The following is a 57,671-nucleotide window of genomic DNA, read 5'->3' on the forward strand; positions in this document are numbered from 1 at the left end:
ATTGGACGCCTGCGCGGCACTTTGGCTGAGAAACAGCCGCCGTACCTGATTCTTGATGTAAACGGGCTGGGCTATGAAGTCGAAGTGCCGATGACCACCCTGTATCGCCTGCCGTCGGTCGGTGAACCCCTGACCTTGCATACCCATTTGGTCGTGCGCGAGGACGCGCAGTTACTCTACGGTTTCGCCAGCAAGCGCGAGCGAGACTTTTTTCGCGAGTTGATCCGTCTCAATGGTGTGGGGCCGAAACTGGCCCTGGCCTTGATGTCCAGCCTTGAGGTGGATGAGCTGGTGCGTTGCGTGCAGGCCCAGGACACGTCGGCCCTGACCAAGGTGCCTGGGGTCGGCAAGAAGACTGCCGAGCGCTTGTTGGTCGAACTCAAGGACCGTTTCAAGGCCTGGGAAGCGGTGCCGAGCATGTTCGCCCTGGTGCCGAACCAGCCGGATGCGCCGGCGCCGGTGGCCAGTGCCGAGTCGGACGCGGTCAGCGCGCTGATCTCCCTGGGCTACAAGCCTCAGGAAGCCAGCAAGGCGGTCTCCGCGATCAAAGACAAAGGCTTGAGCAGTGAAGACATGATCCGCCGAGCCCTGAAGGGAATGATTTAAGTGATTGAAGCTGATCGTCTGATCGCCGCCACGGGTCCCCGTGAGCGCGAGGAAATCCAGGACCGGGCGATTCGTCCGGTCAGCCTGGCCGACTACATCGGCCAGCCCAGCGTGCGCGAGCAGATGGAGCTGTTCATCCAGGCCGCCCGTGGGCGCAACGAATCCCTGGACCACACCCTGATCTTTGGCCCCCCGGGGCTGGGCAAGACCACCCTGGCCAACATCATCGCCGAGGAAATGGGGGTGTCGATCAAGAGCACTTCCGGGCCGGTGCTGGAGCGTCCTGGTGATCTGGCGGCGCTGCTGACCAATCTTGAGCCCCATGACGTACTGTTCATCGACGAGATCCATCGGTTGTCGCCCATCGTCGAGGAGGTGTTGTACCCAGCGATGGAGGATTTCCAGCTCGACATCATGATCGGCGAGGGGCCGGCGGCGCGCTCGATCAAGCTGGATCTGCCTCCATTCACCCTGGTGGGGGCCACGACCCGTGCCGGGATGCTGACCAACCCGTTGCGCGATCGTTTCGGTATCGTCCAGCGCCTGGAGTTCTACAGCACTGCTGATCTGGCGACCATTGTCAGCCGTTCCGCCGGTATTCTCGGTTTGCCGCTGGACCCGGAAGGCGCTTTCGAGGTCGCGCGCCGCGCCCGGGGCACTCCGCGGATCGCCAACCGTCTGCTGCGTCGGGTACGGGATTTTGCCGAGGTGCGGGCCAAGGGGCACATCACCAAGCCGATCGCCGACCTGGCGCTGAACCTGCTGGACGTCGATGAACGTGGCTTTGACCATCAGGACCGACGTCTATTGCTGACCATGATCGAGAAGTTCGACGGCGGTCCGGTAGGGGTCGACAGCCTGGCTGCGGCCATCAGTGAAGAGCGCCACACCATCGAGGATGTGCTGGAGCCGTACCTGATCCAGCAGGGCTATATCATGCGCACCCCTCGTGGTCGCGTGGTTACCCGGCATGCCTATTTGCACTTTGGTCTTAACATCCCGTCACGAATGGGGGAGCTGCCCGTGGTAGACGAATTCCTCGATGCCGTGGACGATTAATAACCTGCTTTTTGTCGATTTATTCGGGGTTTGTGCTGTCCTAGGGACTGGCATCGTTAAATCTTCACGAAAAGTCGTTCAAGAATGAAAAAACAGTTGCCTGGCCGGATTGGCAACCTGAGGAGTAAGCACTAGAGTATGCGCGCGCAAAACGGGCTTGAGTCGTTCGCACATCGTTGTCGCGTTTATTACGAGGACACCGATGCCGGCGGCATCGTGTATTACGTTAATTACCTTAAGTTTATGGAGCGGGCTCGAACCGAGCGGCTACGACACCTGGGCTTTGCCCAATCGCAGCTGGCAGGGGAGAACCTGTTATTCGTCGTGCATTCCAGCGAAGCGCGCTACCACGCGCCGGCGCGACTGGACGACGAGCTTCTGGTCAGTGCCCAGGTTACCGAATTGAACCGGGTCAGCCTGCGTTTCACTCAGCAGGTCAGGCGATCCACAGACAATGCGCTGCTCTGCGAAGGGCAGTTTTTGGTGGCCTGTGTGCGCGCCGACACTTTCAAACCCCGCGCCATTCCAGACGCTCTGCGTACGGCCTTTGTCGACGAGAGCAGCGCGGGTACACACTCAGAGCAGGAGATAAAGCGTGGAAGCTAACGTCGTCGACCATTCCTCCATGTGGAGCCTGGTCAGCAATGCCAGCGTTGTAGTGCAGTTGGTAATGCTGACCCTGGTTGCCGCATCGGTGACTTCATGGATCATGATCTTTCAGCGCAGCAACCTGCTGCGCGCCGGTCGACGTGCCCTGGAGAGCTTCGAAGAGCGCTTCTGGTCCGGTATCGACCTGTCCAAGCTGTACCGCCAGGCGGGCAGCAACCCTGACCCGGATTCCGGTGTCGAGCAGATCTTCCGTGCCGGCTTCAAGGAGTTCTCCCGTCTGCGCCAGCAACCGGGTGTCGATCCGGAAGCGGTCATGGAAGGTGTGGCCCGGGCCATGCGCGTAGCAATCTCCCGTGAGGAAGAAAAGCTTGAGCAGAGCCTGCCGTTCCTCGCCACCGTCGGCTCCGTCAGCCCGTACATCGGTCTGTTCGGTACTGTCTGGGGGATCATGAACTCCTTCCGCGGCCTGGCTCAAGCCCAGCAAGCGACCCTGGCCACCGTAGCCCCGGGTATCGCCGAAGCGCTGATCGCCACTGCCATCGGCCTGTTCGCAGCCATCCCGGCGGTGATCGCCTACAACCGCTTCGCCGCTCGTGGCGAGACGCTGATCAGCCGCTACTACACCTTCGCCGACGAGTTCCAGGCGATCCTGCACCGTAAAGTGCACACCAGCGAAGAGTGAGCAGGTAAACCCAATGGCCCGAGTTCGCCACAAACGCAAGCCGGTTGCCGAGATGAACGTGGTGCCCTACATCGACGTGATGTTGGTACTGCTGGTTATCTTCATGGTGACCGCGCCGATGCTCAACCAGGGCGTGAAAGTTGACCTGCCCAAGGTTTCCAGCGAAGCCTTGCCCCAGGACAACAACACCCAGGTGCTGACCATCTCGATCAAGTCTGACAAGACCTACTACTGGAACCTTGGCAGCGAAGTCGACACCGAAAAGCAACAGGACAAGGCGATGACCTTGCCGCAGATGACCGACGCGGTGACCAAGATCATCCGTGCCGGCAATGAAGGCGGCAAGCACACCCAGGTGTTCATTCGCGGTGATAAATCCGTCGACTACGGCGCCGTGATGGGTGCCATGGGCGGCCTGCAGAAAGCCGGAGTCGGTAACGTTGGCTTGATTACCGAGGCGCCCTGATGCACCAACAGCGAGAGCCGTCCGCCTCGGAAAGCTACTTCTGGCCTAGTGTCTGGGCAATTGCCCTGCACGTGCTGGTGTTTGGCATGCTGTTCGTCAGCTTTGCCATGACCCCGGAACTGCCCCCGGCCAAGCCGATCGTTCAAGCGACCCTGTACCAGCTCAAATCCAAGAGTCCGGCAACCACCCAGACCAATCACAAGATTGCGGGTGAGGCGAAGAAATCCGCCGCGCGCCAGACCGAAGCCGAGCAGCTGGAGCAGAAGAAGGTCGAGCAGGAAGAGATCAAGGCCGCGGAACAAAAGAAAGAAGAGGCTGCTCAAAAGGCCGATGAGGCCAAGAAGGCTGACGAGGCCAAGAAAGCCGACGAAGCGAAGAAGGCTGATGAAGCCAAGAAAACCGCCGAGGCGAAAAAGGCTGAAGAGAAACAATTGGCTGATATAGCCAAGAAGAAAGCCGAAGAAGAAGCCAAGAAAGCTGCTGAAGAAGAGGCCAAGAAAAAGGCCGCTGAAGAAGCGAAGAAGAAAATCGTCGAAGACGCGAAGAAGAAAGCCGCGGAAGACGCGAAGAAAAAAGCTGAAGCAGACGAGGCGAAGAAAAAGATCGCCGAGGATGCCAAGAAGAAAGCTGCTGCCGACGCCGCGAAGAAAAAGGCCCAGGAAGCAGCGCGCAAATCTGCCGAAGAGAAAAAGGCCCAGGCCCTGGCGGACTTGCTGTCCGATAAGCCAGAGCGTGAAGCCACGAAGTCGGATGAGGTGGGTGACAGTGTCGCGGGCAGTTTCGATGACCTGATTCGTATCCGTGCGGCGGAAGGCTGGGCTCGTCCTCCTTCGGCGCGCAAGGGCATGACGGTGGAACTGCGGATTGGCATGTTGCCCGATGGCACGGTGACCACGGTCAGCGTGATCAAGTCCAGTGGTGATGGTCCGTTCGACGCTTCGGCGGTGGCGGCAGTCAAGAACATTGGGCGTTTGACAGAAATGCAGGGGTTGAGTCCGAAGGATTTCGCTCCCTATCGTTCATTCAAGATGACATTCACACCTGAGGATCTAGCCTTGTGAGAAACCTTCTTCGAGGAATGCTTGTCGTTATTTGCTGTATGGCAGGGATAGCGACAGCGGATGAAAAAAACATTCTGGTCACCAGTGGCAGTGACCGGGCAACGCCCATCGCGGTAGTGCCGTTCGGTTGGCAGGGCGGCAGCGTGCTGCCTGACGACATGGCCCAGATCATCGGTGACGACCTGCGCAACTCCGGTTACTACGCGCCGATTCCAAAGCAGAACATGATCAGCTTGCCGACCCAGGCCAGCGAAGTCATTTTCCGTGACTGGAAGGCCTTGGGCGCCCAGTACGTGATGGTCGGCAGCATTGTTCCGGCTGGCGGTCGCCTGCAGGTGCAGTACGCCCTGTTCAACGTCGCTACCGAGCAGCAAGTGATGACCGGCAGCGTGTCGGGCAGCGTCGATCAACTGCGGGATATGTCGCACTACATTTCCGACCAGTCCTTCGAAAAGCTTACCGGCATCAAGGGCGCGTTCTCGACGCGTCTGCTGTATGTGACGGCTGAGCGCTTCTCGGTGAACAACACGCGCTACACCCTGCAGCGTTCCGACTATGACGGCGCTCGCGCGGTGACCCTGTTGCAGTCCCGCGAGCCGATCCTGTCTCCGCGTTTCGCCCCCGATGGCAAGCGCATCGCCTATGTGTCGTTCGAGCAGAAGCGCCCGCGCATCTTCGTTCAGCACATCGACACCGGGCGTCGTGAGCAGATCACCAACTTCGAAGGTTTGAACGGCGCGCCGGCCTGGTCCCCGGATGGCAGCCGCCTGGCGTTCGTGCTGTCCAAGGACGGCAACCCGGACATCTATGTGATGAACATGGCGTCCCGGCAGATCAGCCGTGTCACCAGTGGCCCGGGCATCAATACCGAGCCGTTCTGGGGCAAGGATGGTTCCACCATCTATTTCACCTCCGACCGTGGTGGCAAGCCGCAGGTCTATAAAAGCAATATCAACGGTGGTGGTGCCGAGCGTGTGACCTTTATTGGTAACTACAACGCCAACCCGAAACTTTCTGCTGACGAAAAGACCCTGGTCATGATTCACCGCCAGGACGGTTTCACCAACTTCCGGGTGGCGGCTCAGGATTTGCAGCGCGGTAGCGTAAAAATCCTTACAGACACCAACCTTGATGAGTCAGCTACTGTTGCGCCCAACGGCACCATGGTAATCTACGCCACCCGCCAGCAGGGCCGGGGAGTCTTGATGCTCGTGTCCATTAATGGACGTGTGAGGCTCCCGCTTCCTACCGCTCAAGGCGAAGTCAGAGAACCGTCCTGGTCCCCTTACCTGAACTGACGCGGCGCTACAATGTTTCACTTAACACACTGGGGTTCATTAGGAGTTTCACGATGGAAATGTTGAAGTTTGGTAAGTTTGCTGCGCTGGCTCTGGCCATGGCTGTGGCTGTAGGTTGCTCCTCCAAAGGTGGCGACAACGCCGGTGAAGGCGCTGTTGATCCAAACGCTGGTTACGGCGCTAACACCGGTGCTGTTGATGGCTCCCTGAGCGAAGAAGCTGCTCTGCGCGCAATCACCACCTTCTACTTCGAATACGACAGCTCGGACCTGAAGCCAGAAGCCATGCGCGCTCTGGACGTTCATGCCAAAGACCTGAAAGCAAACGGCGCTCGCGTTGTTCTGGAAGGCAACACCGACGAACGTGGTACTCGTGAGTACAACATGGCACTGGGCGAGCGTCGTGCGAAAGCCGTTCAACGCTACCTGGTTCTGCAGGGCGTTTCCCCAGCTCAGCTGGAACTGGTTTCCTACGGTAAAGAGCGTCCAGTTGCTACTGGCCACGACGAGCAGTCCTGGGCTCAAAACCGTCGCGTCGAACTGCGTAAGTAATTCGTCATGCGAACGTGCCGTCGTGCTGTAACTATTTTGGCTCTCAGTCTCACGCCGCTCGCGGCGTGGTCTGCGGTTCCTGTGGTCGATAACAACTCCGGCTATAACAATAGCGGGAGCAGTTATCCGCCAGCGGGTTATGGCACGAACGGCGCCTATGCCGGGGGAGGGGTTTCGACCCCTGTCTCGGCACAGGGCGAGCTGTTCCAGCAACTGCAGCAAATGCAGGAACAGATTGCGCGCCAACAGGGCGTGATCGAGGTTCTGCAAAATGATGTAGCGCGCATGAAGCAAGAAAGCCTGGAGCGTTACCAGGATCTTGATCGGCGCATAGGCAGCGGTGTTGCACCTGCCGCGAGTCCTGAGAATTCTTCTGCCGGTGGTGATGCGAATGCCGCCGGTGCCGCAGCTGGAGCTGCTGCTCAAGCGCCAGCCGCCAGCAGTGAACCGGGTGATCCGGCGAAGGAAAAGCTCTATTACGATGCAGCCTTCGACCTGATCAAAGCCAAGGATTTCGACAAGGCCAGCCAGGCTTTCTCGGCTTTCCTGCGCAAGTACCCACAAAGCCAGTACGCCGGAAATGCCCAGTACTGGTTGGGCGAAGTGAATCTGGCCAAGGGCGACCTGCAAGGCGCGGGTCAGGCTTTTGCCAAGGTTTCCCAGCTGTATCCCAAGCACGCCAAGGTGCCGGATTCGCTGTACAAGCTGGCTGATGTGGAGCGTCGTCTCGGTCACACCGACCGGGTCAAGGGCATCCTGCAGCAGGTGGTGGCCCAGTATCCGGGTACCTCCGCCGCTCAGCTGGCACAACGGGATCTGCAGCGCATGTAAGTGCCCTGACCCCGGTTACAAGAAACCCGCGCTTGTCGCGGGTTTTTTCGTTAGAATCCACGCCCATTTTATGAAATACGCTTCCTGGGATCACCGTGTTTGCGGGGTTTCTCGAAGTGCCTGACGGAGGCGGACAGCCTGTTTAGCTGTTACGCCCGTGGCGACTATGCAAGACACATTGAGAATTACCGAAGTTTTCTACTCGTTGCAGGGGGAAACTCGGACTGCCGGGCTGCCCACGGTTTTTGTGCGCCTCACCGGTTGTCCGCTGCGTTGCCAATACTGCGACAGTGCCTACGCGTTCAGCGGCGGCAGCCAACGTACCCTCGACAGCCTGCTCGAGCAGGTAGCCGGGTTCCGCCCCCGCTATGTCTGTGTCACCGGCGGAGAGCCGCTGGCACAGCCCAATGCCATTCCCTTGCTCAAGCAACTGTGTGATGCCGGTTATGAGGTGTCGCTGGAAACCAGCGGCGCCCTGGACATCTCGGCGGTGGACACCCGCGTCAGCCGAATCCTTGACCTGAAGACGCCTGGTTCCCAGGAGGCGCAGCGCAATCGCTACGAGAATATCGAGCTGCTGACGGCCAACGATCAAGTCAAGTTCGTCATCTGTTCTCGCGAGGACTACGACTGGGCAGTGTCCAAGCTGATCCAGTACGGCCTCGAACGACGTGCTGGTGAGGTGCTGTTCTCGCCGAGCCACCATGACCTGAGCGCGCGGGACCTGGCCGATTGGATCGTGGCTGACAACCTGCCGGTGCGCTTGCAACTGCAGTTGCACAAGTACCTTTGGAATGATGAGCCGGGGCGCTGAGATGGCTGGGCGCTCACAGAGCCAAGGGGCCGCTGAAAAACGTGCCGTGATCCTGCTGTCCGGTGGCCTGGACTCGGCCACCGTGGTGGCCATGGCCCGCGCCGAAGGCTATCGCTGCTACACCATGAGCTTCGATTACGGCCAGCGTCATCGTGCCGAGCTGCAGGCCGCCGAGCGCGTAGCCCTGGACCTGGGCGTGGTGGAGCACAAGGTGATAGGCCTCAACCTCAATGGCATGGGCGGTTCGGCACTGACCGACAGCTCCATCGAGGTGCCCCTGGCGCCGAGTGACGGTATTCCTGCCACATACGTGCCAGCACGTAACACAGTGTTCCTGTCCCTCGCCCTGGGCTGGGCGGAAGTCCTGGAGGCGCGGGACATCTTCATCGGCGTCAATGCGCTGGATTACTCCGGTTATCCGGATTGCCGGCCCGAGTTCATCGAGGCGTTCGAGCGCATGGCCAATCTGGCGATCAAGGCCGGTGTCGAAGGGGGGAGGTTTCGGTTTCAGGCTCCCCTGCAGAACCTCAGCAAGGCCGAGATCATTCAAGCGGGTCTGCGGCTGGGGGTCGATTACAGTCTGACTGTCTCGTGCTACCAGGCGGATGATCAGGGCCACGCATGCGGTCAATGCGACAGCTGCCGCTTGCGTGCAGAGGGCTTCAGTGCGGCTGGCGTAAGCGACCCAACCGTTTATTTTTGATTATTTTCAAATAGGGTGTTGAATTCCCGTTAGAAATCAGTATTATACGCGCCACCACACAGCGGGTCGTTAGCTCAGTTGGTAGAGCAGTTGGCTTTTAACCAATTGGTCGTAGGTTCGAATCCCACACGACCCACCATATTTGGCGGTTTAGAAAATCCGGAAGGCCCACGAAAGTGAGGATTTCCGGGTTTTTTTTTGCCTTGCAAAAAACCTGATCTCGCCACTCAGCTGCTCAGCTTGTCTTCCTTTCACTGCTCAAATATCAACTCTTCTACAGAGGCTGGCCTTTTGCCGGTAGCCGGACTCCTCTCTAAAAACCTTGATAAATTCAGGGGCTTTATCTGAATTCCCTCTTTTTCTCAGGGGTTATCGCTTTAAATTCAGAATAAGTGCGGGTCTCGTTGACAGTGCAAATGCCTCCCGCGTAAATCTTGCCGCCATTGCAAACAGGGGTTGCGTCCCTGGCAAGGAGAACACATACCAGGGTCGGTAACTTCGCAGTCAGCAGGGCTTTGCCCTGCCTGTACGAATCTGTCCCTGAGTCTGTGCGTGAGTCACAAGCCCGGCTTACTCAAGGTGACAGGATGTTCACAGAAGCAGTTGCAATATCCGTTAGGCGCAGTGCCCCCTCCAGCCCTTCCGTCATTCGTGGCAAGGGATGCTTTCTCTACGATGAGCAGGGCAAATCCTTTCTCGACATGTCCGGTGGCAGCGGTGCCGCCAACCTGGGTTATCAGCGCGATGACCTGGTCGAAGTCCTCAAGCGTCAATCCGAACTGCTGATCCATACCGGTTGGAACATCGACAACCCGCAGCGCCATGAGGTGGTGGCCAAGCTGGCGGGGCTGGTGCCCTATGCGCAGGCTTCGGTGTTTGCCGCGGTCACCGGTGCCGAGGCGATCGAGGTGGCGCTGAAAATCGCCCGTGCCGCAACCGGACGCCAGGGCGTGGTGTATTTCCACAACTCCTTCCATGGCAAGACCCAGGGCGCCTTGTCGGTGACCTCCAACAGCGGCTTTCGCAAGCACCTGGCCGGTGACAACCTGCAACTGACCGCTCTGGCCCTGGATTACGCCGCCGATCAGGACCCGGCCCGCGCCACCCTCTGGCGCGAGCAACTGGCCGAGCACCTGCAACAGGCGCAGCAGGCCAATCGCTTGCCGGCGGCGCTGATCATCGAGCCGATCCAGGCCGCGGAGGGCATGTACCCGGTGCCCCTGGCGCTGCTCGAAGCGATTGTCGAACTGGGCAAGAGGTTCGGCGTGATCACCATCTTCGATGAGATCTACACCGGTTTCGGCCGCACTGGCACACCGTTTTTCAGCAACCCGCAGCTGCTGCCGGACCTGCTGGTCCTGGGCAAGGCCCTGGGCAACGGCTTGCCGATTTCCGCAGTGGTGGGTCGCCCGGAACTGGTGGACTGCCTGGGTTATGCCGAGCATTCCTCCACTTTCACCCTGATGCCGCTGGCCTGCGCCGTGGCCTCCAAGGTGCTGGATATCTACCACCAGGAACAACCCTGGCAGTGGGCGGCGAGCAACGGTGGCTATCTGCGCCAGGCCCTCGAAAGCTTCGGGGAGGAGGACTCGCGGGTGGCCAATGTGCGCGGTCGCGGCATGATGCTGGCCTTCGATTTCGAGGGCACTGGCAAGGGCGGTGATGTGCTGGCCCTGCGCAACCGCTTGCTGGAGCACGGGGTGATCGTGCGCACCGGCGGGCGTAACCCGGCGACGGTCAAGCTGACCCCGCCACTGTGCATGTCCCAGCAGGAAATCCAGGCATTCATACAGACGCTGCAGGGCGTTTGCCGCTCCCTCTAATAACAACAAGGCAGGGATATCATGTTGCAGGCTTTTACCCGCATGGCGGGTACCGATGTTGCAGTTGCAGGAATCATCGATGTCCAGGGCCGCCTTGGTTTTGCCGAGCTCGACCAACTGCGCGAGGCGTTCAGCGTCGAGCTGGAAAGGCTGCCGGAGCCGGTGGTGGCGCTGTATGCCAGCCACGGCCGGGCCATGTATGCGGCGTTGATCGCGGCCTTGTCCGCTGCCCGGCGAGTGGTGTTCATCGACCCGGCGAGCAACCTCGACGAGCTGATGCCGGTGCTCCAGCACCTGGGCGTGAACCTGATCCTCAATGGCACAACCCGGCCCGGAGCGCAGCTGACCAGCTCCTTGCCGGTGCTCGACCTGCTGCAGCTGCAACCCCGGCCCGTAGCCCCCGGCCGCGAATACCCGCTGCGATGCCAGGACTACGTGATCTTCACCAGCGGCTCTACCGGCGAGCCCAAGGCCATAGTCCAGCGCATCGAGGCCCTGGGCCGGCACATCGACAACTACATCGGCTATGTCGGTATCGGCCCCGGGCAGCGCGTGCTGCAACTGGCTTCCGCGGGCTGGGACGCCGGCCTGATGGACCTCTTCGCCAGCCTGAAGACCGGCGCTACCTTGTGCAGCCTCAATCCCCGGGAGCATGACTTCGCCGCGGTCGAGGCGCTGATCGCCGAACATGACATCGATGTGCTGCACATGACCGTGCCGTATCTGCGGGCCTTCTACAGCGACGCCAGCCCCACCTATGCCGAGCCCAAGCAACTGGTGATCGGCGGCGAGATCATCCACCCCTCGGACATTCGGCGCTTCAACCACGCCTTTGCCCCAGGCTCGCAGCTGTTCAACGCCTACGGGCCGACCGAGTGCACCACCGCGCTCTACGCCCGCATCGACCAGGGGCAGAAGCTGCAGGACCCGACCTGGGCCCTGGATCGGCCGGTGGAGGGTGTGACCCTGGAGATTGCCCAGGAGCCCGGGCAGCCCTACGGTGAAGGGGTGGGTGAACTGCTGCTCTATTCCGCCATGGTTGCTCGGCGCCTGGACCCGGCCAGCGGACAGATCGTCGAGCTGACCCAGCCCAGCCCCCTGGACCCGCAGCGCCAGTGCTATGCCACGGGCGACTTGGCGTGCCGCCAGCCCGATGGCGCCATACGCCTGCTGGGACGCAAGGACTCCATCGTCAAGATCAACGGGCAGAAGGTCAGCCTGGTGCAGGTGGAATCGGAGCTCAAGGCCCTGTCCCAGGTGCAGGAAGCCTGCGTGATCGCCCATCAGGCGGGTGACAACGTGGCCCTGGTGGCCTTTGTCATTGCCGGTGACGCCAGCCTTGGCGAAGACCTGCTGCGTCAGGCCGCCAGGGCCGCACTGCCGGCGCATCGAGTGCCGGCGCGTTTTCTGCTGGTGGAGCGTTTTGCCCTGAACCGCAACAACAAGATCGACCGGCAGGCGCTGGCGCAACTGGCCGCCAGTGCCATGGTGGCAGTGGAGCCGGCACAGGCCGCCCCGACGCCTTTCTGGCAAGCCATCGGTCAGGTGCTTGGCGGGCAGAGCCCCGACCCGGCCAAGAGCTTTATCGATAATGGCGGTGACTCGCTGCGAGCCTTGCAAGTGGTCGCCACGCTGAAGAGAAAGGGCCTGGTGCTGGACCTGGAAGCGCTGCTGTCGGATGAGACTCTGGGGCAATTGCAGGTGCACGCCGCGGCGGCCAAGGCCCGCCCCGGAGTTTCCCGGCCACAGGTCGATGGCCTGCCCAATCGACGCTTCCTGCTGAGCCGTGGTATCAGCGACCTGGATCACTGGAATCAGGCACTGGTGCTGGATGTAGCCAGCGGCCAGGAGCCGCAGCGAGTCAGCCAGGCGCTGCGGGCGATCTTCAGCCATCACTTCATCGAGGCGGGCGTGCAGGATCTAGGGCTGCAGCCGGCCACGATGGATCTGCAGCAAGCGGTGCAGCGGACCTGCGCAGCAATCTCCCTGAGCCAGGGGCAACTTTTCTGTTTCAGCCAGCAACAGGACGCCGCTGGTCACCACCTGATCATTGCCGGGCACCAGTTCCAGGTCGATCGCTACTCCTGGATGCTGCTGGTGTCCGAGCTGGACGAGTGCCTGGGGCAGGGCCTGGAGTGCATGCAGCGCTGGCCCCGGCCGACGGCGTTCGCAGAGTGGCAGCAAACCTACCAGCGCGAGCATGCCGCTGCCGCCCATGAGGGGTTCTGGGAGGCGCTGCCCTGGAGCCGCTGCGCGCCGTTGACCGAGCAGCACCCCGAGTTTCCCCGGCGTGAGGCCTTTCGGCGTGCCGAGCTGTCCCTGGGGCAGGTCCGCGACTTGCCGCAGTGGGCCCAGGGCGTGGCCGAGACCAGTCAATTGCTGCTGGCGGCCATCCTGCGCACCATGAGCCAGGGCGATGACAACCCGTTCCAGAAAGTCCATTTGCTGGACCACGGCCGGGCCCTGGACAAGAGCGGCGCCGAGCTCAACAGCGTGTTTGGCTGGCTGACGGTGATCTACCCCCTGGTGCTGCAGGTGGCCAGCCTGGACCTGCAGCAGATCGCCAGGGCGATCAAGGCCGGCCAGCACGCCAGCCAGGGCATCGCCCACAGTTTCGGCAACCGCTATTTCGCCACACCCGACGCCGAGCGACTCAAGGGGCAGTTCGATTGCGGCTACAGCTACAACTTCCTCGGGGCCGTGGAGAACCCGCCCGGGGCCCGGGTCAGCGTGCATCCCTTGAGCCTGCAATTGATGCAGGGCAGCCCCAGCCATCACCTGGAGTTCACCGGCTACCTGGCCGCGGGCGAGTTGCTGCTGAAAATCGACTATGACCCACAGGTCTTCGGCGACGAACGCCTGGAGTCGCTGCTGACTGGGATCACCGCCACCTTGAGCTAGAGAAACCGCCATGAACGCCATACCCGATAACAACAAGAAACCCCGTTCACTGGTCGCCGTGCTGATTTTCCTCGGCTGCCTGCTGATCTGGTCCACCAACTGGATCGCCATCTCGCTGCAGGTGGAACACAGCGACGTCGGCTCTTCGCTGATGCTGCGCTTCCTCATTGCCTACGGGGTGCTGTGGCTGTGGCAGCGGCTGTTCGCCGGCCCCCGGCAGCCGGTGACCCGCAAGGCCTACCTGCTGATGGCCGGGGTGGGGGCGGTGTACTTCTATGCCGGCATCGGCCTGGCCTACCTGGCCACCGCCTACCTGGGCAGTGCGCAGATGGCCTGCCTCAGTGCCTTCGTGATTTTCTACATCATCGGCATCAAGCGCCTGTTCCTGCATGTGCCGGTTGCCCTGCACAACCTGCTCGGCGCGCTGGTGAGCATTGCCGGGCTGGGGCTGTTCATGCTCGGCGACCCGGGGCGGCCGCTGTCGCTGGCCGGCGTGGCCCTGGGGCTGAGCTCCTTTCTGGCGGTGGCCATCGGCTCGGTGCTTTCGGAACACATCCAGAAGACCTGCCAGCTCGGCACCTTGCACATCAACAGGGTGGCGGCCGGCTGGGCCTGCGCGCTGTACGCCGTCAGCCTGCTGCTGGGCGGCCATGGCCTGCAGCTGCCCGGCACCCTGGCCGACCTCGGCATCCTGCTGTATCTGGGGGTGGTGTGCTCGGCGCTGGTGTTCGTGCTGTTCATCGACCTGATCAAGCGCATGGGCGCCGAGAACGCCGGCTATGTCGGCGTGCTGTACCCCATCGGCGCCAGTTACCTGTCGGTGTGGCTGGGGGAGACCCCGCTGAGCCTGCACCTGATGCTCGGCAGTGCCCTGGTGATGCTGGGCAGCCTGATCAACTTCAAGTTTCGCTACCACCCCGCCCCCAAGAAAGTGGAGTTCAGCTGAATGAGCAATGTACGGATACGCCAGGCAACCACGGACGATCTGATCGGTATTTTCGAGGCCCACCGCAACTCGGTAGAGCGCCTGTGCACCTCTGAATACAGCGATCAGCAGATCCGCATGTGGCTCGATGGACGCTCCCCGGAAACCTACCGGGAGGCCGTGGAAAAGGGCTCGCTGTGGCTGGCCGAGGGTGAGCGGATTGAGGGTTTCGTCGAGCTCGACGGCAATGAGGTCAGCAAGCTGTTCATTCGTGGCGACGTTGCCAGGCGCGGCCTCGGCAGCCGTCTGCTGGAGGTGGCGCTGGCCCGTCTGCGTGCCAGCGGTGCCAGCTCTGCCTACCTGGAAGCAACCCTGACAGCCGAAGGCTTCTACGCCTACCACGGTTTCCAGAAGATCGGTGAGGGCACCTTCAGCCGCGGCAACAGCCCGGTGTCCATCGAGATCATCAAGATGGAACGTCCGCTTTGAGCTGACCGTCAGCGGCCACTTCAGCACTGCAGATCTTGCCCGTCCCCGGTTCACGGGGGCGCGGCCGGCTGCACCCGGAAAACGGCACACGAGGCTTATCCAAGATGACAGGGATGCTATTGAAACTAACGGTGCTCGATCAGAACCTGTGCGCCGGTTGCGGCGCCTGCGCCCTGGTGTGCCCGCCGCAGGTGATCAGCTTCGACCCGGAGCGGGTGGTGCCCCTGCTGGAAGGCATCGGCGACAGCTGTGAAAGCTGCAGCGAGTGCCTGGCGGTGTGCCCGGGGCTGCAACCGGACACCGATCGCGCCGAGCTGGAACTGTTCGGCCGTACCCGCCGCGCCGATGAGCGCTGGCTGGGGATCAGCCGCCAGGCCATCGGTGCACGTTCCACCGACCCGCAGATAGTCCGGCGTTCGGCCAGTGGCGGCACCGCTACCACCTTGCTGCTCGCCGCCCGGGAACACTTTGACGTGGACCTGACCCTGACCATGGGCCGTCACCCCGAGCAGGGCTGGCGCAGCGCCCCGCAGTTGGGCAGCGCCGCGGCGGCGATCATCAACAATGCCCAGTCCACCTACCAGTTGGCGCCTTACCTGAATGCCCTGCGCGAATGCTACGAACAGCAGCCGGAGGCGCGCATCGCCCTGGTGGGGCTTGCCTGCCATGTCCAGGCGATCCGCAAGTTGCAACGCCGGGATACTGCCATCGGCCGTTGGGCTCGCAGCCAGATCGTCTGCGTGATCGAGACCGCCTGTTCCTCCAACACCTTGCCGGCCGGCACCCGCAGCATCATCACTGACGTGCTGGGGCAGGACCCGCAGCAGGTCAGCGACATCAAGTACCGCGAAGGCGATTACCCCGGGCGGCTGCAAGTCACCCTGCTGGACAGCCAGACCTTCGGCATCGATTTCTGGGAGATTCTCGGCAAGCTCAAGGACAACAAGACCTTTCGCTGCCTCAGCTGCGGTGACTGGATGAGCGGGTTGGCCGACGTCAGCGTGTGTGACGGCGACCCCAACATCTTCGAAGCCAGCCTCAACGGTTCCGAGGAACAGAAACACGGCCGCGCGCTGATCCGTACCGAAAGGGGCCAGGCCCTGGTGGACAGCGCCATCGCCCACGGCCGTCTGGAAAGCTGGGAGGTCGACCTGGGTGGCTTCAACCTCGGCCTTGAACGCAAGAAGAACCGCCGACGCTTCTACGAAACCCAGCCGCTGGTGTTGCCCGCTGGCCCCGGCGTGGGCGACCACTTCGAGGACGAAGCGCTGGTGGACGACGCCGAACTGATCAACCCCGCCAAATACAGGAGTAGCCCATGATCGATTACCCGGACCGGCCCATCGATTTCACCCTGGACCGTGAACAACAGGTCTGGGCCAACATCGACGGCTACCTGCCGTCGGACAAGTCCATCAGCCATCGGATGATCCTGTTTGCCGCCCTGGCTCGGCACCCGGTGCGCCTGCGGGACCTGAACCGGGGCAAGGCCGTGACCCTGTTGCTCGATGCCCTGCAGCAGTTGGGGCTTGAGGTGACGCCGGGGCAGGCGCCGGAAACCCTGGAGATCAGCGGTGAGTTCGCCCAGGCAACCCATGAGCGGCGGGTCGACCTGGGCCCGTCCAGTGCGGCGGCGCGGCTGTTGATCGGGATGCTGGTGGGGCTCGATGTGCCGTGCATCGTCGATGGCGACGAAACCCTGCGCAATCGCCCCTTCGACTGGATCGTCGAGCCCTTGAACCAGATGGGCGCCCACCTGGAATACCTGGGGCGCCCGGGCGCGCTACCGATCCGCATTCATCAGGCTGCGTTCCGCGGCGGCGCGGCACAGATCCACATCGGCAGCGCCCAGGCCATCAGCACCTTGCTGTTTGCCGGGGTGGCGGCGCGCAAGCCGATGTCGATCCGCTACCCGGTGGTGGCCCGGGATCACACCCAGCGCATCATCAACAGTTTTGGTGACCGGCTGCAGGACGAGCAGTTGCAGATCCACTACCAGCCCCGGGACTGCGCGATTCCTGAGGAGATCAGCATCCCTCGCGACCCCTCGGCCATTGCCTATCCTGCGGCGCTGTTCCTGCTGTGCAACCGCCACCAGGAGCAGCAGCGCCTGAGCTTCGACAATGTGTGCCTGAACCCGACGCGCCTGGGCTTCTTCAACTGGTTGCTGGCCTGCGGTTTCAACCTGACCCTGGAGGTGGACAGCATTCGCCATGGCGAACCGGTGGGGCGCTTGCTGCTGCGCGGTGGCGGCCAGCCCCGGGCCCACGACTTGCGCGACAAGCACCAGTTCCACGCGATGATCGACGAGGTGCCGCTGGCCCTGGCCATCAGTTGCGTGCTGCCCGGCAGCGCGACCTTCAGTGACCTTTATGAGCTGACCTTCAAGGAGTCGGACCGGATCGCCGCCACCCGCAGCATGCTCAATGCCCTGGGCCTGGACTACCAGGTCGAGGGCTACGACGTGCACGTGACCGGCGGGCAGACGCCGCAGGTGGAGGGTGCCATCCCGACCTTTGGCGACCATCGCCTGTCGATGACCGCCCACGTCCTGTTGCTGGCCCACGGGCTCAAGGCCACGATCCTCGAAGGGCATTGCTACCAGACTTCATTTCCAGGGTTTGCCCAGTGCCTGGATCGCCTGACCGGACGGGAGGCCTGATGACCAACAGCCGATACACACTGACCGCCTGTGGCAGCGATGGGGTGATTGCCGTGCATGAACCGCTGGCCGCACTGGCGGCCACTGAAGTGCGGGTGGCGGTGGACTATTCCATGGTCAGCCCGGGCACCGAACGTCACTACCTGCAGCAGGTTCGCGAGACCGGTGAACACCTGCCCCTGGGTTACTGCGCGGCCGGGGTGGTTCACGCCGTAGGGGCCGAGGTGGCAGGCGTGCAGCCGGGGGACCGGGTGGTGGCCATGGGCTGGAAGATCGCCACCCATTCCAACTGGATCCAGGTGCCCCAGCGCCTAGTGTGCAAGGTGCCGCAGACGCTGACCCAGGACCAGGCGATTCTCGCCACCTTGGGCGCTACCGCGGTGCATGCGGTGGACCGTGGGCAATTGCAGGCGGAGGAGCGGATTCTGGTGGTGGGCATGGGCCTGGTGGGCAAGATGCTGAGCCTGGTGGCGGCCTGTCATGACGCGCAGATCTGGGTCGCCGACCTCAACCCCGCCGCCATCGATCCGGGCCTGCCGGTGCAGGTGCTCGACCTTATGGCCGAGCCGGGGGCGATGGCCGGGCAATTCACCCGGATCTTCCTGTGCATCGACGCGGATATCAGTGCCTTGTTCCCGCGGCTGCTGGCCTTGCTCAGCCCCGAGGGCAACGGACTTGGCCGTTCGCGGCTGGTGAATGTCGGGCGGGTCAGCCTGACCCTGGAGCTGTCGCCGCAGATGGGCAACATCGACATCGTCAACGTGTCCCGCTGCGGCAACGGTTACCGCGACGATGCCTACCATCATGGGCTCAAGAGCGTGCAGTGCCCGGCGGGGGAGGCCACCGTGGAACGCAACATCGCTCGTTGCCTCGATTACCTGGTGGTCGCCAGGCAATGGCTGGAGCATTTGCAGCGGGTCGAAATGGACCCGGATCAAGCCTTGCAGCACTACAACTGCGCGGGGTTCTTCGCCCCTGGAATCAACCTGATCAAGCACAGGGAAGAGTGACGGCATGGGTCATCTATCTATTGCTTCGCGCCTGGATGAAGTTTTCGCCCGGCACGCCACCCAGACCGCGCTGAGCTGCAACGGCGTAGTGCTCAGCTACCGGGAACTGGAGCTGCGCTCGGCCGAGGTGGCGGCGCGTTTGCTGGGCCTTGGCCTGAAGCCCGGCAGCACCCTGGGCCTGCAAGTGCAGCGCTCGATCGAGCAATTGGTGCTGCTGGTGGGCATGGTCCGGGCCGGCCTTTCGTACTGCTATCTGGACCCTGGCAACCCGCCCCAGTGGAACCAGTCGGTCTGTGAGCGCAGTGGTGTGCATTGGCGGGTCACCCAGGAAGCTGCGGGCGGCCCGGGGTACCTGGCGCTGGACGAGTTGCTGGCGCCAACCGACGAGGTGCCGTGCTGGCCGCAGCTGACCGGTGCCGAGCCGGTGTACGTGAACTTTTCCAGTGGCACCACCGGCGCGCCGAAGATCATTCCCTGCACCCATCGCGGGGTGTTGGGCTTTTGCGATCGCCCGCGCCACTTTGCGCTGCAGCCGGGCTTTCGCATGCTGTACGCCTCGAACCTGACCTTCGATGCCTCGCAGTTCGAGATCTGGACCGCGCTGCTCAATGGCGGCGAGTTGCATATCCATGTTCCAGGCCCGCTGACCCTTGAGCACCTGCGTCGTTACATCCATGACGTCGGGGTCGACAGCCTGTGGCTGACCTCGACCCTGTTCAATACCTTCATCGACATCGATCGTGACTGGCTGCGGGGCGTCAGGCGGCTGATGGTCGGCGGCGAGGTGCTGTCCGCGGGGCATATCCGCCAGGCCTATGCCGCCTCCGAAGGGCTGGTGCTCTACAACGGCTATGGCCCCACGGAAAACACCATGGGCACCTGTGTCTATGCCATTCCCCGGGACTTCGACAGCCGCCGGGAGATCCCCATCGGCCAGGCCGTGGACGATGCCACTCTGTTGCTGGTGCGCGCCGATGGGCAGCCGTGCGAGGTGGATGAGCCCGGCGAGTTGCTGATCGCCGGGGGCGGCCTGTCCCCGGGTTATCTCGGGGATGCCGAGCTGACCCGGGAGCGCTTCATCGACCTGCCGTGGCAGGGCCAGACACTGCGTTGCTACCGCAGTGGCGACCTGGTTTCCCGGGATGGCCAGGGGCTCTATCACTTTCATGGTCGCAGCGATGACCAGATCAAGCTGCGTGGCCAGCGCCTGTCCCTGACCGAGGTCGCCGCCGCCTTCAAGCGGTACCCGGGGATGCTCGATTGTGCCGTGCTGCTGGATGACCAGGGAACCGAGGCGCAGTTGCTGCTGGTGTACCTCAAGGCGCCCGGGGTCGAGCCCCGGGCGCTGGCCGAATATGGCCGGCAAGGCCTGCCGCCGTTCATGGTGCCGCAGCGTTTTGTCGAGATTGAGCGCTTTCCGTTGCGGGCGTCCGGCAAGCTGGATATTGCCGAGCTGAAGCAGCGGCTGTGCCACGGGCAGCCGGCCGCGCAAACCGATGACTCGCCGGCAGGGCGTTTTCTCGCGCGTTTTGGCGTGTTGGTTCATGACCTGCAGCGCAGTTTCTTCGACAACGGCGGCAACTCCCTGGGGGCGATCAAGCTGGTGGGCATGGTGAACCGGCACCTGGGCTGGGAGGGCCTGGACCTGGAGCAGTTCTACCGCATGGCCACCCTGGGCCAGTTGCTGGACTGGCTGCAGGCCCAGCCCGGCCTGGCATCCCTGCTGGAAAACGGTGCCGAGGAGTACCACGTGATGGCGACGCAGCAGCAGTCCCTGGCCACAGCCCAGGCAGGCTTTTGCATCAACACTCACCTGGGGCGTTTTGCCGTGGTCCGCGCCACCTCCGCGCACCAGGCCGAGGAAGCTTTGCGCAGCGGTTCCGGGGCGTTGTCGGGGGCCGGCGACAGTCGCTGGATCGGCTTGAACAAGAGCCAGTTGTCGATGGTGTATGCCGAACTGTTCAGCAAGGATCTGCGGGCCAACAACGTGCTCTACCTGTTCCGGCCCGAGCAGTTGCCGGCCGCCGGGCTGGACCTGGAGGCGCTGGCCCGAGGTTTGAAGCAGCGCTATCCGCTGGCGGGCTGTCGGGTGGCACGGGTCGAGGGTGAGTACTGTTTTGACCTGGCGCCCGAGCCGCCGGCGCGCCTGTGGCTGGAGGAGGTCGTGGAGTTTCCCACCCAGCAGGCCTGCGTGGAGCATTTCCTGCAGCGGCCGCTGTCGCTGTTCGAGCAGGACCTGTGCAGCCTGTTCAAGGTGCGCATCGACGGCACCCTGCACCTGGGGCTGTGGCTGCATCACATCCTTGGCAACCATGTCGGCCAGTTGAGCCTGCTGCGCAGCGTGGAGCAGTTGGCGCTGGATTCGCATTCGCCTGCGGTGGCGGACTTCTCCTTTGTTGGCAACAACCTGATGCAGGCCGAGGCATATGAGCGTCTGGCCGATGCCGGTACCGAGGCCTGGGAGCAGGAGGCCGAGGAGTACGCACCGCTGGCCGATATCCCGGCGCCGACGGCCACAGCCCAGGTGGTGCAGTTTCGGGCGGCACTGGCCATGAACCCGTTGAAGCTGGCCTCGCCGCAGCGTCTGTTCCACCTGTTGCAGGCCTTCCGCCAGGGCTGCGCCGAGGGCCTGGGGATAGAGGCTCCGATCGTCAATCTGCTGTTCGCCTGGGCCGAGCGTTCGGTGATCAGCGGGTTCTCCAGCTACACGGTGCCTGTGCCGCTGACTCCCGGGCGCTTTGCCGAAGGCGGCGAGCCTCAGGCCGGCATGGATTACCTGAATACCAAATTGGCCCGGGCGGCCCTGGGCTATGAGGAAATACTCGCGGCACTGGGCTTGTACGGCTTTGCCCCGGCGTTCCTGTGCAACTTCGTCGAACTGCCGGCCAGTGATGCCCAGTGGCTGCAAACGCGGGTCGCCAACCCGGTCACCGAGTGGCCCAAGACCCTGCTCGACCTGACAGTGATCAAGTCGGCCCAGGGTTGCGAAGTACTGCTCAACAGCTATCTGCCCGAGCCGCGGGCCCGGGCTTTTCTCGAATCCTTTGTCGCGGCGGGGCAACGTCAATGAAGCTGATCTGCTTTCCCGACTTTGTCGGCCATCCGATCTGTTTTTCCGCCCTGGGTCGGGCGCTCAAAGGGCAAGCGTCGCTGGTACAGGTCAACTACAGCGACTACTGGCCCTATTCCAGTGTCGAGGCCCTGGCCCGGCAGATCGCCGAAGAGCATGACCTGACGGCGCTGGATGCGGTGCTCGGTTACTCCTTCGGCGCCTATGTGGCGGCCTGTTGCGTGGCCCGGAGCACGGCGCCCGGCAGGCCGCTGCTGCTGGTGGACCCGCCACTGTTGGCCGAGCTGCGAGGGCTGGCCCCTGACGCCATTGCCCGGCGCCTGGCGGCCGATCCGCAGTACGCCTATGTCGATGATCTGGTGGACGCGCAATTGGTCAGTCGCGAGTGCGTGCATGGCAACATCCTGCAGCTGTCTCAATGGCAGGCCGTGCCGCTTAAGGGCGTCGCGGTGGATGTGCTGCTGTCCGCCGGGCGCAGCACCGAGGGGCTGGCCCCGGGCCTGGGGCTTGATCCGAGTCAGGACAATCGCTACTGGCGGGATGAGCAGCGCCACCATGGCTCGGTGATCAACAGCCCTGATGTGCTCACCTGGCTGCTGAACCCGGGGGCCTTGCAGCGCATTGCCTGGTGATCGACGCTGGCCCGTTCGAGGTGCCCTCGGTTCCAGCCAAGTTTTCCCTAGTAGCCTCTGCCTTGCGCCAATACTCGCGCAGCTATGGAGAGGCATCCGATACAGCCGCTGAGCAAGACCGATTGGCTGAACAAGGTTCCGCAGGTGACGCTGGCCTTCCGGATCATCCAGGAAGACCTACTGACCCTGGTGAAAACCTGGTGGGCATATACCCCTCCAGCAGGGCAGGTGGACCTGTCTGTGGCCCAGGTGCAGGACGAGATCCTGCTGCAGGTCCGCGACTCGGAGACGGGTATTGCCTTGGCCGAGCGCGAGCGGGTGTTCGATCCTTTCCAGCGCCGGCCGGGCAGCGATGAAGTGGGCTACGGGCTGAGACTTGCCATCGTCAAGGCGATTACCGATCGGCATGCCGGCCGGGTCAGGTTGGATTCCGCCGACCAGCGGGCCAAATGCGGGTTGTGCGTGTCAGTGGCTTTTGCCCGGGTGCAGGTTGCGCCGGCGGGGCAGGGCGCGGTTGTTGGACAGAATAGGCTTTTGAATACCCTGGATATTCTGTAGCCTTGCGCGGCTCCAATGTTGTCCGTACCTGATGAACTCACTCTCCCGGCGGGGCCCTTAAGCGGTCCGGAGCCGGTGGTATACTCGACTTTCGCGCCTAAGCGCCTGCAGGTCTTGCGAACATGACGCAAATTTCTGAACGCCTTCTGGTCCAAGCCCACCTCGATGCCAAGCAGCCCAAGCCTTTGAGCGCTGCGCAAGAGGCCCATCTTCGTGCTGCCATTGCTGCCGAGCTCAAGGCTCAGGACGCGGTGCTGGTTGCGCATTTCTATTGCGATCCGGTGATTCAGGCCCTGGCCGAGGAAACCGGCGGTTGTGTCTCCGACTCCCTGGAAATGGCCCGCTTCGGCAATGCCCATCCGGCCAAGACCGTAGTGGTCGCCGGTGTTCGCTTCATGGGCGAGACGGCGAAAATCCTCAATCCGGAAAAACGTGTGCTGATGCCAACGCTGGAGGCCACCTGTTCCCTGGACCTTGGGTGCCCGGTGGAGGAGTTCTCGGCCTTCTGCGACCAGCATCCGGAGCGCACCGTGGTGGTGTATGCCAACACTTCGGCGGCGGTCAAGGCTCGTGCCGACTGGGTGGTGACCTCAAGCTGCGCCCTGGAGATCGTCGAAAGCCTGATGGATAACGGCGAGACGATCATCTGGGGCCCGGACAAGCACCTGGGCACCTATATCCAGCGCCAGACCGGTGCCGACATGCTGCTCTGGGATGGTGCTTGCATCGTCCACGAGGAATTCAAGTCCAAGCAGTTGGAAGACATGAAGGCGCTTTACCCGGATGCCGCCATCCTGGTGCATCCGGAGTCCCCCAGCTCGGTGATCGAGTTGGCCGACGCGGTGGGTTCCACCAGTCAGTTGATCGCTGCCGCGCAACGGCTGCCGAACAAGACCTTCATCGTCGCCACCGATCGCGGCATTTTCTACAAGATGCAGCAGTTGTGTCCGGACAAGGTCTTCATCGAAGCGCCTACGGCCGGTAACGGTGCGGCGTGCCGTAGTTGCGCCCATTGCCCGTGGATGGCCATGAACACCCTGGAGCGTACCCTGGAGTGCCTGAGGACGGGGAGCGGCGAGATCAGTGTCGACCCGGCCTTGATTCCCAATGCGATTCGTCCTCTCAAGCGCATGCTGGATTTCACTCAGGCCGCGCGCATGAAGCTTGCCGGCAACGCCTGACCGATTGTTTTCCGGCCCATAAAAAACGCCCCGATCTGTCGGGGCGTTTTTTATGGGCGTGTATTACTTCTTCCGCTTGGGAATGCGCACCAGTTGGGTATTGGAGTAGATGTCGTGCCAGCTGCGTTTCTGCTTGTCCACCAGCACCCAGAAGAAACCCAGGCCGGCGCACAGCCAGGAAGCGATCGAGACCATGAAGCGCAACAGCGCCTGCCACAGGCTGATGCGGCTGCCATCGGCGTTCTGCACGCGAATGCCCCAGACTTGCATGCCCAGGGTCTGGCCGGTATGAGTCCAGAATTTGGCGAAGAAGCCAAATAGCACGAACAGCAGTACCGTGGAGTACAGCGGATCACCGTCCAGGGCCCCGGCTTCGGTCAGGGTGCGCATCCGGGCCTCGCCGATGATCTGCATCTGGATCAGCTTGTAGATGCCTCCCGTAACGATCAGCAGGGCAACGCACAGCAGGAAATCATAGAACATCGCTGCCAGGCGACGACCCAGGGTGGCGGCGGGAAACTCGCCTTGGGGGCTTAGCAGATGTTTCGACATGGCAGGCTCTCGACTGGAAAAGAAAGCCATTTTACGGAATTGCGCGCACAAAAAAGCCCCTGATGTCAGCATCAGGGGCTTTTTCGTTACAGACGATTAGGCTTCTGCTTGTACTTCGTCAGCCTGCATGCCTTTCTGGCCTTGCACAGCGATGAAGGTCACTTTTTGGCCTTCTTTCAGGCTCTTGAAGCCGTTGCCCTGAATGGCGCGGAAGTGTACGAACAGATCCGGACCGCTTTCTGGAGTGATAAAACCAAAACCTTTCTCGTCGTTAAACCACTTGACGGTACCGCTCTGACGTTGGGACATTTCTTATTTCCTTTGACGCTAAAAAATTAATGACAGTCTCTTCCTCGTGAAAGAGTACTGGGCTGGGTTGCAGGAAAGTAAGAGGCGTCGAACGGGTTGTAGCAAACTTGTTGGCTACTGCCCAGGTCACGATTCCAAGCGACCCATGCAAACACAGTGGGGAAACTCTACGCCAACTACGGGAGAAAAAACAAGCCCTGCGAACCCCCGGTATTACGCCGCTTGCCAAGGTTTGGCGGAACTAGCGTTCAGGGCTTATTCGATAGAGTCGTTCAATTGTTTTCGGATGTTATAAGTGAAGTTCAGTATCGAAGATGTGCACTGTTTTATGGCGGTTGCGTTACAGATTAGTGCACTTTTAACGCAACCGCGTTACTTATAGAAACAGTCCCTCAGCCGCGGTAATAGCGTTGTGGGACGAATGGCATTTTGCTTACAAGCATTGGCACCTTTTTCCCACGAACTATTGCTGAAACTGGTGTGTCGAGTGCGCAGTGCTCGATATCGAGGTAGCCCATGGCCAACGGGCCGCCCAGGGTCGGGCCAAAACCGCCGCTGCACACGTTGCCGATAACCTTGCCTTCGGCGTCGACGATCTCTGCTCCTTCCCGTACCGGTGTGCGTTCCTGGGGCAGCAGGCCGACGCGCTTGCGGCTGACGCCGGCTTGCTGCTGGGCGAAGATCACTTCGGCCCCGGGAAAGCCACCCGCACGAGCACCGTCGGCGCGGCGTACTTTGGAAATGGCCCACAGCAGGCTGGCCTGGATCGGCGTGGTGTCACTGTTCATGTCGTGGCCATAGAGGCACAGGCCGGCTTCCAGGCGCAGGGAGTCACGGGCCCCAAGGCCAATGGCTGCCACCTCCGGTTCAGCCAGCAGAGCACGGGCGAGGCGTTCTGCCTCGGCAGCCGGGATCGAGATTTCGAAACCGTCTTCACCGGTGTAGCCCGAACGGCTGACAAAGCACTCCGCTCCCAGCACGGTCACAGGCTTGAATTGCATGAAGGTCATCTGCGCCACTTCTGGTGCCAGGCGCGCCAATACAGTGACGGCGGCCGGGCCTTGCAGGGCCAGCAGGGCGCGCTCTTCGAACAGCGGCTGAATGTCGCACTGGGTGCCGATGTGCTGGCGCAAGTGGGCCAAGTCCTGGTCTTTACAGGCGGCATTGACCACCAGGAACAGTTGGTCGTCACCCAGGTTGGCGACCATCAGGTCGTCGAGGATGCCGCCTTGCTCGTTGGTGAACATCGCATAGCGTTGCATGCCCACGGGCAGGTCGATGATGTCTACCGGCACCAGGGTTTCCAGGGCCTTGGCGGCCTGGGCGCCGCTCAGGCGGATCTGACCCATGTGGGATACGTCGAACAGGCCGGCCTGCTCACGGGTGTGCTGATGCTCTTTCATCACCCCCAGCGGGTACTGCACCGGCATGTCGTAGCCGGCGAAGGGCACCATGCGTGCACCCAGTTCCAGGTGCAAGCTGTGCAGTGGGGTCTTCAACAGTGATTCGGTGGACATGGGCAACTCCTGATAAATCGGCTGCTACGCCATTGGCGCGTCAGCACTCGATAATGTTCACGGCCAAACCGCCACGGGCGGTTTCCTTGTATTTGCTTTTCATGTCGGCGCCGGTCTGGCGCATGGTGCGAATGACCTTGTCGAGGGAAACGAAATGCTGCCCGTCTCCTCGCAGTGCCATGCGCACTGCGTTGATGGCCTTGACCGAACCCATGGCGTTGCGCTCGATGCAAGGCACTTGCACCAGGCCGCCAATCGGGTCACAGGTCAGTCCGAGGTTGTGTTCCATGCCGATTTCCGCCGCGTTCTCGACCTGCTGCACGCTACCGCCGAGTACCTCGCACAGGGCACCGGCCGCCATCGAGCAGGCGACGCCCACCTCACCCTGGCAGCCGACCTCGGCGCCGGAGATCGAGGCGTTTTCCTTGTACAGGATGCCGATCGCGGCAGCGGTGAGGAGAAAGCGCACCACGCCGTCCTCGCTGGCTCCAGGAATGAAGCGCATGTAGTAGTGCAGCACTGCGGGGATGATTCCGGCTGCGCCATTGGTGGGAGCGGTGACCACGCGTCCGCCGTTGGCGTTTTCTTCGTTGACGGCCAGGGCATAGAGGTTGACCCAGTCCAGCACCGATAAAGCGTCGCGCAGCGCCGCTTCCGGGTGCTTGCACAATTGCCGGTGCAGGGCGGCGGCGCGGCGCTTGACCTTGAGCCCTCCAGGCAGGATGCCTTCGTTGCGACAGCCGGCGTCGACGCAGTCTTGCATCACTTGCCAGATATTCAGCAAGCCTGCACGGGTTTGCGCTTCCGGGCGCCAGGCGCTTTCGTTGCTCAGCATCACCTGGCTGATGGTCAGGCCGTAGGTGCTGCAATGCTGCAGCAGTTCCTTGGCGTTCCTGAAGGGGAAGGTCAAGGGGGTGGTGTCTTCAACGATCCGGTCGGCTCCGGCAGCGTCTTCATCAACGACGAAACCGCCACCGACGGAGTAGTACTCGCGGCTGCGAACCTGCAGGCCGGCGTTATCCAAGGCACGAAAGATCATGCCATTGGGGTGATAAGGCAGGGGTTTGCGGATCATCGCCAGGTGTTCTTTCTCATTGAACACGATGGAGTGTTCGCCGAGCAGGCTGAGGCGTCCGCTGCTGCGTATTTCCTGCAGGCGAGCGGCAATGTTTTCGGTATTAACGGTATCCGGGTGTTCACCTTCCAGGCCCAGCAGGACAGCCTTGTCGCTGCCGTGGCCCTTGCCGGTGGCGCCGAGCGAGCCGTACAGCTCGACCTTGACGCAGGTGATTCCCGTCAGCAGTCCGTCACGGCGCAGGCCTTCGACGAACCGCGCAGCGGCACGCATCGGGCCAACGGTGTGGGAGCTGGAGGGGCCAATGCCAATCTTGAACAGGTCGAACACGCTCAGGGACATGTGGGTTCTCCGGTTTCTTATTATTGAGAGTAGCGGCAAGCCACAAGCTGCAAGCAGCAAGAAAGAGCCGATCGGCTGTTAACTTGCCGCTTGCCGCTTGAAGCTCACCACTGCTTCTCAGGCATAGCTTTCGATGGATGGGCAGGCGCACACCAGGTTGCGGTCACCGAACACGTTGTCGACTCGGCCCACCGGCGGCCAGTACTTGCCCTCCACCAGGGACGCCACCGGGTACACCGCCTGTTCGCGGCTGTAGGGGTGGGTCCATTCGCCCACCAGTTCCGCCGCGGTGTGCGGGGCGTTTTTCAGCGGGTTGTCGTCCGGGTCCAGGGCGCCGCTTTCCACTGCGCGGATTTCTTCGCGGATGCGGATCATCGCGTCGCAGAAACGATCCAGTTCCTGCTTGGACTCACTCTCGGTGGGCTCGATCATCAGGGTGCCGGCCACCGGGAACGACATGGTCGGCGCATGGAACCCGAAGTCGATCAGGCGCTTGGCCACGTCGTCGACGCTGATGCCGCTGCTGTCCTTCAATGGGCGCAGGTCGAGGATGCATTCGTGGGCCACCAGACCGTTGCTGCCGGTGTAGAGCACTGGATAGTGTTCTTCCAGGCGCCGCGAGATGTAGTTGGCATTGAGGATCGCCAACTGCGAGGCACGCTTGAGGCCGGCGCCGCCCATCATGCGGATGTACATCCAGGTGATCGGCAGAATGCTGGCGCTGCCGAACGGTGCGGCACAGACCGCGCCCTTCTTGTTTTCCAGGGCCGCGTGCCCCGGCAGGAACGGCGCCAGGTGCGACTTGACGCCGATCGGGCCGACACCCGGGCCGCCACCGCCGTGGGGAATGCAGAAGGTCTTGTGCAGGTTCAGGTGCGACACGTCGCCGCCGAACTTGCCCGGCGCGCACAGGCCGACCATGGCGTTCATGTTGGCGCCATCGATGTACACCTGGCCGCCGTGGTCATGGATGATGCCGCAGATTTCGCGGATGCCTTCCTCGAACACGCCGTGGGTCGAAGGGTAGGTGATCATCAGCGCCGCCAGGTGCTCGCGGTGCTCGATGGCCTTGGCTCGCAGGTCCTCGATGTCGACGTTGCCCCGGGCGTCACAGGCGGTGACCACCACGCGCATGCCGGCCATGTTGGCGGTGGCCGGGTTGGTGCCGTGGGCCGAGGACGGGATCAGGCAGATGTCGCGGCGCTCCTCGCCACGGCTCTGGTGATAGGCACGGATTGCCAGCAGGCCGGCGTACTCGCCCTGGGAACCGGCGTTGGGCTGCAGGGACACGGCGTCGTAGCCGGTGGCGGCGCAGAGCATCGCTTCCAGCTCGGTGGTCAGTTGCTGGTAACCGGCGCTTTGCTCAGCCGGCGCGAAGGGATGCAGCGCGCCGAACTCGGCCCAGGTGATCGGGATCATCTCGCTGGCGGCGTTGAGCTTCATGGTGCAGGAGCCCAGGGGAATCATGGTGCGATCCAGGGCCAGGTCCTTGTCCGCCAGTTTGCGCAGGTAGCGCATCAGCTCGGTTTCCGAGTGATAGCGGTTGAACACCGGGTGGCTGAGGATCGCCGACTGGCGCTCCAGGGCCGCAGGGATGCTGCTGGTGACTGCCGCCGCGAGCGCGGTGAAGTCTGGCGTCGGCTTGCCGTCGGCCAAGAGGTTCCACAGGGTTTCAACGTCGGCCTGGGTGCTGGTTTCGTCCAGGGACAGGCCCAGACGCTCGGCGTCTATCACCCGCAGGTTGATGCCCTGGGCACGGGCCTTGTCGTGCAGCGCGGCGGTGCGGCCAGCGGTGTGCAGGCTCAGGGTGTCGAAGAAGTTTTCCTGCTCCACAGCCAGGCCCAGCTGGCTCAGGCCCTTGGCCAGGATCGCGGTCAGTTGATGGACGCGCCGGGCAATCTGTTTCAGGCCTTCGGGGCCGTGGTACACGGCGTACATGCTGGCGATATTGGCCAGCAGCACCTGGGCGGTGCAGATGTTGCTGGTGGCCTTCTCGCGGCGGATGTGCTGTTCGCGGGTCTGCATGGCCAGGCGCAGGGCCGGCTGGCCGAAGCGGTCCACCGAAACGCCTACCAGGCGGCCGGGCATGTCGCGCTTGAAGGCGTCACGGGTGGCGAAATACGCCGCGTGCGGACCGCCAAAGCCCAGGGGTACACCGAAGCGCTGGGCGCTGCCGATGGCCACGTCGGCGCCGAATTCCCCCGGTGGGGTCAGCAGGGTCAGGGCCAGCAGATCGGCGGCCACCGCCACCAGGGCGTTGGCGGCATGGAAACGCTCGGTGAGTGCGCGGTAGTCGAACAGGTCGCCGTTGCTCGCCGGGTATTGCAGCAGCGCGCCGAAGAACGGGCTGACGTCGCTCAGCTCGCGTTCATCGCCCACCACCACCTCGATGCCCAGGGGCTCGGCGCGGGTGCGCAGCACATCCAGGGTTTGCGGGTGGCAATGCACGGACGCGAAGAAGGCGTGGCTGCCCTTGTTCTTGCTCAGGCGCTTGCAGAAGGTCATGGCCTCGGCGGCGGCGGTGCCTTCGTCGAGCAGCGAAGCGTTGGCGATCGGCAGGCCGCTGAGGTCGCTGATCAGGGTCTGGAAATTCAGCAGGGCTTCCAGGCGGCCCTGGGAGATTTCCGGCTGGTACGGGGTGTAGGCGGTGTACCAGGCGGGGTTTTCCAGGAGGTTGCGCAAAATCGGCGACGGCGTGTGGCAGCTGTAGTAGCCCTGGCCGATGAAGGTCTTGAACAGCTGGTTGCGACCGGCGATGGCCTTGATCGAGGCCAGGGCCTGGGCTTCGCTCTGGCCCTGGCCCAGGTCGAGCACGCTGGTGCCCTTGATGCTGTCGGGGATCACGCTGGCGCTCAGGGCTTCCAGGGAGTCGAAGCCGAGGCTGTTGAGCATGGCTTGCTCATCGGCCTGGCGCGGGCCGATGTGGCGTGCAACGAATTCGTTGGCGGTGGTCAGGTTGATGGTCATGGCGGGCTCCTCAGGCTTCGGCGCTGGCTTTGATCAGGCGATCGTAGGCGTCCTGGTCCAGCAGTCGAGCGACGGCGCCGGCATCCGCAGGCATGAAGCGGAAGAACCAGCCTTCGCCCAGCGGGTCTTCGTTGACCAGTTCCGGACTGTCTTCCAGGGCCGGGTTGGTGGCGACCACCTCTCCGTCCAGGGGCATGTATACGCCACTGGCAGCCTTCACTGATTCCACGGTGGCGGCTTCCGCGCCCTTTTCGTAGTTCTGCAGTTCAGGCAGTTGCACAAACACCACATCACCCAAGGCGTTCTGGGCGAAAGCCGTGATACCCACGGTGACGCTGCCATCCGCTTCGCTACGCAGCCATTCGTGATCTTCAGTAAAACGCAACTCGCTCATGGAAACTCCTCAGGGGCCAGATTCGTCTGGTGGACGCGATTGAATGCTCGTGCAGGGCCGAGCCGAATGGCAATGTCCATAGCAAGAACACGGCCAATATTGATTTAATCGTTATAAATCAATGCCTTGAGTGTGTTGGGTGAGGTCTTGAATGTATTCTCTGTAGCGAAATCGCTACAGTCGGCGCCGTGGAAAAAAGGCTATGAGGATCAAAGCCTTGCACTGCCGCGATTATAGGCTTCTGTAGCGAAATCGTTCCACTGTAGCGCTTTCAGTACAGACAGAGGTCGTTTTCAGGTGCGCAGATGGGGCGGCCGGTTCTTCCCGCGCGCTTGAGGCCCCGGTAGCGGCTACCGGGGATGAATGTTGCGCCCGCTGACCTTCAGGCCTTGTTGGGAATGCCGTACTTGCGCAGGCGATGGGCGATGGCGGTGTGGGAGGTCTGCAGGCGGCTGGCCAACTGCCGGGTCGAGGGATAGTTGATGTAGAGGTCTTCCAGCAGGGCTTTCTCGAAGCTCTCCACGGCCTGCTCCAGGCTCTGGACCTCGACGTCGTTCTGGCGCGCCACCGAGGTGCCGGCAATGTCCAGGTCGCCGATGTCCACCAGGTTGCTTTCGCAGATCGCCGCCGCGCGAAAGATCACGTTCTGCAACTGCCGCACGTTGCCTGGCCAACGGTTGCCCAGCAGCGCCGGGTAGGTGCCGGGAGTCAGGCGGCACACCGGGCGCTGGATCTGCGCGCAGGCCTGCTGCATGAAATAACGGGCCAGCAGGAGGATGTCCTGGCCCCGTTCACGCAGCGGCGGCACTTCCACATTCAGCACATTGAGGCGGTAGAACAGGTCTTCGCGGAAGGTGCCTTCGCTGACCATTTTCTCCAGGTCACGGTGGGTGGCGCTGAGGATCCGTACATTGACCTTGATCTCGCGGTCGCCGCCGACCCGGCGGAAGCTGCCGTCATTGAGAAAACGCAGGAGCTTGGCCTGCAGATAGGGCGACATTTCGCCGATCTCATCGAGAAATACCGTGCCCTGGTTGGCCAGCTCCATCAGGCCCGGCTTGCCCCCGCGCTGGGCGCCGGTGAAGGCGCCCGGGGCGTAGCCGAACAGCTCGCTCTCGGCGAGGTTTTCCGGCAGGGCGGCGCAGTTCAAGGCCAGGAACGGCGCATTGTGGCGCGCACTGATGGCGTGGCAGGCACGGGCCACCAGTTCCTTGCCGGTACCGGTCTCGCCCTGGATCAATAACGGCGCATCCAGCGCCGCCACTCGTTGCGCCCGGGCCTTGAGGGTGCGGATGGCCGGTGATTCTCCCAGCAGTGCATCAAAGCCTTCGGCATGGTCATGGTGCAGGGCAGAGAGTCGCTCGCCGATGCGGTTGGGTTGATACAGGGTCAGCAGGGCGCCGGCGTCGGTGATCGGCGTGGCATCCAGCAGCAGGGTCTGGCCGTTGACCATGACCTCCCGCAGCGGCAGGCGAAAGCCCTGTTCCAGCAAGGCCTCCAGCAACGCTGGATCGGCAAACAGTTCGGCAACGCTTTCGCCCGCCGGCTCGCGGCCATACAGGGCAATCAGCGCCGGGTTGGCCAGCAGCACCTTGCCGGCACTGTCCAGGGCCAGCACCGGGTCGGTCATGGCGGCCAGCAGGGCGTCCAACTGCAAGTGGCGGCGTTGGCCGGGAAGGATGTCGACCACCGTCACCGCCTGCACGCCCTGTACGTTGAACAGTGCATCACGCAACTCTTCCAGCACCTGGGGACTCAGGGTCGGAGCGTCGATGTAGACGTTGGGCGGGACCATTTCCACCGCATCCAGGTTGAGGTTGCGTCCGCCCAGCAGGGCCAGGACTTCCTGGGTGATGCCGACGCGGTCGATGAAGCTGACGTGGATACGCATGGGGCGACTGAAGATTCTGGGAAGCGGAAGGGCGCCAGTATGCCTTGGCGCGGGGGCTTAGTCGAAATCGTCACCCATGCTGCAGGAGCCGGCTTGCCGGCGAAGGCGGGCCTGGTACCTGTGCCGGGCGTTGGGCAGTTCGCCGGCAAGCCGGCTCCTACAGAAGATGGGGGCTTATGCCAGGTGCTCGGGTTTGACCGGGTCGCCGGGCTTTACATTGAGTTGTTTGCGCACGTCCTCGAACATTTCGTCGTAGTACTTGTGCATGGTGGCGATGCTGGCGTTCTTCGGCAAACCGTGTTGCTGGGCAATGCGGGTGGCGTGGCGGGCGAAGTCGAAGGCCAGGTCCTTGGCCAGGAAGAACTGCTCCTTCAGCGGCTGGCCTTCGATGGTGCCGTGCAGGGTGAACTGCATGCCCTTGCCTTCCTTGGGATCCTGGGCGACTTCGTAGTCGATGCACAGGTTGTAGCTGAAGTCGTCCTTGTTCAGCGCGTGGCGCTCGATATGCAGGTGACCGGGCTCGAACTTGGCCATAGGCGTCTCTCCAAGGCGTTGAAATGAGGGCAGGCTGCGGGCCTGCCCCAGGTTTTCACCAGCAGCGTCCTACAGGTAGCTGATGCCGGGTTTGGCCGTGCTGATGCGGGTGCCGGCCTTGCCCTGGACGATGGCTTCGATGTCCGAGAGTGAACCGATCACCGCGACTTTGCCAGTGTGCCGGGCGAACTCGCAGGCGGCCTGGACCTTGGGCCCCATGGAGCCGGCCGCGAAGCCGAGCTTCTCCATTTCATCCGGGTGGGCCTGGGCAATGGCCTTTTGAGTGGGCTTGCCGAAGTCGATGAACGCCGCGTTGACGTCAGTTGCGATCACCAGCAGATCGGCTTCCAGTTGCTCGGCCAGAAGCGCCGAGCACAGGTCCTTGTCGATCACCGCTTCGATGCCCCGCAGCTTGCCATCCTCGCCATACATGGTGGGGATCCCGCCGCCGCCAGCGCAGATCACGATGCTGCTCTTTTCCAGCAGCCACTTGATCGGACGGATCTCGAAAATGCGCTTGGGTTTCGGGCTGGCCACCACGCGACGGTACTTGTCACCGTCCGGGGCAATGGCCCAGCCTTTTTCCTTGGCCAGTTTCTCGGCTTCTTCCTTGCTGTACACCGGGCCAATGGGCTTGGTCGGGTTCTTGAAGGCCGGGTCCTTGGCGTCCACTTCGACCTGGGTCAGCAAGGTGGCAAATGGCACCTCGAAGTCCAGCAGGTTGCCCAGTTCCTGTTCGATGATGTAGCCGATCATGCCTTCGGTTTCGGCACCGAGCACGTCCAGCGGGTAGGGTGAAACCTGGGTGTAGGCGGCCGCTTGCAGCGACAGCAGGCCCACCTGCGGGCCATTGCCGTGGGCGATCACCAGTTGGTTGCCGGGATGGACCTTGGCGATCTGTTCGGTGGCGATGCGGATATTGGCGCGTTGATTGTCCGCGGTCATGGGTTCACCACGGCGGAGCAGGGCGTTACCGCCCAGTGCAACGACGATACGCATAATGCAGTCCTTCTAGAGGCTCTGCGGGAGCCGGCTGACCGGCTCCCGAGAGAAGGGGAGGGGTTACAGGTCGGCCAGGGTCGATACCAGGATCGCCTTGATGGTGTGCATGCGGTTTTCCGCCTGCTCGAAGGCGATGCAGGCTGGGGACTCGAACACGTCGTCGGTGACTTCGATGCCGTTGGCCAGGTGTGGGTACTGTTCGGCAATCTGCTTGCCGACCTTGGTGTCGCTGTTGTGGAAGGCTGGCAGGCAGTGCATGAACTTGGTCCGTGGGTTGCCGGTGGCCTTCATCAGTTGGGCATTGACCTGGTACGGCAGCAGTTGCTCGATGCGTTCTGCCCAGGCTTCCACGGGCTCGCCCATGGAGACCCAGACGTCGGTGTGGATGAAGTCCACGCCCTTGACCGCAGCTTTCGGGTCTTCGGTGAGGGTGATGCGTGCACCGCTTTCCTCTGCGTACTTCTTGCAGCGCTGCACCAGGTCGTCATGGGGCCACAGCGCTTTCGGCGCGCAGATGCGCACGTCCATGCCCAGCTTGGCGCCCACCAGCAGCAGCGAGTTGCCCATGTTGTTGCGGGCGTCCCCCAGGTAGGCGTAGCTGATCTCGTGGATCGGCTTGTCGGCGTGCTCGCGCATGGTCAGCACGTCGGCGATCATTTGCGTCGGGTGGTATTCATCGGTCAGGCCGTTGAATACCGGCACCCCGGCGAACTTCGCCAGTTCCTCGACGATTTCCTGCTTGAAGCCGCGGTACTCGATGGCGTCGTACATGCGCCCCAGAACGCGGGCGGTGTCCTTCATGCTTTCCTTGTGGCCGATCTGCGAGGAGTTGGGGTCGATGTAGGTGACGTTGGCACCCTGGTCATAGGCCGCCACTTCGAAGGCGCAGCGGGTGCGGGTCGAGGTTTTCTCGAAGATCAGGGCGATGTTGTTGCCCTTCAGGTGCTGCTGCTCGGTGCCGGTGTACTTGGCGCGCTTGAGGTCGCGGGAGAGGTCGAGCAGGTAGCGCAGCTCACGTGGGGTGTGGTGTTCCAGGCTGAGCAGGTTACGGTTGTGGATATTGAAAGCCATGATGGATCTCCTTTGATTTCGGTCGTCCACTTGCCGAGGCCCTTTGTGGGGGCAACGGCAAGCTGCTATGTCGGATAAGGGGCGCTTAGTAGTCGATCGGGTCGCGGATGATCGGGCAGGTCATGCAGTGACCGCCCCCGCGACCGCGGCCCAGTTCACCGGCGCTGATGGTGATGACCTCGACCCCGGCCTTGCGCAGCAGGGTGTTGGTGTAGGTGTTGCGGTCGTAGCCGATGACCACGCCCGGCTCCACGGCCACCACGTTGTTGCCGTCGTCCCATTGCTCGCGCTCGGCGGCGAAGCTGTTGCCGCCGGTTTCCACGACGCGCAGGGTCTTGAGGTTGAGGGCCGCGGCCACGGTGTCGAGGAAGCTGGTTTTTTCCTGCTGGATATCGATGCCGCCGGGCTTGCTCTCGTCAGGACGCAGGGTGAAGGCGACGATCTGGTTGACCACTTCGGGGAAGATGGTGACCAGGTCGCGATCGCAGAAACTGAACACGGTGTCCAGGTGCATGGCCGCACGGGATTTCGGCAGGCCGGCGACGATGACGCGCTCCACAGCCTTGTGCTTGAACAGGTTCAGGGCGAGCTGGCCGATGGCCTGGCGGGACGAGCGTTCGCCCATGCCGATCAGCACCACGCCGTTGCCGATCGGCATCACGTCGCCGCCTTCCAGGGTGGCGTTGCCGTGTTCCTGGTCGGGATCGCCATACCAGATCTGGAAGTCGGCGTTGGTGAACTCCGGGTGGAACTTGTAGATGGCGGTGGTCAGCAGGGTTTCCTGACGTCGCGCCGGCCAGTACATCGGGTTCAGGGTCACGCCGCCATAGATCCAGCAGGTGGTGTCGCGAGTGAACTGGGTATTGGGCAGTGGCGGCAGGATGAAGCTCGAGTGGCCGAGGAAGTCGCGGAACATCTCGATGGTCTTGCCACCGAAGCTGCTCGGCAGGTCATCGGCCGACACGCCGCCGATCAGGTACTCGGCAACCTTGCGTGGCTCCAGGCTGCGCAGCCATGAACCGACTTCGTTGACCAGGCCCAGGCCGACCTGGTTGGCGGTGATCTTGCGCTCCAGAATCCAGTCCAGGGCTTCGGGGATGGCGACGATGTCGGTCAGCAGGTTGTGCATCTCCAGCACATCGATGTCCCGCTCACGCATCTTGGTCACGAAGTCGAAGTGGTCGCGTTTGGCCTGGGCCACCCACAGCACATCATCGAACAGCAGTTCGTCGCAGTTGTTCGGGGTCAGCCGCTGATGGGCCAGGCCTGGGGAGCAAACCATGACTTTGCGCAGTTTGCCGGCTTCGGAATGGACGCCGTACTTAACTTTTTCCGTGGTCATTACTGTGATCCTCCAGAGACAAAACAATCAGGGGTGTTGCTTTCAAGGCAGAGCTATAGGGTCAGGAAGCCGTCGTAGAGTCCGTAGGCCGCCACCAGGGCGCCTATGACCACCGCGGCAAAAATCAGCTTCTCGACGTTGGTGAAAATCGGTTTGTGCAGTTCCATCTTGGCCTTGGCGAACAGCACCACGCCGGGGGCGTAGAGCAGCGCCGAGAGCAGCAGGTACTTGACCCCGCCGGCGTACAGCAGCCAGATCGCGTAGAGCAGGGCGATGCTGCCGATGATCAGGTCCTTCTTGCGTTCGGCCAGGGCCTGTTCATAGCTTTCGCCGCGCACCGCAAGCAGTACCGCGTAGGCCGCCGACCACAGGTAGGGCACCAGGATCATCGAGGTGGCGAGGTAGATCAGCGACAGGTAGGTACTGGCCGAGAACAGGGTGATGACCAGGAAGATCTGCACCATGGCGTTGGTCAGCCACAGGGCGTTGGCCGGTACGTGGTTGGCGTTCTCGCGGCGCAGGAACTCCGGCATGGTGTGGTCCTTGGCGGCGGCGAACATGATCTCCGCACACAACAGCACCCACGACAGCAGGGCACCCAGCAGCGAGATGATCAGGCCGACGCTGATCAGCACCGCACCCCAGTGGCCCACTACGTGCTCGAGCACGGCGGCCATGGACGGGTTCTGCAGCTTGGCCAGTTCCGGCTGGGTCATGATCCCCAGGGACAGCACGTTCACCAGCACCAGGAACAGCAGCACGGTGATGAAGCCGATGACGGTGGCCTTGCCCACGTCCGAGCGCTTTTCCGCCCGGGAGGAGAAGATGCTCGCGCCTTCGATGCCGATGAACACCCAGACGGTGACCAGCATCATGTTGCGTACCTGGTTCATCACGCTGCCCAGGTCAGGGTTCTTCACGCCCCAGATGTCGGCGGTGAAGATGTCCAGCTTGAAGGCGAACAGGGCGATCAGCACGAACAGCAGCAGCGGCACCACCTTGGCGACGGTGGTCACCAGGTTGATGAAGGCGGCCTCCTTGATTCCGCGCAGGACCAAAAAGTGCACGGCCCACAGCAGCACCGAGGCGCCGATCACCGCGGCCGGGGTGTTGCCCTCGCCAAAGATCGGGAAGAAATAGCCCAGGGTGCTGAACAGCAGGACGAAGTAGCCGACGTTGCCCAGCCAGGCGCTGATCCAGTAGCCCCAGGCCGAGGAAAAGCCCATGTAGTCGCCGAATCCGGCCTTGGCGTAGGCGTAGACGCCGCCATCCAGGTCAGGCTTTCGATTGGCCAGGGTCTGGAATACGAATGCCAGGGTCAACATGCCGACTGCGGTAATTGCCCAACCAATAAGAACAGCACCGACATCGGCACTAGCGGCCATGTTTTGCGGCAGGGAGAAGATTCCTCCGCCAATCATGGAACCCACTACCAAGGCGACTAATGCGCCAAGTCTTAGTTTACCGGGGGATTCAGACATTGCATGACTCCAATGCAGGAGGAGAGAGACGTCAGAATAAATCTGCCTGGACTACGAACAGCTGACTCAGATCAGTTCATTGCTGCATTCCGTTGTGAATGAATGACTTAAGATTTATTGCGGGAGGTAGAATGCTGCCCGGAGAGGGCCATTCCAGAGGCGTTTCTTGCTCCTTGTCAGTAGCGGTTCTGATTGTCGACGTCGATTGACGCTAGACTGTTTTGACGAATGTGCAAATCTCTCTGGGTGTTTAGTTAATCACTTGGTAGTGATGGCACTTAGTACATCTCCTTAACAAAACAGTCGGTTATTCAGTGCCTTCTGCCGGGTGTCTCGGGTGTTGCCGCAGCAAGGATGGTTAATTGACTGTTACTGTTAGACGCAAATTTGTAGAAGTTATTTAATAAGCTGTAGCTTTATCGCCAGATCGGCTCACTGAATGCAGAGGTAGGGATGTCACAACCGGCGCAGAAGCTTCAACTCGGTGCACTGATCGCGCTGGTAGTGGGGTCCATGATTGGCGGGGGAATCTTCTCCCTGCCGCAAAACATGGCGGCCCGCGCCGATGCTGGTGCGGTGCTGATCGGCTGGGGGATCACGGCGGTCGGCATGCTGACCCTGGCATTCGTGTTCCAGACCCTGGCCAACCGCAAGCCGGAACTCGATTCCGGGGTCTATGCCTATGCCAAGGCCGGCTTTGGCGACTACATGGGATTCTCTTCCGCCTGGGGCTACTGGATCAGTGCCTGGCTGGGCAACGTCGGCTACTTTGTCCTGCTGTTCAGCACCCTGGGCTATTTCTTTCCGGTGTTCGGCCAGGGCAATACGCCGATAGCCATCGGCTGCGCCTCGTTGCTGTTGTGGGCCGTGCACTTTCTGGTCCTGCGCGGGATCAAGGAAGCCGCCTTCATCAACCAGCTGACCACGGTCGCCAAGATCGTGCCGCTGGTGATGTTCATCGTCATTGCCGCCGTGGCCTTCAAGGCGGATATCTTCACCCGTGACATCTGGGGCCGCAGCAATCCGAACTTCGGCGGGGTGATGGACCAGGTGCGCAACATGATGCTGGTCACGGTGTTCGTGTTCATCGGCATCGAGGGCGCCAGCGTTTATTCGGCCCGGGCGCAGAAGCGCGCAGACGTCGGGCGAGCCACCGTGATCGGTTTTATCGGCGTGCTGGCGCTGCTGGTACTGGTGAACGTGCTGTCCTTGGGGATCATGAGCCAGCCGGAACTGGCCAAGCTGCAGAACCCGTCCCTGGCGGCGGTGCTGGAGCATATCGTCGGGCCCTGGGGGGCCTTGCTGATCAGCATTGGCCTGGCGGTGTCGCTGCTGGGGGCGCTGTTGTCCTGGGCTTTGCTGTGCGCGGAAATCCTCTACGCCACGGCCAGGGACCGGACCATGCCGGCTTTCCTGAAGAAGGAAAACGCCAACCACGTGCCGGTCAATGCCTTGTGGCTGACCAACGTGATGATCCAGCTGTTCCTGCTGATCACCCTGTTTTCCGCGGGCACCTACACCAGCCTGATCTACCTGGCGTCATCGATGATCCTGGTGCCCTACCTGTGGTCGGCGGCCTATGCGGTGCTGCTCAGCGGTCGTGGCGAAACCTACGAGCAGGCCTCTGGTGAACGGATGAAGGACCTGTTCATCGCCACCGTGGCCCTGAGCTACGCGATCTGGCTGCTGTATGCCGGCGGCTTGAAGTACCTGCTGCTGTCGGCCTTGTTGTATGCGCCGGGGGTGATCCTGTTCGCCAAGGCCAAGCATGAGCAGGGCGAGCCGTTGTTCACCCCGCTGGAAAAGCTGATCTTCGCGGCTGTGGTCATCGGCGCCTCATTGGCGGCCTATGGCTTGTACAGCGGCCTGCTGGCGCTGTGATTCATCACCTGCCCTACCAGGGCGCCTACGACTGGCCGGCGATGCTGGGCTTTCTCAGGGCCCGCGCCATCGAAGGCCTGGAGGTGGTGCAGGGCGATACTTATGCCCGCACCTTCGCGCTGGAAGGGGGGCAAGGCATCTTGAGTGTCTGCCCGGGGCCTGCCGGCCATTTGCAGGTGCAGTTGCAGATGGCCGAGCAGGCCCTGCTGCCCCAGGTGCTGGTGCGCTTGCGCCGGCAATTCGATCTGGACGCGAACCTGCCCCTGATCAACCGCCATCTGGCCCGTGATCCGCTGCTCGCGCCATTGCTGGCGGCACGTCCGGGCCTGCGAGTGCCCAGGGCCTGGGACGGTTTCGAGCTGGCCATTCGCGCCGTGCTGGGCCAGCAGATCACCGTGCAGGGCGCGATCCGCTTGGCGGGCAAACTGGTGGCGGTGCATGGCCGGTTGCTGGCCAGTCCCGACCTGCAGTGGCCCGCTTTGACCCACCTGTTTCCCACTCCCCAGGTGCTGTCCACTGCCAACCTGGCCGACCTGGGAATGCCCCGCAGCCGGGCACGCACGCTGTCTGCCGTGGCCCAGGCCTTGCTCGACGATCCACTCCTGCTCGAACCCAGGGCCAGCCTGCAACAGGGGGTGGAGCGCCTGTTGCAATTGCCGGGAATCGGCGATTGGACCGCGCAATACATCGCCCTGCGCCAGTTGTGCGAGAGCGATGCCTTTCCGGCGGCGGACGTAGGCCTGTTCAACGCTGTGGCACGTCTGCAGGGGCTGCGGCCCAATGCCCGCCAACTGCTGGCCCAGGCCGAGGCCTGGCGGCCGTGGCGCGGTTATGCGGCGCAGCATTTGTGGGCGGCCATGGGCTGAAACTGTTCGCTGGTCCCTGGAGGAGCCGGTTTGCCAGCGAACCGGACCTTGAGCCTTGTGCGCCCCTGGGGCTTTTTCGCTGGCAAGCCAGCTCCTACGGGATCAACTGGCAGCCTAGGCCTTCACCACCATCTGGGGCGATGGGCGCCCAGGGCGGTGGCCGGGCAACTCCACTGCATCGGCGTTCCATTGATGTGCAACGGCACCCGCAGGCGCCGCGCCGGCCCCCAAGGGGTCTGCTCCAGCACCAGCCCCTGATCCTCGTGGTCTTCGGGGCGCAGTGGAATTTCGGCGGTCGCTGACGGGGAATGATCAACCAGCAACTGGGCGGTACGGGCCAGGGACAGGCGCGCCGATGCGCCCTGGTCGCCGCTCAGGGACCGGGTCAGTGCCCGCAGGGCGCTGGCTGCCATCAGGTAACCGGTGGCGTGATCCAGGGCTTGGACCGGCAGTGGCACAGGCCTGTCCGCGGCTTTCCAGGCCATGCCGGCTTCGGCGATGCCGCAGCTCATCTGCACCAGGCTGTCGAAGCCCCGGCGGTTGCGCCAGGGGCCGCTCCAGCCGTAGGCATTGAGGCTGACTTCGATCAGCCCCGGAGCGATTTTCTGGCGTGCCTGGGCGTCATAACCCAGGTGTTCCAGGGCATCGGCGCGGTAGCCATGCAGAAGCAGGTCGGCCTGCGCCAGCAGGCCTTCGAACAGGGCACGCTGCTCAAGGTCGTGCAGATCGAGGCGCGCGCAGCGTTTGCCCAGGGTCACCTCCGGCTCCAGGGCCGGCTCGTTCCAATGTGGCGGATCGATGCGCAACACCTCGGCGCCCAGCCCCGCCAGCAGGCGGCTGGCCACCGGTCCAGCCAGGACCCGGGTCAGGTCCAGTACCTTGAGCCCGGCCAGGGGCCGGTCGACGCGGCCGCTCCAGGCCTTGTGCCGCTGATCGGCCTGGGGCAGCCAGTGCACCAGGGGTTCGCTGTTTACAGCCTGGCCCTGGGGGTGGGCCTGCCACTGCGCCCAGCTGCGCATCTGCGCGGCACAACCGCCCTGGTCGACTATCGCCTGCTCCAGTTCCAGGGCGTTCCAGGTGGCCACCTGGGCAGCCATGGCCGAGCGTTCGGTCACCGCTCCCAGCACCCGTTCGGCGGCGGCCCGGTGCTGAGGTGCGTTGGTGTGCAGGCGAATCCAGCCGTCGCGGGTGGCGTAGTCGCCGGCAATCGGGTCCCAGGGTGATGGCAGGCTCCAGCCCTGCGGGCGGATCGAGCTGGCGAACCAGAACGAGGCCAGGCGCCGGTCGACGCTGACCTCTGGCAGGCGTCCGGTCTGGTTGTACAGGAGTTCAGCGACTGCCTGCCCGGCAGCGGTAATGCTGGCGCTGGCCAGGTCGGTCACGGCGAAGGCCGAGGGCAGGGCGCCCTGGCCGGTTTGCCGGAGGCTTGATGACGCCAGGCCCAGCGCGGCCTGGATGGATGTGAGTAATTCGGTCATGGCCCACTCCGCGGATCAGAGGAAGGCATTGCACCCTGAAACTGCCGCGGCTGTCGATCACCCCTGGTCATCGGCCGCGGCTGGCGCCGGAGCAGCGTTTACACGCGGAACTGATCCATGAGTTTCATTTGCTGGGTGGCCAGGGCATTGAGCTGGCTGCTGACCTGGGCCGACTCACTGGCCTGTTCGGTCAGGGTTTCGGTCACGCTGCGAATCGCCGAAACGTTGCGGTTGACCTCCTCGGCCACGGCGCTCTGCTGTTCGGCGGCGCTGGCGATCTGCAGGTTCATGTCGCTGATCACCGTGACCGCATCGCTGATCTTGCCCAGGGCCTGGACCGCCTGCTGGATCTGCCCGGCGTTGTTCTGCGCCTGGTTCTGGCTGGCGTGCATGGTGGTGACCACATCACGGGTGCCGCTCTGGATCCGCTCGATCACCACGCGGATTTCCTCCACCGAGTCCTGGGTACGCTTGGCCAGGTTGCGCACCTCATCGGCCACCACCGCAAAGCCGCGGCCGCTTTCACCGGCACGGGCCGCTTCGATGGCGGCATTGAGGGCCAGCAGGTTGGTCTGTTCGGCAATGCTGCGGATCACCTCCAGCACCGAACCGATCTGCTCGCTGCTCACCGCCAGGGCTTCGACTTCGCTCACCGCCTTGCTCACCTCATCGGCCAGCAGGCTGATGTCCCGGGTGCTGCGTTCGATGATGGTCAGGCCGTCCTTGGCCGACTGGTCGGCGCCGCGGGCTGCCTGGGCGGCGTTCGAGGCGCTGTTGGCAACGTCGTGGGCCGTGGCGCTCATTTCGTTGGAAGCGGTTGCCACCTGGTCGATCTCGCGGAACTGCACTTGCATGCCTTCGCTGGTCTGACGGGCGATTTCCGAAGACTGGTCGGCGGTGCCGCGGGCTTCGATGATGCTCTGCTTGATCTGGGCAATGGTCGGCTGCAGCTTGTCGAGGAAACGGTTGAACCAGCTGACCAGTTCGCCCAGTTCATCTTTCTTGCTGTAGTCCAGGCGTTGGGTCAGGTCGCCGTCGCCGCTGGCGATGGCCTTGAGCATCTGCGCCACGCTGTTGATCGGCCGGGTCACGCCCGAGGCGCTGAGCCAGATCAGCAGCAGGCCCAGGAGGCCGGCGCCGATGGCCACCAGGACGGTTTTCAGGGTGCCGCTGGTCTGGGCTTCATCCAACAGGTTCTGCAGCTTCACCGAGTCGGCCAGCAGCACCTGTTGCGGCAGGTCGATGGTGATGCCCCAGGGCTTGGCATCGGCAATCGGGCTGAAGGGATAGACCGCACGGATCAGTTCGCCCTGGCGCAAAACCTTGCTCTGGCTGCCGGTGAGGACCGCGAGGATGTCCTTGCCCGGGGCCCCGAGGGTTTCACTGATGTTCTTGCCGACCTGGCTGGCATCGGCGCCCACGGCTGCCAGCAGACCGCTGCCGGCGACGATCATCATGTGCCCGGCACCGTCGAACAGGAAGCGCTGGGATTCACCGGCGGCGGCCTGCAGGGAGTCCAGGGCGATGTCGACGCCGATGACCCCGATCACCTTGCCGTCTACCAGCAGCGGCAGGGAAATGGTGGTCATCAGCACCTGCTTCTTGTCCTCGCCGATGGTGTCGGCGTAGGGGTCGAGCAGGCAGGTCCGGCGGCTGTCGCGGGGGCAGGTGTACCAGACGTTGTAAGGGGTGCCGCTGAGGTTGAGGGTGGTCTTGGTCAGGTCGTCTTCCACCATCACGGTGTTCAACTGCTGGCCACCGGAGCGGCTCCAGTAGGTCGCAAAGCGCCCGCGCTCGTTGGAAGCCCGGCGCGCGTCGTTGAGAAATTCGCTGTCCTTGCCATCCAGGGCATTGGGCTCATAGGCGAGCCAGATGCCGAGCACCTTGGGATTGCGCTCGAAGGCGGTCTTCAGGCTGTGGTTGAGTTCTTCGCGCAGGGCCGCGGCGTCCAGGCCACGCTTGCTCGCCATGTCGCGCAGGTCGCGTACCTGATCCGCCAGGGCGGTGATCACCAGGTTGCTTTCACCGAAGGTTTTCTGCACGCGCACTGCCTGGTCGGCAGCCTTGGCCTGGAGCAGCTCTTCGACCCCGGCGGTCAGCATCCGGGTGCTCGAGGCATTGACCAATTGGTTGTTCTGCCGGCTCTGGTACAGGTTCATGCCGACGATCAGCGCCACCACACCCAACAGGCACAGTCCGGACAACAGCACGATTTTCAGGCGAATGGAGAGAGAGTCGAACATGGGGGGCGATCTCGCGAAAGGACGGGTGAAAGCACGGGGTCGGATGATCCCGGTCGCCAAATCCATTCAGCGCCATGCCCGGAACATCGGCTCGGAAGGTCTTTGCGTGAGGTGCTGCCGACGAACGGTCATGACCTTGACATATATGTCCTCGGCGCAGAGGGCATAGCTGCCAGGAGCCGGGATTCAGGAGGTGTGCGGCAGGGCTTCGGGGCGTGACCAGATCCACAGGTTGCCCAGGGTCATGCCGGCAATCGCGGCGTACAGGGTCCAGTGATGGTTGAGCAGGGTCAGCATCAGGCCGGCACACAGCAGCATGCTGACGGTGGCGCTGACCTTGGCCTTGCGGCTGATGATCCGGCCGTTGCGCCAGTTGCTGAGGATCGGCCCGAACAGGCGGTGGTTTTCCATCCAGGCGCTGAGGCGGGGCGAGCTTTTGGTGGCAGCCCAGGCGGCCAGGAGGATGAACTCGGTGGTGGGCAGGCCCGGGACGACGATGGCGATCAGGCCGATCGCCAGGCTGACATAGGCCAGCACGCCGAACAGCAGGCGGGAAATCTTTGACGAGGAGGGGCGGGTGCGGGTCATGGTTTCGATGATGAGGTAACGCGCCGAGCGGCTCAATGCACCGACCGACAAAATGCCGCTGCGAACCGGGTGGCCGCTCTAGCCTGGCCCCCCGGTTCGCAACTACGCGGGTCAGGCCGGTTGTGCATCGCTGGCGTAAGCCTGTTCCAGCAGCACGGTGAAGCGGTTGAAGGCATCCAGGGCGCCTTTTTCAGCGGCGGCTTCTTCTTCGGCAGTGAACTCCAGGCCGTCGAGGATGCGGGTGAAGGTTTTCCAGCCTTCGGCACGGCCACCGGCCGGCTCGCCCAGGTGACGGGCACCGAAGGTTTCGCTCATGCCCAGGTTCACCGCGCGCTTGATCAGGAATGCGGCGCCGAGCTTGGAGCCCTCAGAGACGAAGATCCAGCCCAGGGCTTCGGCTTTACTCGGGTTGTTGACGGCGCCGGCTACCGGTGCCGGGATCTCGGTTTCCAGGTCGGCGAGGTCGGCCTTGGCCGCTTCGGCGCGGCAGCGCTCGGCCAGGTCCGGAACGATCTTGATCAGTTCGGCATCGTTGTACAGGCTTACCAGTTCCGACTGGAACAGGTACTGGGCGACCACGAAGCGGGCGAACGCACCCTGGGTTTCAAAGGGCGCGTGGGCCTTGACCAGAGCGTCGAGCTTGGAGTGCGGCTCGTGGGTGATCTGGTTCAGGCGTTGGGAGCGCAGGTGGTGACGCTGGGCGGAATCCTGGGAGGTCATGCAGATGTCCTTGAGAATGAGAGGCACTTAGTGACTAGACGAACAAGAAGACGCGACACAGTAAAAAATCCTCACTGCCCTGGATGAAAAAGAGCAGTGAGGCGCTGGCGCATCAGATATCCCAGACCAGATTGACCGAGAAGTTGCGGCCCGGCTGGGTCAGGCGGTCGAGGTTGGCGGGGGCGGTCTGGCCGGCTTCACCGACGCTGTCGTAGCCGCGCACGTCGTCCCAGTTCCAGTATTTCTTGTCGGTCAGGTTGTACAGGCCGGCATTGACAGTCAGGTCATCAGTGACCTTGTAGAACCCGGTCAGGTCGAGGATGCCGAAGCCCGGAGTCTTGAACTGGCTGCTGGTGGTGCGGCCGTCCGGAGCCTTGAAGGTGCTGTCGTCGACACGGTCCTTGCGCTTGACCAGGGTCCAGCTCAGCAGCGCGCCATAGTTGTCCTGGTCGTAGCCCAGGCCGAACACGCCCTTGAGCGGGTTGACGCTGTTGATCGGCTCGCCGTTGTCATTATTGCGACCGTAGGCATAGGCCACCGAGCCGATGCTGTACAGGCCTTGTGGAGCACCGAAGGCGTCGAGGTTGAGGCGACCCTTGGCTTCGGCGCCCTTGATGGTGGCGTGCTTGATGTTGTTGCTCTGGATGACGGTCTGCAGGGCACCGGCGGTAATCGCGTCTTCGTTGATGAAGTCGCGGTACTGGTTGTAGAACACCGACACATCGAAGTTGCCTGCGTCGAAATTGCCGCGCAAGCCGGTTTCATAGCTCTTGCTGGTTTCCGGCTTGAGGTTGGCGTTGGGCTCCACGATGTAGCCGGTGGCGATGTTTTCAAAGCGCCCGTACAGCGCCTTGGCCGACGGCGTGCGGAACCCTTCGGAGTACTGGCCATAGCCGGTGTAGTGCTCGTCAAAGGCGTAGGTCAGGCCGAACTTGGGCGAGACACGGTGCCAGGTCTTTTTATCGTCACTGACCGGGAAGGCGCCGGTGGGGTTGGCGACGTTGAGGAACTCCTGGGTCAGCTTCGGCTTGAGCTGGGTGTAGTCGTAGCGCAGCCCGGGAGTGAAGGTCCAGGCGTTCCAGCTGATCTGGTCCTGGGCGAACAGGCTGTAGGTGTTGATGGTCGGGTCCGGGAAGTCGCTGGACTTCTTCACGCTGTCACTGGCGGTCGGGCTGGGCGCTCCGACGGCCGTGCAGCCGGCACCGACTGTCAGGCACGTAGCGGTGCCGAACCGCGAGCCGGTGACTTTCTGCTGCTTGAGGGTGGTGCCGTAGGTCAACTGGTGATCGGTATTCCCCAGGGCGAAAGCCTTTTCCAATTGCGCGTCGAACACCCATTGCTTTTCTTGGTACAGCGTCTGGCGTTCACGCAGTACGTCGCGGGCCACCGGGGAGAAGACCGATACCGGGTTGTAGCGTTCGGAGGTGGTCTGGTCGGTCTTGGCGATCTGGTAATTCAGGCTCCACTTGATCTGGTCTGCAATGGGCGAGTTCAGGGCGAAGCGGTTTTCCAGGCCGAAACGTTCCCGGGTAATGGTGTCGTTGCCGACTCGCGAGCGATACCAGTTCTGCCCTACGCCATTGAGGAACAGGCCGCCCACCGCGCTTTTCTGGTTGGTGTCGCGGTCATCCTTGTACTTCTCGTAGGTCAGGCCCAGACGTGCGTCGTCTGCATAGTTCCAGCCGAGCTTGGCCAGCACGTTGGTGGTGCGGGCGTCTTCCGGGTTGGCTGCGGTGCGATTGAGCCCGGTGCCGTTGTTGCTGCCGTAGGATTCGGTTTCATGACCGTCACGCTGGCTCAGGTGCAACTGGCCGTCGAATTCGCCGACACGCCCGGCGAAGGTGCCGGATTTCAGCCAGCTTTCGTCAGCCGAGCTGTAGCCAGTCTTCAGCCGGGCGCCGAAATCCTGGCCCGGCTTGATGATGTCGTCGGCGTCCAGGGTGTAGTAGCTGACGGCGCCGCCAATGGCGCTGCTGCCGTAGAGTACCGAGGCCGGGCCGCGAAGGATTTCCACGCGCTTGACGATTTCCGGGTCGACATAGTTGCGATTGGTCTTGGCGTAGGGGCCACTGAAGAAATGGTCGGGCACTTCGACGCCGTCCACCTGGGTGAGGATCCGGTCGCTGTCGATGCCGCGGATGTTGTAGCCGCTGATGCCTGCGCGCTGTCCGGCGCCGCCGACGGAAACCCCCGGTTCATAACGCACCAGTTCCTTGATTGTGTTGACGTTCTGGCGGTCCAGTTCTTGTCGGGTGTGCACGCTGACGGTACTCGGTACCGAGCTGACGTCCTGCTCCTGGCGGGTGGCGCTGATGGTCACCTGCTGCAGGTTCACTACGTTCGCAGCGCTGCGTTTTTCCAGCACGATGTTGTTGTTGCCCAGCTTGCGGTAGCTCAGGCCGGTGCCGCTCAGCAGTCGATCCAGGGCCTTCTCCGGGGGCAGCGAACCGCGCACGCCCGGGGAGGCGACGCCCGTACCCAGCTCGGCAGGCAGGCCCACTTGCCAGCCGGTGACGGCGGTAAAGGCGTTGAGCGCCGAGACCAGCGGTTGCTGGCCAATGGCGAAGCTGTAGTTGCCCATGCGCTGGCTGGACGGTGCCGGGGCGTCGGCGGCCATGGCAGACGTGGCGTGGGTACCGGCCAGCAGAATCGCTGCGGTGAGCAGCGACAGGGTGCAGTTCTGCAGGCGGGCAGCGGAAACAGAGGATCGGCTGTTGAGGCGAGGGGACATCGAAAGCGCTCCGGGTCGCACGAAACTTTTATAGGTGCAGATGCGCATACAAAATGCGAATCAGTTGCATTGGCTATAACGAGACGTACGACCTGCCGCTATCGCGTAAAAATAATTATTCTCAGTTGAGGATCACCAGCGCGGGGAACTCCGACAAGCGTGCCGAGGTGATGTGGGCCAGGGAGCGCACCACGTCCAGGGGCTGGTCCAGGCGGTAGTTGCCGGTCACCGCGACCTGCGCCAGGTGCTCGTTGTTGTTGACGATCCAGCCAGGGTAATAGCGGCGCAGTTCGGCCAGCACCTGGCTCATTGGGCAGTTTTCGAATACCAGGCGGCCCTGGACCCAGGCCAGGTCCTTGGCGGCATCGAGCTTGGCCGGGCGATCGAAGCCCTGGGGGCCGACGCGCACGCTTTCCCCGGCCGACAGGCGCAGGCGCTGGTCGGCGTGGGTGGCCCGAAGGTCGATGTCGCCGCGCTGCACCTGGACCTGGGCGACGCCGTCCAGGTAGCGCACGGCAAACGTGGTGTCGCGCACGCTGGCGCGGACCGGGCCGGCGTCCAACTCCAGAGGCAGCTCGCGGCTGGCCGGTATCTCGAAGAAGGCTTCACCCTGGTACAGCCGGGCTACCCGCTGGTGATCGTCGATATCGCTGGAAAACGCCGAGTTGGTGTTGAGCAGGACTTTCGAACCATCCTCCAACTGCAAGCGCTGGCGTTCGCCGACCTGGGTCAGATGGTCGGCCTGCAGGCGCAGGGGCAGATTGCTGAAACTGAACAGCCCGAGTAGCAGCATCGCGGCGGTCGCCAGGGGTTTCCAGTGGGGGCGCAGGCGGGCCAGGCGCGAGACCTTGGGTGGCGGGGAGGCAAGTGCCAGGGCGCATTGCGCCACCTGGGGACCATCCCACAGGGCCTGGGCTTTTTCGAAGGCTTGGGCGTTGAGTGGCGAAGCGGCCAGCCACTGGTGGAATTGGCGCACCTGCTCCTCGTTCGGATGTTCCAGCTCGATCAGCCAATCCAGCGCCTGATCCATGGCAAGGTTGCTTGAGTGCGAGCCGGCAGCGGTAGGCGGCTCGGCGCTGTGAAAATCCGTCACGGGTGTTCCTCGGCTGTGTCTGTGCACAGCTGTTTTTTCAAGAGAGAGCGAAAGCCGGCCAAGGTTAACAAAGGCATGGCGCTGACGCAGTCATTCTGATTAGCCGTTGAGACTCACTGACCGTCGAGACGTTCGGCGACGCCAATGCAAATCGCCATGATCAGTTTCAGTTCCTTCTGCACCGTGCTCAGGGACACTCCGAGTTCATCGGCGATTTCCTGGTAACTATGGCCGTGCAGGCGGCTGAGGATGAAAATCTGCTGCTGGCGCGGGCTGAGCTGGCCGAGACTGAGGTTCAGGCGTTCCAGCAGTTGTTCGGCGTGGGCGGCATCTTCGGCGCTGCTGACCGGGGCGGCGATGTTTTCCACCACGTCTGCCGGTACGTCTTCGAGCAGCATGCGGCCCTGGATGCGTCGGGCGCGCAGGTGATCGAGCGCCAGGTTGCGCGCAGTCTGGAATACAAAGGGCTCAAGGTGGGTGATCGGCCGTTCGGTGAGGGCGCGGGTCACCCGCAGATAGGTCTCCTGCAGCAGGTCTTCGGCGGTGCTGTGGTTGTTGACCATCCGCTCCAGCGTTCGCAGCAGAGAAATCCGTTGGGTGAGGAAGACGTGATTGAAGTGCGATTGACTCACAGCAAGGCCTGATCCAATTTGTGCAGCAGATGATAATGATTGTCATCTACACCAATGGTCAAGCCCTGTGTGAATTATCCCCGGCCGGCCAGGTAGGCCTGATAGTCGGGAATCCGGTGTTCGTGGGCCTGGTTCATCAGCGGGCTGCTGAGCAGGTAGTCGGCGCTGCATTCATTGCAGGCCACAGGAATGTTCCACACCGCTGCCACTCGCAGCAGGGCCTTGATGTCCGGATCGTGGGGCTGAGGTTCGAAGGGGTCCCAGAAGAACACCAGCAGGTCGACCCGCTGCTCGGCGATCTGCGCCCCCAGTTGCTGATCGCCGCCCAGGGGGCCGCTGATCATGCTTTCCACCGGCAGGCCCAGGTGCTTACTCAGCAGCAGGCCGGTGGTGCCGGTGGCAACCAGTTGATGTTCGGCGAGCCGGGACTTCTGGCGTTCGGCCCACTCCAGCAGAAAGGCCTTGCAGTGGTCATGGGCGACCAGGGCGATGCGTTTGCGCGCCGCCATGGTCTTGTGCGTGAAACTGATACCGATCATCGACGACCGTCCGTTTTATTCCGCGTTGCACAGGGCCAGGCAGTTATCCAGCATGCGGTTGGAGAACCCCCACTCGTTGTCGTACCAGGCCAGGACCTTGAGCAGGCGGCCGCCGCTGACCTTGGTGTGGTTGGCGTCGAAGATCGACGACAGCGGGTTGTGGTTGAAGTCGCTGGAAACCAGCGGCAGGGTGTTGTAGCCGAGGATCTTCGAGTGCTGGCTGGCGCTCTTGAGCAGGGCGTTGACTTCCTCGACGCTGGTGTCGCGCTTGAGGGTCACGGTCAGGTCCACCAGGGAGACGTTGATCACCGGTACCCGCACGGCCATGCCAGTCAGTTTGCCCGCCAGTTCCGGCAGCACCAGGCCCACGGCTTCCGCGGCGCCGGTCTTGCTCGGGATCATGTTCTGGGTCGCCGAGCGGGCGCGGTACGGGTCGGTGTGGTAGACGTCGGTGAGGTTCTGGTCGTTGGTGTAGGCGTGGATGGTGGTCATCAGACCGTTTTCGATACCCAGTTCGCGGTGCAGCACCTGCGCCACCGGCGCCAGGCAGTTGGTGGTGCAGGAAGCGCTGGAGATGATCTGGTGCGACTGGCGCAGGATGTCGTGGTTGACTCCATAGACCACGGTGGCATCGGCACCTTTGGCCGGGGCCGAGATGATCACTTTGCGGGCGCCGGCAGTAAGATGGGCCGCGGCCTTGGTGCGCTCGGTGAACAGGCCGGTGCATTCGAACACCACGTCGATCTTTTCCGCGGCCCAGGGCAGGTCGGCCGGGTTGCGGATGGCGCTGACGGCGATGCGGTCGCCATTGACCGTGAGGCTTTCCTGATCGTGCTCGATCTGAGCGTCGAAGGTGCCGTGGACGGTGTCGTATTTGAGCAGGTGGGCATTGATCGCGCTGTCACCCAGATCGTTGATGGCGACGATCTGCAGATCCTGACGATAGCCTTGGGTATAGAGTGCGCGCAGGACGTTACGGCCGATGCGGCCAAAACCATTGATTGCGATTCGAAGAGTCATGTGCAAACGCCTGTCGTTAAATTTGTTGTTGGAATTACAAGATTATTCGCATAGAAATAGAAAACAAGCCTTTTTAGTGGCAATATTTTGTTTTATCTACAACGAGTGACCTGAATCAACTGGTCCAAATGGTCAGGAATCTCCTCCGTTCTTCCTGGGCGGCGGTGCTTCTGACCAGCATAGACAAACAGGTCGCCACATCCGTTAGCCTGGAGTTCTACACATGCATCCCCGCGTTCTTGAGGTCACCGAACGGCTTATCGCCCGTAGTCGCGCCACTCGCCAGGCCTATCTCGCACTGATCCGCGATGCCGCCAGCGATGGCCCGCAGCGGGGCAAGCTGCAATGTGCGAACTTCGCCCACGGCGTGGCCGGTTGTGGCACCGACGACAAGCACAACCTGCGGATGATGAATGCGGCCAACGTGGCAATTGTTTCGTCATATAACGACATGCTGTCCGCCCACCAGCCTTACGAGGTGTTTCCCGAGCAGATCAAGCGCGCCCTGCGCGAGATCGGTTCGGTGGGGCAGTTCGCCGGCGGCACCCCGGCCATGTGCGATGGCGTGACCCAGGGCGAGGCCGGCATGGAACTGAGCCTGCCGAGCCGCGAGGTGATTGCGCTGTCCACGGCGGTGGCCCTGTCCCACAACATGTTCGATGCCGCGCTGATGCTGGGGATCTGCGACAAGATTGTTCCGGGCCTGATGATGGGCGCCCTGCGCTTCGGCCATCTGCCGACCCTCTTCGTGCCGGGCGGGCCGATGGTCTCGGGGATTTCCAACAAGCAGAAGGCCGATGTGCGCCAGCGCTACGCCGAAGGCAAGGCCAGCCGCGAGGAGCTGCTGGAGTCGGAAATGAAGTCCTACCACAGCCCCGGCACCTGCACCTTCTATGGCACCGCCAATACCAATCAGCTGTTGATGGAGGTCATGGGCCTGCACTTGCCTGGCGCCTCCTTCGTCAACCCCAACACCCCTCTGCGCGATGCCCTGACCTTTGAGGCCGCGCAGCAGGTCACTCGCCTGACCAAGCAGAGCGGCCAGTTCATGCCCATCGGCGAGATTGTCGACGAGCGCGTGCTGGTCAATTCCATTGTCGCCCTGCACGCCACCGGCGGCTCCACCAACCACACCCTGCACATGCCGGCGATTGCCATGGCCGCGGGCATCCAGTTGACCTGGCAGGACATGGCCGACCTTTCCGAGGTGGTGCCGACCCTGTCCCACGTCTATCCCAACGGCAAGGCCGACATCAACCACTTCCAGGCGGCGGGGGGCATGTCGTTCCTGATTCGCGAGCTGCTGGAAGCCGGCCTGCTGCACGAAGACGTCAACACCGTGGCCGGGCGTGGCCTGAGCCGCTACACCCAGGAACCCTTCCTCGACAACGGCAAGCTGGTGTGGCGCGAAGGGCCGATCGAAAGCCTCGACGAAAACATCCTGCGGCCGGTGGCCCGGGCCTTCTCGCCGGAAGGCGGGCTGCGGGTCATGGAAGGCAACCTCGGGCGCGGGGTGATGAAGGTTTCTGCCGTGGCCCTTGAGCACCAGATCGTCGAGGCTCCGGCCGTGGTGTTCCAGGACCAGCAGGACCTGGCCGACGCGTTCAAGGCCGGCCTGCTGGAGAAAGACTTCGTCGCAGTGATGCGCTTCCAGGGCCCGCGCTCCAACGGCATGCCCGAGTTGCACAAGATGACCCCGTTCCTCGGCGTGTTGCAGGATCGCGGTTTCAAGGTGGCACTGGTCACCGACGGGCGCATGTCCGGTGCCTCGGGCAAGATCCCGGCAGCCATCCATGTCAGCCCCGAAGCCCAGATGGGCGGCGCGCTGGCCCGGGTGCTGGACGGTGACATCATTCGTGTGGATGGCGTAAAAGGCACCCTTGAGCTTAAGGTGGACGCCGCCGAGTTCGCTGCCCGAGAACCGGCCCAGGGCCTGCTGGGCAACAACGTCGGCAGCGGCCGCGAACTCTTCGCCTTCATGCGCATGGCCTTCAGCTCGGCAGAGCAGGGCGCCAGCGCCTTTACCTCTGCTCTGGAGACGCTCAAGTGAAACTGGCCCTGGTCGGTGATATCGGTGGTACCAACGCGCGGTTCGCGTTGTGGAAGGATCAACGGCTGGAGGCGATCCAGGTCCACGCGACGGCGGACTATCGCTGCCCGGAGGACGCCATCAAGGCCTACCTGCAGGAGCAGGGCCTGGCCCTGGGCTGCATCGGCTCGGTGTGCCTGTCGGTGGCGGGCCCGGTCAGTGGGGACGAGTTCCGCTTTACCAACAACCACTGGCAGCTGAATCGCGAGGCCTTCTGCCAGGCCTTGCAGGTCGACCGGTTGCTGCTGGTCAACGACTTTTCGGCCATGGCCCTGGGCATGACCCGTTTGCAACCCCATGAGTTTCGCGTGGTGTGCGAGGGGGTCGCCGAACCCTCGCGTCCGGCGGTGGTGATCGGCCCGGGCACGGGCTTGGGGGTGGGTACCCTGCTGAATTTCGGCGAGGGGCGTTACATGGCCTTGCCGGGGGAGGGCGGCCACGTCGACCTGCCCCTGGGCAGCCCGCGAGAAACCCAGCTCTGGCAGCACATTCACGATGAAATCGGCCATGTCAGCGCCGAGACGGCCCTGAGCGGCAGCGGGTTGCCCAGGGTCTACCGGGCGATCTGCGCCGTGGACGGCCATGCGCCGCAACTCGACACTCCGGAGGCCATCACCGCCGCCGGGCTGGCGGGCGACCCGATCGCCCGGGAAGTGCTGGAGCAGTTCAGTTGCTGGCTGGGTCGGGTGGCGGGCAACAACGTGCTGACCACCGGGGCCCGGGGCGGGGTGTACATCGTCGGCGGGGTGATTCCGCGCTTTGCCGACTTTTTCATCCACAGCGGCTTTGCCCAGAGCTTTGCCGACAAAGGCTGCATGAGCGACTACTTCAAGGGCATTCCCGTGTGGCTGGTCACCGCGCCCTATTCCGGCCTGACCGGTGCCGGCGTGGCTCTGGAGCAAGCCTCGGCCTGACCTGGCCGGTCAGGGTGGAGGTGGCCTGCCCCGCAGCGATTGCCCGGGCAGGCCCGCCAACACAATCTGCGGCTTTGGCGCCAGGCTGCTTATAATCGCGCTCCCTCCCCAACCATAAGGACGGCCCCGGTGAGTTCAGTCAGTAAGTCGATTTTGTTGGTTGACGATGATCAGGAAATTCGCGAGCTGCTGGAAACCTACCTCAGCCGCTGTGGTTTCCAGGTGCGCAGCACCGCCGACGGCGCCGGCTTTCGCCAGGCCCTGAGCGATGCCCCCAGCGACCTGGTGATCCTCGACGTGATGCTGCCGGATGAAGACGGCTTCAGCCTGTGCCGTTGGATACGCCAGCACCCGCGGCGCAGCCAGGTGCCGATCATCATGCTCACCGCCAGTTCCGACGAGGCCGACCGGGTCATCGGCCTGGAGCTGGGGGCCGACGATTACCTGGGCAAGCCCTTCAGCCCCCGTGAACTGCAGGCGCGGATCAAGGCCCTGCTGCGGCGCGTTCAGTTCACCCAGGAACGGGTCGCCGGTGAAGTGTTGTGCTTCGATGAATGGCGCCTGGATGTGGTCAGCCACCGGTTGTTCCACGCCGATGGCGAGGAAGTGATTCTCTCCGGGGCCGACTTCGCCCTGCTCAAGCTGTTTCTCGACCACCCCCAGCAAATCCTCGATCGCGACACCATCGGCAATGCCACCCGCGGGCGCGACCTGATGCCCCTGGACCGTATCGTCGACATGGCGGTGAGCCGCTTGCGCCAGCGCCTGCGGGACACGGAAAAGCCGCCACGGCTGATTCGCACCGTGCGTGGCAGTGGTTATCAGCTGGCGGCCAATGTGGTTGCCGGCAATGGTCACTGAAGCCTTGCGCGCAATGCTGCGGCGGGTGCCGGTGCCCCGTTCGTTGCTGGGACGGATGCTGCTGATGACCCTGCTGGCGGTGTTGTTCGCCCAGGCGTTGTCCAGCGTGATCTGGGTCTCGCAACTGCGCGCCACCCAACTCGAAGGGCTGGTGACCAGTGCCCGCAGCCTGGCCCACTCGATGACCGCCAGCGTCAGCTACCTGCGCTCGCTGCCGGTGGCCTACCGGCCCCTGGTCCTCGACCAGTTGCGCAGCATGGGCGGCACGCGGTTTGTCGTGACCCTGAACGACAAGCCCCTGGGCATGCAGGTGCTGCCGGCCACCCCGCGCAAAGAGGCGGTGCTGCAGGCGGTGGAGCAGGTGCTGCGCCAGTCCCTGGGCAATGACGCGGATATTTCCGTGACCTTTGTCAGCCCCGATGACCTGCGGATCTTCAATGGCGGCCTGAAGCTCGACGAATTGCCACGTTCCTGGGCCCATTACGCCCTGACCCTGGAACCGGTGAATCCACCGGTGCTGGTGACCCAGATCCAGATGGCCCCGGGCGAGTGGCTGTACATCGCCTCGCTGCTGCCCGAGCCTTACACCAGCCTTGAAGAGCAGGGCCTGCCGGCGCAGCAGGTGTGGTTCATCCTGCTCACCAGCGGTTTCCTGCTGTTGTTCATCGGCCTGCTGGTGCACTGGCAGAGCCGGCCCCTCAAGCGCCTGGCCCGGGCGGCCCGGGACATGTCCCTGGGGGCCGATGTCGAGCCGGTGGCGGAGGGCGGCGGCAGCGAGGTGGTGGAAGTGGGGCGCGCCTTCAACAGCATGCGCGAGCGCATCAGTCGCTACCTGACCGAGCGCAGCCAGTTGTTCAGTGCCATCTCCCATGACCTGCGCACCCCCATCACCCGCTTGCGGCTGAGGGTGGAGCTGCTGGAGGACGAGCAACTGCAGGCCAAGTTCGGTCGTGATCTGGATGAGCTGGAGCTGCTGGTCAAGGGGGCGCTGCAGTGCGTCAAGGACACCGATATCCACGAGAACATCGAGCCGGTGGACCTGAACCATGTGCTGCATTGCCTGGTGGAGCCCTACCTGGCACCCAACGGCAACGGCCGGGTGACCCAGCAGGGGCAGGCCCTGGCCAGCTACCCGGGCAAGCCCCTGGCGCTCAAGCGCTGCATGGGCAACCTGATCGACAATGCCCTCAAGTACGGACAGAACGCTCACTTGCACATCGAGGATGATGACAACGGTTTTGTCCTGCATGTGGACGACGAAGGCCCCGGAGTGCCGGAGCAGCGACTGGAGCAGGTGTTCGAGCCGCATTTCCGCCTGGCCGGGCAGCAGCAGGGTTATGGCCTGGGCCTGGGCATCGCCCGCAACATTGCCCATAGCCATGGCGGTGAAGTCAGCCTGCAGAACCTGCGCGAAGGCGGCCTGCGAGTGACCCTGTACCTGCCCCGGACCTTCGATTGAACGACCGGCGCTGACTTGCGTAGGAGCTGGCTTGTGTAGGAGCTGGCTTGCCAGCGAATGCGTCTTCCAGGGCAGCACAGGACCCAAGGGCCTCTTCGCCGGCCAGCCGGCTGCTACGGGGTGGTGAAATGTCACCGGTCAGTGACATT

Annotated in this window: 49 protein-coding genes, 1 tRNA gene and 1 pseudogene (1 of these 51 cut by a window edge); 29 read left to right on the forward strand and 22 right to left on the reverse strand. The window is 63.0% G+C overall.

The genetic code is table 11. The features are described from left to right. The 23 genes from ruvA to nadA form a co-directional block, all read left to right on the forward strand. A protein-coding gene (ruvA, locus tag U873_RS0102860) for a Holliday junction branch migration protein RuvA (protein WP_025126800.1) crosses the window boundary here: on the forward strand, positions 1-606 show its 3' portion. The gene continues 3 nt to the left of window position 1, outside the view; 606 of the gene's 609 nt are visible here — the last part of the coding sequence; its start codon lies off the left edge, out of view; the stop codon is at positions 604-606. Then, on the forward strand, positions 607-1,665 hold the full coding sequence (gene ruvB / locus U873_RS0102865) for a Holliday junction branch migration DNA helicase RuvB (RefSeq protein WP_025126801.1): 1,059 nt from the start codon (positions 607-609) through the stop codon (positions 1,663-1,665). It abuts the gene before it with no gap. 138 nt (positions 1,666-1,803) lie between these two features. Continuing rightward, entirely contained in the window at positions 1,804-2,271 is a 468-nt protein-coding gene (gene ybgC, locus U873_RS0102870; protein ID WP_025126802.1) for a tol-pal system-associated acyl-CoA thioesterase, read from the forward strand. Beyond that, complete coding sequence (tolQ, locus tag U873_RS0102875; protein WP_011063016.1) at positions 2,261-2,956, forward strand: protein TolQ; 696 nt, start codon at positions 2,261-2,263, stop codon at positions 2,954-2,956. The genes ybgC and tolQ overlap by 11 nt, the downstream gene beginning before the upstream one ends. 13 nt (positions 2,957-2,969) lie before the next feature. Continuing rightward, positions 2,970-3,422, forward strand: coding sequence for a protein TolR (tolR, locus tag U873_RS0102880; protein WP_025126803.1), 453 nt, complete (start codon positions 2,970-2,972; stop codon positions 3,420-3,422). After that, positions 3,422-4,483 (forward strand): cell envelope integrity protein TolA, encoded by a 1,062-nt coding sequence (tolA, locus tag U873_RS0102885; RefSeq protein WP_025126804.1) that lies wholly within the window; start codon positions 3,422-3,424, stop codon positions 4,481-4,483. Before tolR ends, tolA begins: the two co-directional genes overlap by 1 nt. A 17-nt stretch (positions 4,484-4,500) precedes the next feature. Next, the gene (gene tolB, locus U873_RS0102890; RefSeq protein WP_177330225.1) at positions 4,501-5,781 is read left to right on the forward strand and encodes a Tol-Pal system beta propeller repeat protein TolB; all 1,281 of its coding nucleotides are present in this window, start codon (positions 4,501-4,503) and stop codon (positions 5,779-5,781) included. Between the two features lie 53 nt (positions 5,782-5,834). Further along, complete coding sequence (pal, locus tag U873_RS0102895; RefSeq protein WP_003227510.1) at positions 5,835-6,332, forward strand: peptidoglycan-associated lipoprotein Pal; 498 nt, start codon at positions 5,835-5,837, stop codon at positions 6,330-6,332. Positions 6,333-6,338: 6 nt separating this feature from the next. Beyond that, complete coding sequence (ybgF, locus tag U873_RS0102900; protein WP_025126806.1) at positions 6,339-7,163, forward strand: tol-pal system protein YbgF; 825 nt, start codon at positions 6,339-6,341, stop codon at positions 7,161-7,163. Between the two features lie 166 nt (positions 7,164-7,329). Beyond that, positions 7,330-7,977, forward strand: coding sequence for a 7-carboxy-7-deazaguanine synthase QueE (queE, locus tag U873_RS0102905; RefSeq protein WP_025126807.1), 648 nt, complete (start codon positions 7,330-7,332; stop codon positions 7,975-7,977). A gap of 1 nt (position 7,978) precedes the next feature. Next, entirely contained in the window at positions 7,979-8,680 is a 702-nt protein-coding gene (gene queC / locus U873_RS0102910) for a 7-cyano-7-deazaguanine synthase QueC (RefSeq protein ID WP_025126808.1), read from the forward strand. 63 nt (positions 8,681-8,743) lie between these two features. Then, positions 8,744-8,819: transfer RNA gene (locus U873_RS0102915), tRNA-Lys, on the forward strand. A 448-nt stretch (positions 8,820-9,267) separates the two neighbouring features. After that, complete coding sequence (locus tag U873_RS0102920) at positions 9,268-10,503, forward strand: aspartate aminotransferase family protein (RefSeq protein ID WP_025126809.1); 1,236 nt, start codon at positions 9,268-9,270, stop codon at positions 10,501-10,503. Positions 10,504-10,524: 21 nt separating this feature from the next. Then, the gene (locus U873_RS0102925) at positions 10,525-13,404 is read left to right on the forward strand and encodes an AMP-binding protein (protein ID WP_025126810.1); all 2,880 of its coding nucleotides are present in this window, start codon (positions 10,525-10,527) and stop codon (positions 13,402-13,404) included. A gap of 10 nt (positions 13,405-13,414) precedes the next feature. Beyond that, the gene (locus U873_RS0102930; protein WP_025126811.1) at positions 13,415-14,350 is read left to right on the forward strand and encodes a DMT family transporter; all 936 of its coding nucleotides are present in this window, start codon (positions 13,415-13,417) and stop codon (positions 14,348-14,350) included. Then, complete coding sequence (locus U873_RS0102935; RefSeq protein ID WP_025126812.1) at positions 14,351-14,818, forward strand: GNAT family N-acetyltransferase; 468 nt, start codon at positions 14,351-14,353, stop codon at positions 14,816-14,818. Positions 14,819-14,931: 113 nt separating this feature from the next. Then, on the forward strand, positions 14,932-16,140 hold the full coding sequence (locus tag U873_RS0102940; RefSeq protein ID WP_256244262.1) for a Coenzyme F420 hydrogenase/dehydrogenase, beta subunit C-terminal domain: 1,209 nt from the start codon (positions 14,932-14,934) through the stop codon (positions 16,138-16,140). Beyond that, complete coding sequence (locus tag U873_RS0102945) at positions 16,137-17,480, forward strand: 3-phosphoshikimate 1-carboxyvinyltransferase (protein ID WP_025126814.1); 1,344 nt, start codon at positions 16,137-16,139, stop codon at positions 17,478-17,480. Before U873_RS0102940 ends, U873_RS0102945 begins: the two co-directional genes overlap by 4 nt. Further along, positions 17,480-18,490 carry a zinc-binding alcohol dehydrogenase gene (locus tag U873_RS0102950; protein ID WP_025126815.1) on the forward strand — a complete coding sequence of 337 codons (1,011 nt, stop codon included), beginning with the start codon at positions 17,480-17,482 and terminating at the stop codon, positions 18,488-18,490. Before U873_RS0102945 ends, U873_RS0102950 begins: the two co-directional genes overlap by 1 nt. Positions 18,491-18,494: 4 nt before the next feature. Further along, the gene (locus U873_RS34710; protein WP_025126816.1) at positions 18,495-21,560 is read left to right on the forward strand and encodes a non-ribosomal peptide synthetase; all 3,066 of its coding nucleotides are present in this window, start codon (positions 18,495-18,497) and stop codon (positions 21,558-21,560) included. Beyond that, positions 21,557-22,192, forward strand: coding sequence for a thioesterase domain-containing protein (locus U873_RS0102960; protein ID WP_025126817.1), 636 nt, complete (start codon positions 21,557-21,559; stop codon positions 22,190-22,192). Before U873_RS34710 ends, U873_RS0102960 begins: the two co-directional genes overlap by 4 nt. A gap of 144 nt (positions 22,193-22,336) precedes the next feature. Then, positions 22,337-22,750 carry a sensor histidine kinase KdpD gene (locus U873_RS0102965; protein WP_256244263.1) on the forward strand — a complete coding sequence of 138 codons (414 nt, stop codon included), beginning with the start codon at positions 22,337-22,339 and terminating at the stop codon, positions 22,748-22,750. 122 nt (positions 22,751-22,872) lie between these two features. Beyond that, on the forward strand, positions 22,873-23,931 hold the full coding sequence (gene nadA / locus U873_RS0102970) for a quinolinate synthase NadA (protein WP_025126819.1): 1,059 nt from the start codon (positions 22,873-22,875) through the stop codon (positions 23,929-23,931). Positions 23,932-23,994: 63 nt separating this feature from the next. Here nadA and U873_RS0102975 read toward each other — a convergent pair whose 3' ends face one another. The 12 genes from U873_RS0102975 to arcD (U873_RS0103030) all read right to left on the reverse strand — a co-directional run bounded on the left by U873_RS0102975 (position 23,995) and on the right by arcD (U873_RS0103030) (position 38,408). Next, on the reverse strand, positions 23,995-24,483 hold the full coding sequence (locus tag U873_RS0102975) for an RDD family protein (RefSeq protein WP_025126820.1): 489 nt from the start codon (positions 24,481-24,483) through the stop codon (positions 23,995-23,997). A gap of 96 nt (positions 24,484-24,579) precedes the next feature. Next, positions 24,580-24,792: a cold-shock protein gene (locus U873_RS0102980; RefSeq protein ID WP_007977299.1), complete on the reverse strand. Its 213-nt coding sequence runs from the start codon at positions 24,790-24,792 to the stop codon at positions 24,580-24,582. Between the two features lie 392 nt (positions 24,793-25,184). Next, positions 25,185-26,309 carry a glycine cleavage system aminomethyltransferase GcvT gene (gene gcvT, locus U873_RS0102985; RefSeq protein WP_025126821.1) on the reverse strand — a complete coding sequence of 375 codons (1,125 nt, stop codon included), beginning with the start codon at positions 26,307-26,309 and terminating at the stop codon, positions 25,185-25,187. 40 nt (positions 26,310-26,349) lie between these two features. Continuing rightward, positions 26,350-27,726: an L-serine ammonia-lyase gene (locus tag U873_RS0102990; RefSeq protein WP_025126822.1), complete on the reverse strand. Its 1,377-nt coding sequence runs from the start codon at positions 27,724-27,726 to the stop codon at positions 26,350-26,352. A gap of 117 nt (positions 27,727-27,843) precedes the next feature. Beyond that, positions 27,844-30,693, reverse strand: coding sequence for an aminomethyl-transferring glycine dehydrogenase (gene gcvP / locus U873_RS0102995; RefSeq protein ID WP_025126823.1), 2,850 nt, complete (start codon positions 30,691-30,693; stop codon positions 27,844-27,846). Positions 30,694-30,703: 10 nt separating this feature from the next. Continuing rightward, positions 30,704-31,087: a glycine cleavage system protein GcvH gene (gene gcvH, locus U873_RS0103000; protein WP_025126824.1), complete on the reverse strand. Its 384-nt coding sequence runs from the start codon at positions 31,085-31,087 to the stop codon at positions 30,704-30,706. A 382-nt stretch (positions 31,088-31,469) separates the two neighbouring features. Beyond that, positions 31,470-32,978, reverse strand: a complete 1,509-nt coding sequence (locus U873_RS0103005) for a sigma-54-dependent transcriptional regulator (protein WP_025126825.1) — start codon at positions 32,976-32,978, stop codon at positions 31,470-31,472. A gap of 174 nt (positions 32,979-33,152) precedes the next feature. Continuing rightward, a complete protein-coding gene (locus U873_RS0103010) occupies positions 33,153-33,512 on the reverse strand; it encodes a DUF5064 family protein (protein WP_025126826.1) in 360 nt (119 codons plus the stop codon). Between the two features lie 69 nt (positions 33,513-33,581). After that, entirely contained in the window at positions 33,582-34,511 is a 930-nt protein-coding gene (gene arcC / locus U873_RS0103015) for a carbamate kinase (RefSeq protein ID WP_025126827.1), read from the reverse strand. Positions 34,512-34,574: 63 nt separating this feature from the next. After that, complete coding sequence (locus U873_RS0103020) at positions 34,575-35,585, reverse strand: ornithine carbamoyltransferase (RefSeq protein WP_025126828.1); 1,011 nt, start codon at positions 35,583-35,585, stop codon at positions 34,575-34,577. An 85-nt stretch (positions 35,586-35,670) separates the two neighbouring features. Continuing rightward, on the reverse strand, positions 35,671-36,927 hold the full coding sequence (gene arcA / locus U873_RS0103025; RefSeq protein WP_025126829.1) for an arginine deiminase: 1,257 nt from the start codon (positions 36,925-36,927) through the stop codon (positions 35,671-35,673). A 53-nt stretch (positions 36,928-36,980) separates the two neighbouring features. Continuing rightward, a complete protein-coding gene (gene arcD / locus U873_RS0103030; RefSeq protein WP_011062888.1) occupies positions 36,981-38,408 on the reverse strand; it encodes an arginine-ornithine antiporter in 1,428 nt (475 codons plus the stop codon). A 453-nt stretch (positions 38,409-38,861) separates the two neighbouring features. Between arcD (U873_RS0103030) and arcD (U873_RS0103035) the strand changes: the two genes are divergently transcribed. Together arcD (U873_RS0103035) and U873_RS0103040 are read left to right on the forward strand one after the other, a co-directional pair. Next, positions 38,862-40,289, forward strand: a complete 1,428-nt coding sequence (arcD, locus tag U873_RS0103035) for an arginine-ornithine antiporter (protein WP_025126830.1) — start codon at positions 38,862-38,864, stop codon at positions 40,287-40,289. Further along, a complete protein-coding gene (locus U873_RS0103040; RefSeq protein WP_025126831.1) occupies positions 40,286-41,155 on the forward strand; it encodes a DNA-3-methyladenine glycosylase in 870 nt (289 codons plus the stop codon). Before arcD (U873_RS0103035) ends, U873_RS0103040 begins: the two co-directional genes overlap by 4 nt. A gap of 122 nt (positions 41,156-41,277) precedes the next feature. Here U873_RS0103040 and U873_RS0103045 read toward each other — a convergent pair whose 3' ends face one another. The 10 genes and pseudogenes from U873_RS0103045 to gap all read right to left on the reverse strand — a co-directional run bounded on the left by U873_RS0103045 (position 41,278) and on the right by gap (position 52,199). Beyond that, positions 41,278-42,633, reverse strand: a complete 1,356-nt coding sequence (locus U873_RS0103045; protein ID WP_025126832.1) for a CoA transferase — start codon at positions 42,631-42,633, stop codon at positions 41,278-41,280. Between the two features lie 98 nt (positions 42,634-42,731). Continuing rightward, entirely contained in the window at positions 42,732-43,487 is a 756-nt protein-coding gene (locus U873_RS37465; protein WP_371261282.1) for a methyl-accepting chemotaxis protein, read from the reverse strand. A gap of 150 nt (positions 43,488-43,637) precedes the next feature. After that, positions 43,638-44,942: pseudogene (locus tag U873_RS37470) on the reverse strand (chemotaxis protein); the annotation flags it as partial. 120 nt (positions 44,943-45,062) lie between these two features. Beyond that, the gene (locus tag U873_RS0103055; RefSeq protein ID WP_025126834.1) at positions 45,063-45,464 is read right to left on the reverse strand and encodes a YbaN family protein; all 402 of its coding nucleotides are present in this window, start codon (positions 45,462-45,464) and stop codon (positions 45,063-45,065) included. Positions 45,465-45,575: 111 nt separating this feature from the next. Further along, positions 45,576-46,184, reverse strand: coding sequence for a biliverdin-producing heme oxygenase (locus U873_RS0103060; protein ID WP_025126835.1), 609 nt, complete (start codon positions 46,182-46,184; stop codon positions 45,576-45,578). Between the two features lie 112 nt (positions 46,185-46,296). Next, complete coding sequence (locus tag U873_RS0103065; protein WP_025126836.1) at positions 46,297-48,915, reverse strand: TonB-dependent receptor; 2,619 nt, start codon at positions 48,913-48,915, stop codon at positions 46,297-46,299. A gap of 121 nt (positions 48,916-49,036) precedes the next feature. After that, a complete protein-coding gene (locus U873_RS0103070) occupies positions 49,037-50,008 on the reverse strand; it encodes a FecR domain-containing protein (protein ID WP_025126837.1) in 972 nt (323 codons plus the stop codon). A gap of 113 nt (positions 50,009-50,121) precedes the next feature. Continuing rightward, positions 50,122-50,640 (reverse strand): RNA polymerase sigma factor, encoded by a 519-nt coding sequence (locus tag U873_RS0103075; protein ID WP_025126838.1) that lies wholly within the window; start codon positions 50,638-50,640, stop codon positions 50,122-50,124. Between the two features lie 74 nt (positions 50,641-50,714). Then, positions 50,715-51,179, reverse strand: coding sequence for a methylglyoxal synthase (locus tag U873_RS0103080; protein ID WP_025126839.1), 465 nt, complete (start codon positions 51,177-51,179; stop codon positions 50,715-50,717). Between the two features lie 15 nt (positions 51,180-51,194). Beyond that, the gene (gene gap / locus U873_RS0103085; protein WP_025126840.1) at positions 51,195-52,199 is read right to left on the reverse strand and encodes a type I glyceraldehyde-3-phosphate dehydrogenase; all 1,005 of its coding nucleotides are present in this window, start codon (positions 52,197-52,199) and stop codon (positions 51,195-51,197) included. Positions 52,200-52,422: 223 nt separating this feature from the next. On the opposite strand from gap, the gene edd reads away from it, so the two are divergent. The 4 genes from edd (at position 52,423) to U873_RS0103105 (ending at position 57,522) form a co-directional block, all read left to right on the forward strand. After that, entirely contained in the window at positions 52,423-54,249 is a 1,827-nt protein-coding gene (gene edd / locus U873_RS0103090; RefSeq protein WP_025126841.1) for a phosphogluconate dehydratase, read from the forward strand. Next, positions 54,246-55,202, forward strand: coding sequence for a glucokinase (locus tag U873_RS0103095; RefSeq protein ID WP_025126842.1), 957 nt, complete (start codon positions 54,246-54,248; stop codon positions 55,200-55,202). The genes edd and U873_RS0103095 overlap by 4 nt, the downstream gene beginning before the upstream one ends. Before the next feature lie 129 nt (positions 55,203-55,331). Then, entirely contained in the window at positions 55,332-56,063 is a 732-nt protein-coding gene (locus U873_RS0103100; protein WP_025126843.1) for a response regulator, read from the forward strand. Next, positions 56,053-57,522 (forward strand): ATP-binding protein, encoded by a 1,470-nt coding sequence (locus U873_RS0103105; RefSeq protein WP_025126844.1) that lies wholly within the window; start codon positions 56,053-56,055, stop codon positions 57,520-57,522. Before U873_RS0103100 ends, U873_RS0103105 begins: the two co-directional genes overlap by 11 nt. Positions 57,523-57,671: the final 149 nt, after the last annotated feature.

Origin of the sequence: Pseudomonas sp. PH1b (assembly GCF_000633395.1) — a bacterium.
Lineage (GTDB): Bacteria > Pseudomonadota > Gammaproteobacteria > Pseudomonadales > Pseudomonadaceae > Aquipseudomonas.

Bases quoted from the DNA above. Each gene is read 5' to 3' on its own strand.
- ybgC (WP_025126802.1), top strand. From the start codon at position 1,804: ATGCGCGCGCAAAACGGGCTTGAGTCGTTCGCACATCGTTGTCGCGTT.
- tolR (WP_025126803.1), top strand. From the start codon at position 2,970: ATGGCCCGAGTTCGCCACAAACGCAAGCCGGTTGCCGAGATGAACGTG.
- tolA (WP_025126804.1), top strand. From the start codon at position 3,422: ATGCACCAACAGCGAGAGCCGTCCGCCTCGGAAAGCTACTTCTGGCCT.
- tolB (WP_177330225.1), top strand. From the start codon at position 4,501: ATGCTTGTCGTTATTTGCTGTATGGCAGGGATAGCGACAGCGGATGAA.
- pal (WP_003227510.1), top strand. From the start codon at position 5,835: ATGGAAATGTTGAAGTTTGGTAAGTTTGCTGCGCTGGCTCTGGCCATG.
- ybgF (WP_025126806.1), top strand. From the start codon at position 6,339: ATGCGAACGTGCCGTCGTGCTGTAACTATTTTGGCTCTCAGTCTCACG.
- queE (WP_025126807.1), top strand. From the start codon at position 7,330: ATGCAAGACACATTGAGAATTACCGAAGTTTTCTACTCGTTGCAGGGG.
- queC (WP_025126808.1), top strand. From the start codon at position 7,979: ATGGCTGGGCGCTCACAGAGCCAAGGGGCCGCTGAAAAACGTGCCGTG.
- U873_RS0102920 (WP_025126809.1), top strand. From the start codon at position 9,268: ATGTTCACAGAAGCAGTTGCAATATCCGTTAGGCGCAGTGCCCCCTCC.
- U873_RS0102925 (WP_025126810.1), top strand. From the start codon at position 10,525: ATGTTGCAGGCTTTTACCCGCATGGCGGGTACCGATGTTGCAGTTGCA.
- U873_RS0102930 (WP_025126811.1), top strand. From the start codon at position 13,415: ATGAACGCCATACCCGATAACAACAAGAAACCCCGTTCACTGGTCGCC.
- U873_RS0102935 (WP_025126812.1), top strand. From the start codon at position 14,351: ATGAGCAATGTACGGATACGCCAGGCAACCACGGACGATCTGATCGGT.
- U873_RS0102940 (WP_256244262.1), top strand. From the start codon at position 14,932: ATGCTATTGAAACTAACGGTGCTCGATCAGAACCTGTGCGCCGGTTGC.
- U873_RS0102945 (WP_025126814.1), top strand. From the start codon at position 16,137: ATGATCGATTACCCGGACCGGCCCATCGATTTCACCCTGGACCGTGAA.
- U873_RS0102950 (WP_025126815.1), top strand. From the start codon at position 17,480: ATGACCAACAGCCGATACACACTGACCGCCTGTGGCAGCGATGGGGTG.
- U873_RS34710 (WP_025126816.1), top strand. From the start codon at position 18,495: ATGGGTCATCTATCTATTGCTTCGCGCCTGGATGAAGTTTTCGCCCGG.
- U873_RS0102960 (WP_025126817.1), top strand. From the start codon at position 21,557: ATGAAGCTGATCTGCTTTCCCGACTTTGTCGGCCATCCGATCTGTTTT.
- nadA (WP_025126819.1), top strand. From the start codon at position 22,873: ATGACGCAAATTTCTGAACGCCTTCTGGTCCAAGCCCACCTCGATGCC.
- U873_RS0102975 (WP_025126820.1), bottom strand. From the start codon at position 24,483: ATGTCGAAACATCTGCTAAGCCCCCAAGGCGAGTTTCCCGCCGCCACC.
- U873_RS0102980 (WP_007977299.1), bottom strand. From the start codon at position 24,792: ATGTCCCAACGTCAGAGCGGTACCGTCAAGTGGTTTAACGACGAGAAA.
- gcvT (WP_025126821.1), bottom strand. From the start codon at position 26,309: ATGTCCACCGAATCACTGTTGAAGACCCCACTGCACAGCTTGCACCTG.
- U873_RS0102990 (WP_025126822.1), bottom strand. From the start codon at position 27,726: ATGTCCCTGAGCGTGTTCGACCTGTTCAAGATTGGCATTGGCCCCTCC.
- gcvP (WP_025126823.1), bottom strand. From the start codon at position 30,693: ATGACCATCAACCTGACCACCGCCAACGAATTCGTTGCACGCCACATC.
- gcvH (WP_025126824.1), bottom strand. From the start codon at position 31,087: ATGAGCGAGTTGCGTTTTACTGAAGATCACGAATGGCTGCGTAGCGAA.
- U873_RS0103005 (WP_025126825.1), bottom strand. From the start codon at position 32,978: ATGCGTATCCACGTCAGCTTCATCGACCGCGTCGGCATCACCCAGGAA.
- U873_RS0103010 (WP_025126826.1), bottom strand. From the start codon at position 33,512: ATGGCCAAGTTCGAGCCCGGTCACCTGCATATCGAGCGCCACGCGCTG.
- arcC (WP_025126827.1), bottom strand. From the start codon at position 34,511: ATGCGTATCGTCGTTGCACTGGGCGGTAACGCCCTGCTCCGCCGTGGT.
- U873_RS0103020 (WP_025126828.1), bottom strand. From the start codon at position 35,585: ATGGCTTTCAATATCCACAACCGTAACCTGCTCAGCCTGGAACACCAC.
- arcA (WP_025126829.1), bottom strand. From the start codon at position 36,927: ATGACCACGGAAAAAGTTAAGTACGGCGTCCATTCCGAAGCCGGCAAA.
- arcD (WP_011062888.1), bottom strand. From the start codon at position 38,408: ATGTCTGAATCCCCCGGTAAACTAAGACTTGGCGCATTAGTCGCCTTG.
- arcD (WP_025126830.1), top strand. From the start codon at position 38,862: ATGTCACAACCGGCGCAGAAGCTTCAACTCGGTGCACTGATCGCGCTG.
- U873_RS0103045 (WP_025126832.1), bottom strand. From the start codon at position 42,633: ATGACCGAATTACTCACATCCATCCAGGCCGCGCTGGGCCTGGCGTCA.
- U873_RS37465 (WP_371261282.1), bottom strand. From the start codon at position 43,487: ATGCAAGTGCAGTTCCGCGAGATCGACCAGGTGGCAACCGCTTCCAAC.
- U873_RS0103055 (WP_025126834.1), bottom strand. From the start codon at position 45,464: ATGACCCGCACCCGCCCCTCCTCGTCAAAGATTTCCCGCCTGCTGTTC.
- U873_RS0103060 (WP_025126835.1), bottom strand. From the start codon at position 46,184: ATGACCTCCCAGGATTCCGCCCAGCGTCACCACCTGCGCTCCCAACGC.
- U873_RS0103065 (WP_025126836.1), bottom strand. From the start codon at position 48,915: ATGTCCCCTCGCCTCAACAGCCGATCCTCTGTTTCCGCTGCCCGCCTG.
- U873_RS0103080 (WP_025126839.1), bottom strand. From the start codon at position 51,179: ATGATCGGTATCAGTTTCACGCACAAGACCATGGCGGCGCGCAAACGC.
- gap (WP_025126840.1), bottom strand. From the start codon at position 52,199: ATGACTCTTCGAATCGCAATCAATGGTTTTGGCCGCATCGGCCGTAAC.
- edd (WP_025126841.1), top strand. From the start codon at position 52,423: ATGCATCCCCGCGTTCTTGAGGTCACCGAACGGCTTATCGCCCGTAGT.
- U873_RS0103105 (WP_025126844.1), top strand. From the start codon at position 56,053: ATGGTCACTGAAGCCTTGCGCGCAATGCTGCGGCGGGTGCCGGTGCCC.